The sequence below is a fragment of the Sanguibacter sp. 25GB23B1 genome, from assembly GCF_040012415.1.
GTDB lineage: Bacteria > Actinomycetota > Actinomycetes > Actinomycetales > Cellulomonadaceae > Sanguibacter.
Genome location: NZ_JBDYKL010000012.1, coordinates 1 through 57,671, shown reverse-complemented (window position 1 = coordinate 57,671; position 57,671 = coordinate 1). Strand labels below are relative to the sequence as shown.

45 protein-coding genes (1 of these 45 running past the window's edge) are annotated in these 57,671 nt (G+C 72.0%); 18 read left to right on the top strand and 27 right to left on the bottom strand.

What is annotated here, in order from left to right; genetic code table 11:
* Positions 1-763 carry the 3' portion of a tRNA (guanosine(46)-N7)-methyltransferase TrmB gene (trmB, locus tag ABKW26_RS08965; RefSeq protein WP_348592849.1) on the top strand. 83 nt of this gene lie to the left of the window's left edge, so 763 of the gene's 846 nt are visible here — the last part of the coding sequence; its start codon lies beyond the left edge, outside the window; it ends in the stop codon at positions 761-763.
* A 33-nt stretch (positions 764-796) separates the two neighbouring features.
* On the opposite strand, the gene trxA is transcribed toward trmB, so the two are convergent.
* A complete protein-coding gene (gene trxA / locus ABKW26_RS08960) occupies positions 797-1,171 on the bottom strand; it encodes a thioredoxin (RefSeq protein WP_348592847.1) in 375 nt (124 codons plus the stop codon).
* Between the two features lie 87 nt (positions 1,172-1,258).
* On the bottom strand, positions 1,259-4,144 hold the full coding sequence (locus ABKW26_RS08955; protein ID WP_348592845.1) for a glycosyl hydrolase: 2,886 nt from the start codon (positions 4,142-4,144) through the stop codon (positions 1,259-1,261).
* Positions 4,145-4,460: 316 nt separating this feature from the next.
* Between ABKW26_RS08955 and ABKW26_RS08950 the strand changes: the two genes are divergently transcribed.
* Positions 4,461-5,030, top strand: a complete 570-nt coding sequence (locus ABKW26_RS08950; protein WP_348592843.1) for an NUDIX hydrolase family protein — start codon at positions 4,461-4,463, stop codon at positions 5,028-5,030.
* Positions 5,031-5,060: 30 nt separating this feature from the next.
* Here ABKW26_RS08950 and ABKW26_RS08945 read toward each other — a convergent pair whose 3' ends face one another.
* Positions 5,061-6,686 carry an ATP-binding cassette domain-containing protein gene (locus ABKW26_RS08945; protein ID WP_348592841.1) on the bottom strand — a complete coding sequence of 542 codons (1,626 nt, stop codon included), beginning with the start codon at positions 6,684-6,686 and terminating at the stop codon, positions 5,061-5,063.
* Positions 6,687-6,717: 31 nt separating this feature from the next.
* On the opposite strand from ABKW26_RS08945, the gene ABKW26_RS08940 reads away from it, so the two are divergent.
* Positions 6,718-7,167 (top strand): DUF3054 domain-containing protein, encoded by a 450-nt coding sequence (locus ABKW26_RS08940; RefSeq protein ID WP_348592839.1) that lies wholly within the window; start codon positions 6,718-6,720, stop codon positions 7,165-7,167.
* Here the strand turns inward: ABKW26_RS08940 and rdgB are convergent.
* The 6 genes from rdgB to clpS form a co-directional block, all read right to left on the bottom strand.
* On the bottom strand, positions 7,103-7,753 hold the full coding sequence (gene rdgB, locus ABKW26_RS08935) for an RdgB/HAM1 family non-canonical purine NTP pyrophosphatase (protein WP_348592837.1): 651 nt from the start codon (positions 7,751-7,753) through the stop codon (positions 7,103-7,105). The genes ABKW26_RS08940 and rdgB overlap by 65 nt on opposite strands.
* Positions 7,754-7,812: 59 nt before the next feature.
* Complete coding sequence (locus ABKW26_RS08930) at positions 7,813-8,616, bottom strand: MBL fold metallo-hydrolase (RefSeq protein ID WP_348592835.1); 804 nt, start codon at positions 8,614-8,616, stop codon at positions 7,813-7,815.
* Positions 8,613-9,419: a glutamate racemase gene (gene murI / locus ABKW26_RS08925; RefSeq protein ID WP_348592833.1), complete on the bottom strand. Its 807-nt coding sequence runs from the start codon at positions 9,417-9,419 to the stop codon at positions 8,613-8,615. Before murI ends, ABKW26_RS08930 begins: the two co-directional genes overlap by 4 nt.
* Before the next feature lie 149 nt (positions 9,420-9,568).
* Complete coding sequence (locus ABKW26_RS08920; RefSeq protein ID WP_348592831.1) at positions 9,569-9,724, bottom strand: hypothetical protein; 156 nt, start codon at positions 9,722-9,724, stop codon at positions 9,569-9,571.
* A 126-nt stretch (positions 9,725-9,850) separates the two neighbouring features.
* Positions 9,851-10,642 (bottom strand): DUF2017 family protein, encoded by a 792-nt coding sequence (locus tag ABKW26_RS08915; protein ID WP_348592829.1) that lies wholly within the window; start codon positions 10,640-10,642, stop codon positions 9,851-9,853.
* Positions 10,642-10,935 carry an ATP-dependent Clp protease adapter ClpS gene (gene clpS, locus ABKW26_RS08910; protein ID WP_348592827.1) on the bottom strand — a complete coding sequence of 98 codons (294 nt, stop codon included), beginning with the start codon at positions 10,933-10,935 and terminating at the stop codon, positions 10,642-10,644. Before clpS ends, ABKW26_RS08915 begins: the two co-directional genes overlap by 1 nt.
* A gap of 49 nt (positions 10,936-10,984) precedes the next feature.
* Here clpS and ABKW26_RS08905 point away from each other — a divergent pair, with 49 nt between their 5' ends.
* Positions 10,985-12,307 carry a nicotinate phosphoribosyltransferase gene (locus ABKW26_RS08905; RefSeq protein WP_348592825.1) on the top strand — a complete coding sequence of 441 codons (1,323 nt, stop codon included), beginning with the start codon at positions 10,985-10,987 and terminating at the stop codon, positions 12,305-12,307.
* A 33-nt stretch (positions 12,308-12,340) separates the two neighbouring features.
* Here the strand turns inward: ABKW26_RS08905 and ABKW26_RS08900 are convergent, their stop codons facing one another.
* From ABKW26_RS08900 to ABKW26_RS08890, 3 genes are read right to left on the bottom strand one after another with little or no spacing between them, the layout of a single operon-like run.
* Positions 12,341-14,143 carry a DEAD/DEAH box helicase gene (locus ABKW26_RS08900; protein ID WP_348592928.1) on the bottom strand — a complete coding sequence of 601 codons (1,803 nt, stop codon included), beginning with the start codon at positions 14,141-14,143 and terminating at the stop codon, positions 12,341-12,343.
* A 44-nt stretch (positions 14,144-14,187) separates the two neighbouring features.
* Entirely contained in the window at positions 14,188-14,511 is a 324-nt protein-coding gene (locus ABKW26_RS08895) for a DUF3039 domain-containing protein (protein WP_348592927.1), read from the bottom strand.
* A 41-nt stretch (positions 14,512-14,552) separates the two neighbouring features.
* A complete protein-coding gene (locus ABKW26_RS08890; RefSeq protein ID WP_348592823.1) occupies positions 14,553-15,710 on the bottom strand; it encodes an ROK family transcriptional regulator in 1,158 nt (385 codons plus the stop codon).
* Between the two features lie 136 nt (positions 15,711-15,846).
* Between ABKW26_RS08890 and ABKW26_RS08885 the strand changes: the two genes are divergently transcribed.
* Positions 15,847-16,788, top strand: a complete 942-nt coding sequence (locus ABKW26_RS08885; RefSeq protein WP_348592821.1) for a DUF4349 domain-containing protein — start codon at positions 15,847-15,849, stop codon at positions 16,786-16,788.
* A gap of 23 nt (positions 16,789-16,811) precedes the next feature.
* Here ABKW26_RS08885 and ABKW26_RS08880 read toward each other — a convergent pair whose 3' ends face one another.
* A complete protein-coding gene (locus ABKW26_RS08880; RefSeq protein WP_348592819.1) occupies positions 16,812-19,481 on the bottom strand; it encodes a LuxR C-terminal-related transcriptional regulator in 2,670 nt (889 codons plus the stop codon).
* Between the two features lie 358 nt (positions 19,482-19,839).
* On the opposite strand from ABKW26_RS08880, the gene ABKW26_RS08875 reads away from it, so the two are divergent.
* The 12 genes from ABKW26_RS08875 (at position 19,840) to ABKW26_RS08820 (ending at position 32,356) form a co-directional block, all read left to right on the top strand.
* A complete protein-coding gene (locus tag ABKW26_RS08875; RefSeq protein WP_348592817.1) occupies positions 19,840-21,408 on the top strand; it encodes a phage tail sheath subtilisin-like domain-containing protein in 1,569 nt (522 codons plus the stop codon).
* Positions 21,409-21,472: 64 nt separating this feature from the next.
* Complete coding sequence (locus tag ABKW26_RS08870; protein ID WP_348592815.1) at positions 21,473-21,952, top strand: phage tail protein; 480 nt, start codon at positions 21,473-21,475, stop codon at positions 21,950-21,952.
* Complete coding sequence (locus ABKW26_RS08865; protein ID WP_348592813.1) at positions 21,949-22,479, top strand: hypothetical protein; 531 nt, start codon at positions 21,949-21,951, stop codon at positions 22,477-22,479. The genes ABKW26_RS08870 and ABKW26_RS08865 overlap by 4 nt, the downstream gene beginning before the upstream one ends.
* Positions 22,480-22,483: 4 nt before the next feature.
* Positions 22,484-22,657: a DUF6760 family protein gene (locus ABKW26_RS08860; RefSeq protein WP_348592811.1), complete on the top strand. Its 174-nt coding sequence runs from the start codon at positions 22,484-22,486 to the stop codon at positions 22,655-22,657.
* Positions 22,644-23,120 carry a phage tail protein gene (locus ABKW26_RS08855; protein WP_348592809.1) on the top strand — a complete coding sequence of 159 codons (477 nt, stop codon included), beginning with the start codon at positions 22,644-22,646 and terminating at the stop codon, positions 23,118-23,120. Before ABKW26_RS08860 ends, ABKW26_RS08855 begins: the two co-directional genes overlap by 14 nt.
* Before the next feature lie 705 nt (positions 23,121-23,825).
* Positions 23,826-26,510: a hypothetical protein gene (locus ABKW26_RS08850; protein WP_348592807.1), complete on the top strand. Its 2,685-nt coding sequence runs from the start codon at positions 23,826-23,828 to the stop codon at positions 26,508-26,510.
* Entirely contained in the window at positions 26,510-27,172 is a 663-nt protein-coding gene (locus ABKW26_RS08845) for a LysM peptidoglycan-binding domain-containing protein (protein WP_348592805.1), read from the top strand. Before ABKW26_RS08850 ends, ABKW26_RS08845 begins: the two co-directional genes overlap by 1 nt.
* Positions 27,169-28,953, top strand: a complete 1,785-nt coding sequence (locus ABKW26_RS08840; protein WP_348592803.1) for a phage baseplate assembly protein V — start codon at positions 27,169-27,171, stop codon at positions 28,951-28,953. Before ABKW26_RS08845 ends, ABKW26_RS08840 begins: the two co-directional genes overlap by 4 nt.
* Positions 28,950-29,372, top strand: coding sequence for a GPW/gp25 family protein (locus ABKW26_RS08835; protein WP_348592801.1), 423 nt, complete (start codon positions 28,950-28,952; stop codon positions 29,370-29,372). The genes ABKW26_RS08840 and ABKW26_RS08835 overlap by 4 nt, the downstream gene beginning before the upstream one ends.
* Positions 29,372-31,321, top strand: coding sequence for a putative baseplate assembly protein (locus ABKW26_RS08830; RefSeq protein WP_348592799.1), 1,950 nt, complete (start codon positions 29,372-29,374; stop codon positions 31,319-31,321). Before ABKW26_RS08835 ends, ABKW26_RS08830 begins: the two co-directional genes overlap by 1 nt.
* 10 nt (positions 31,322-31,331) lie before the next feature.
* Positions 31,332-31,901 (top strand): phage tail protein, encoded by a 570-nt coding sequence (locus tag ABKW26_RS08825; protein WP_348592797.1) that lies wholly within the window; start codon positions 31,332-31,334, stop codon positions 31,899-31,901.
* Positions 31,902-31,906: 5 nt separating this feature from the next.
* Complete coding sequence (locus tag ABKW26_RS08820) at positions 31,907-32,356, top strand: hypothetical protein (RefSeq protein ID WP_348592795.1); 450 nt, start codon at positions 31,907-31,909, stop codon at positions 32,354-32,356.
* 72 nt (positions 32,357-32,428) lie between these two features.
* Here the strand turns inward: ABKW26_RS08820 and ABKW26_RS08815 are convergent, their stop codons facing one another.
* The 9 genes from ABKW26_RS08815 to ABKW26_RS08775 form a co-directional block, all read right to left on the bottom strand.
* Positions 32,429-38,521 carry a carboxypeptidase regulatory-like domain-containing protein gene (locus ABKW26_RS08815; RefSeq protein WP_348592793.1) on the bottom strand — a complete coding sequence of 2,031 codons (6,093 nt, stop codon included), beginning with the start codon at positions 38,519-38,521 and terminating at the stop codon, positions 32,429-32,431.
* A complete protein-coding gene (locus ABKW26_RS08810; protein WP_348592792.1) occupies positions 38,518-41,139 on the bottom strand; it encodes a carboxypeptidase-like regulatory domain-containing protein in 2,622 nt (873 codons plus the stop codon). Before ABKW26_RS08810 ends, ABKW26_RS08815 begins: the two co-directional genes overlap by 4 nt.
* Before the next feature lies 1 nt (position 41,140).
* Complete coding sequence (locus ABKW26_RS08805) at positions 41,141-43,342, bottom strand: carboxypeptidase-like regulatory domain-containing protein (protein WP_348592791.1); 2,202 nt, start codon at positions 43,340-43,342, stop codon at positions 41,141-41,143.
* Positions 43,339-43,935 carry a DUF4255 domain-containing protein gene (locus tag ABKW26_RS08800; RefSeq protein ID WP_348592789.1) on the bottom strand — a complete coding sequence of 199 codons (597 nt, stop codon included), beginning with the start codon at positions 43,933-43,935 and terminating at the stop codon, positions 43,339-43,341. The genes ABKW26_RS08805 and ABKW26_RS08800 overlap by 4 nt, the downstream gene beginning before the upstream one ends.
* 183 nt (positions 43,936-44,118) lie before the next feature.
* Positions 44,119-44,511, bottom strand: a complete 393-nt coding sequence (locus tag ABKW26_RS08795; RefSeq protein ID WP_348592788.1) for a DUF4280 domain-containing protein — start codon at positions 44,509-44,511, stop codon at positions 44,119-44,121.
* Positions 44,512-44,539: 28 nt separating this feature from the next.
* Positions 44,540-45,016 carry a septum formation family protein gene (locus tag ABKW26_RS08790; RefSeq protein WP_348592786.1) on the bottom strand — a complete coding sequence of 159 codons (477 nt, stop codon included), beginning with the start codon at positions 45,014-45,016 and terminating at the stop codon, positions 44,540-44,542.
* Positions 45,013-45,540, bottom strand: a complete 528-nt coding sequence (locus tag ABKW26_RS08785; protein ID WP_348592784.1) for a YbjN domain-containing protein — start codon at positions 45,538-45,540, stop codon at positions 45,013-45,015. The genes ABKW26_RS08790 and ABKW26_RS08785 overlap by 4 nt, the downstream gene beginning before the upstream one ends.
* The gene (locus tag ABKW26_RS08780; RefSeq protein ID WP_348592782.1) at positions 45,537-48,482 is read right to left on the bottom strand and encodes a DUF4157 domain-containing protein; all 2,946 of its coding nucleotides are present in this window, start codon (positions 48,480-48,482) and stop codon (positions 45,537-45,539) included. Before ABKW26_RS08780 ends, ABKW26_RS08785 begins: the two co-directional genes overlap by 4 nt.
* 125 nt (positions 48,483-48,607) lie before the next feature.
* Positions 48,608-50,509 (bottom strand): ATP-binding protein, encoded by a 1,902-nt coding sequence (locus ABKW26_RS08775; protein WP_348592780.1) that lies wholly within the window; start codon positions 50,507-50,509, stop codon positions 48,608-48,610.
* Positions 50,510-50,781: 272 nt separating this feature from the next.
* Between ABKW26_RS08775 and ABKW26_RS08770 the strand changes: the two genes are divergently transcribed.
* Positions 50,782-51,165 (top strand): S4 domain-containing protein, encoded by a 384-nt coding sequence (locus ABKW26_RS08770; protein ID WP_348592778.1) that lies wholly within the window; start codon positions 50,782-50,784, stop codon positions 51,163-51,165.
* Here ABKW26_RS08770 and ABKW26_RS08765 read toward each other — a convergent pair.
* From ABKW26_RS08765 to ABKW26_RS08745, 5 genes are all read right to left on the bottom strand, one after another.
* Entirely contained in the window at positions 51,153-53,504 is a 2,352-nt protein-coding gene (locus tag ABKW26_RS08765; protein WP_348592776.1) for an RICIN domain-containing protein, read from the bottom strand. The genes ABKW26_RS08770 and ABKW26_RS08765 overlap by 13 nt on opposite strands.
* Positions 53,505-53,687: 183 nt before the next feature.
* Positions 53,688-54,617, bottom strand: coding sequence for a leucine-rich repeat domain-containing protein (locus ABKW26_RS08760; protein ID WP_348592775.1), 930 nt, complete (start codon positions 54,615-54,617; stop codon positions 53,688-53,690).
* 10 nt (positions 54,618-54,627) lie between these two features.
* Positions 54,628-55,779, bottom strand: a complete 1,152-nt coding sequence (gene rlmC, locus ABKW26_RS08755; RefSeq protein ID WP_348592774.1) for a 23S rRNA (uracil(747)-C(5))-methyltransferase RlmC — start codon at positions 55,777-55,779, stop codon at positions 54,628-54,630.
* Between the two features lie 10 nt (positions 55,780-55,789).
* Positions 55,790-56,419 (bottom strand): class I SAM-dependent methyltransferase, encoded by a 630-nt coding sequence (locus ABKW26_RS08750; protein ID WP_348592773.1) that lies wholly within the window; start codon positions 56,417-56,419, stop codon positions 55,790-55,792.
* A 17-nt stretch (positions 56,420-56,436) separates the two neighbouring features.
* Positions 56,437-57,671: alpha/beta hydrolase (locus ABKW26_RS08745; RefSeq protein WP_348592771.1), on the bottom strand; the 1,235-nt coding region annotated here is incomplete at its 5' end.

Sequence of the window (57,671 nt, the reverse complement as noted above, 5' to 3'; positions counted from 1 at the left end):
CGTCGCCGCGGACGGCAGGTTCTGGGCGACGACCGTCTCGTTCGCCCAGCGCAGCGGACGCCTCAAGGACCGGCAGGTCCGCACGTGGGACGCCCTCTCGCCGACGTTCGTCGTCGATCCGCCTCGAGGGGCGTCGCGCGCCTCGGTCGACGCGGACTTCGTGCTCGACGCCGCCAGGCTCTTCGGTCGTGACGCGCCGCTCGTCGTCGAGGTGGGCTCCGGACAGGGCGAGGCGCTCGCCCATGCCGCAGAGGCCCACCCCGAGCGGAACTTCCTCGGCCTCGAGGTGTACCGGCCGGGGGTGGTGCAGACGTTGCAGCGGATCCGGTCCCGGGGCCTGACGAACATCCGCCTCATGGAGGCGGACGCGGTCGACGCCCTGGCGACGATGCTCCCGGCGGGATCGGTCGACGAGCTGTGGGTCTTCTTCCCGGACCCGTGGCACAAGCAACGCCATCACAAGCGGCGGCTCGTCTCCGAGGACTTCGTCGCGTTGGCCGCGCGGGTCCTGCGCCCGGGCGGCACGTGGCGCCTGGCGACGGACTGGGCCGAGTACGCCGACCAGATGCGGGCCGTCATCGGTCCGGACCCGGCCTTCGAGTCCGAGCTGTTCGCTCCGCGCTTCGACGGTCGCGTGCTCACGAGCTTCGAGCGCAAGGGCCTCGCGAAGCACCGAGAGATCGCCGACCTGACATGCGTGCGGACGACGAAGGGCCCGGCCGCAGCCGGACCCTCGACGCCTCTGGTGGCCTCGGTCTGCTGAGACCGGCGAGGCCACGATCCTGGTGTGCTGTGCCTACTGCGTCTCGGTGGCGGTCTGCGCGGCGATCTGCTGGCGGACGTCGTCCATGTCGAGGTTCTTCACGCCCTCGACCACCTGCGCGAGAGCGGGTGCGGGGAGCGCCCCGGGCTGCGAGAAGACGAGGATGCCCTCGCGGAACGCCATGAGCGTCGGGATCGAGGTGATGTTCGCCGCCGCCGCGATGGCCGTCTCGGCCTCGGTGTCGATCTTCGCGTGGACCACCTCAGGGTTGGCGTCCGAGGACGCCTCGAAGACCGGCGCGAACTGACGGCACGGGCCGCACCAGGCCGCCCAGAAGTCCACGAGGACGATGTCGTTGTCCTTGATGGTCTGCTCGAACGTCGATTCGGTGAGCGCCTGCGTGGGCATGGGGTTCCCTTCGTGTGCCGGATGGATTCATCCGTATGACAACGATCGGTGCCGTCCTATTCCCGGACGGCACCGATCGTCAGGTCGTCAGCCCGCGAACGGGAGCACGAGCACCGAGTCGCCGCCGAGACCGAGGGTGCTCGGCGAGGAACCGATCGCGCTCCACACCTCCACGCGCACGGTGCCGCCGTGGAGGTCTCCGAAGGAACCGGTCGACGACGCGAGACCGTGCGCCTGCGTGTACCGCTCGTATCCCACGACCGGGTCGGTCGCGGCATAGCGATAGGTCTCCACGCGCTCCCAGGTGCCGTCGCCGGTGAGGTCGACAGACAGGCGGAGCTGGACGGCGTTGGCGACGTTCGCCCCCGAGTCCACGGCGAGATCGAATGCGGTCGTCCCACCGCCGTAGGCACCGTCGAGGCCGCTCGCCTCGAAGGTCACCGGCGCGTGAGGCGTCTGGTCGTGGTTCCCGTGAGCAGGAGCCACCTCGACCGTGCCGGGGCCTCCGGCACCGACGGTGAGCTCACCGTCAGCGGCGAGGTACAGCGTCCCGTCGAAGCCGTCGGTCGGTGGGTCCGTGGGCTCCTCCGTCGGCGGGTCCGTCGGCTCCTCCGTCGGCGGGTCCGTCGGCTCCTCGGTGGGCGGGTCCGTCGGGTCCGGACCCGGGTCGGTCCCCACCGCGGCACCGCCGCTCCACGTGTGCGCGCCAGACGTGGCGGTCGTGCCGGGGTCCACCTCGAGCACGGTGCCGTCGGAGAACGTCACCACGAGCGGGGCGGTGCTCGTGTTCGCCGCCACGTAGGTGCGAGCACCGTCCTTGACGAAGACCGACGAGAGCACGTGGTCACCGGTCACCGTGGGATCCACGTTCCCGAGGGCCGCGAGGTTCGCGATCCAGTGATAGGTGTGCGCCCTCGACTCACCTTCTTCGACCGGATAGCCCGCGCCGGCCTGCAGCTTCGCCAGCGCCGCCTCGCCGTCCCCGAGGGCCAGGAAGCCCCAGAGGATGTCCTGCCACACGTCGGGCTCCCCGCCGTTGGCGACGACCTCGGCGTAGTTCTCCAGCACGTAGTCCGGGCGTGTCCCCAGGTAGAGGTGGTTGCCCGTGAGCGGGAGCATGTTGATGCCCTGGATCATCTCCGGAGCCGCGCTGAACCACGTCGAGTACGAGCCTCCGTCCCCCCAGACCATGCCGACGGTCGTGTGCGGGAAGTCCTCCGGGAAGGCCTCTCCCGACTCGTTGAACCAGTAGGCATGGATCGCGGACGCCTGTGTGGTCCACAGGTACACGCCCGCGTCCCGCACCTCGTCGTTCCCGGTCGCGTCGCCCCACTGGATGAGCGCGCCGGCGAAGTTCTGCCCTTCAGAGCTCGACTCCTGGTTGTTGCCTGCCCAGAACGCGCCGTGGCCGGACGCCCAGTCGTGACCCGCATAGATGTCGAAGTCCCGCAGGTACGGGAACATCGTGTCCGACCGGTCGTAGCCGTTGGCGTCGCGGATGAGCAGGTCGACCATCGCGCCGTACTGGCCCTCCGACGCCCACTCGGGGTCGAACTTGGCGAGCGTCGCTGCGGCGGCGATGTAGTACCCGTAGTGGAAGTGGTGGTCGTTGAGCTCGGTGTCCGAGCCGTAGGAGCCCGGGTAGCCGACGAGCGTGCCCCACGTCTCGTTGTAGGCGAAGAGCTGCTCGTTCTCGCCCTCGCTCACGCTGAGCCAGTCCGTGAGGACGTCTCGCATCTGCGTGAGGGCGGTGTCGCGGACGTCGGTGCGGCCGACCTGGTCGGCGATCTCGGCGATCCGCGCTGCGCGCCCGAGCCCCTTGCCCGTCCAGTACGTGTCGTCGTTGAGGATGAGGACCGGGTTGCTGGCCACCTCGTCGAGGTAGGCGTTCAGCTGGTCGAGGCCGGCACCGCTGCCGGTCGCGACCGCGGGGACCTCGGGCAGGACGCCGGTGAACGTCGTCACCGTCGTGAACGACGATGCGCCGAGCAGCACCGGCATCGGGCCGCGCGGCGAGACGTACCTGTCCTCGGAGAGGGACGTGCCCGCGAGGTTCGTGGCCTGGTGCGGGTAGAGCGCCACGACGGTGCCCTCCTGGCCCTCGTAGACGGCCTCCGTGTCATACCCGTAGGTGACGGTGACGTCGGAGCTGTCCTCGTCGTAGGAGTAGTCCACGGTGGTCCCGACGACCTCGGCGTACGCGCTCTCGCCGAAGGACTCGGCGTGATCGAGCCGGGTCGCGTCGGTGTCGTCCGGCGAGGTGGGCAGGACCGCGACGGAGAAGTAGTCCTCCCCGGCGAGGGTGCTGCGGATCGACCCGCCCGAGACGGTCCAGTCGGCGCTCGGCGGTGCGTAGGCGACGTAGTCGTGGCCGTTGACCGTGAACCCGACCTGCGGGCCTTCGTCGAGCCATACGTCCGGTGCCGCTGCCGCTGTGAGGAGCGCGTCGCCGCCTGTCGCACGGAAGGACGTGATGGGCAGCCCGTGACCGATGGTGGCCTCGAGGGTGCGCGTCCCGTCCGACCATGACGGTGTGACCGTCCAGTCGGACCAGTCCGCGACCTTGACGACGCCGGCGTCCAGGCCGGCCACGCCCGCGACGAGGTCCTCCGCGTACATGTAGTGGAACTCCCCCACACCGCCGGCGGCGCCGGAGATGGTCGGTGTCGTCGTGTACGAGATTCCGAGGCCGTCGGCCCCGGGCAGGTACGACGCCGGGTGCGCGTGCAGCGGCTCGCTGTACTGGCAGTTGAACTTCTTGAACACGAGGGACGACCACCAGTCGTTCGTGGGGATCGGTCCCTGCGGGGCGTCCTCGGTGAGGAACTGTCGCGGGTTCGTCGCGATGTCCCCGCAGCCTTGCGGCAGCGGGCCGACCGCGTCCGTCGTGTAGCTGCCCGCCCCGAGCGGCGTGACGTCCGCGGCCGAGGCCGGGCTCGCGGCCGTGAGCGCGAGGCCGCACGAGAGGAGCACCGCGAGAGCCTTCGCGGGAAGAGCCGGACGCCGTCGTCCGGAATGAGCAGTATCGTTCGTTTGGTGTAAATCGTGGTCATGACGTGCAGTGATACGCATACCGGTCTCCTTTGACCAGTCAGTGTGCGGGAAGGGACGTCGTCGTCCCCTACTGCGCCCTACCCCTGTGAGAGCGCTCCCAACGCCGTGACCTTACGCCGCGATTACCTCGCTCGTCCACCGCAACGAGCGACGGCGCCCACCCACGACTCATCTCACACCGGCTCACGAGCGCGCCCTGTGGCACCATCCGCGCAGGTCGGGATACAACAGAGGAGTGACCGACACCGCAGACTTCCCCCCGCGAGACTTCAACCGCGACGACTCTCAGCCCGCAGGATGGATGAGCGACGAGGAGATGGCGGTGGCACGCCGCCAGATGCCTGTCGTCTACGTCGACGCCGTACCCGTGCGCGTCGACGACTCCGGCGACGTCGTGAGCGTCGGCCTCCTCCTGCGCGCGTCGCGCGAAGGCGTCATGAGCCGCGCCCTCGTCTCCGGCCGCGTCATGTACCACGAGCGCGTCCGCGACGCCCTCCAGCGCCACATCGAGAAGGACCTCGGGCCGGTCGCCCTCCCGCAGATCCCTCCGTCGCCCCAGCCGTTCACGGTCGCGGAGTACTTCCCTACCCCCGGGATCACGCCGTACTACGACGCCCGGCAGCACGCGGTCTCGCTCGCGTACGTGGTGCCGGTCCGCGGCGACTGCCGCCCTCAGCAGGACGCGCTCGACCTCGCCTGGCTCACACCCGAGCAGGCGTGCAGCGAAGGGGTGCAGGCCGAGATGTACGGAGGCCACGGTGTCCTGCTGCGCCAGGCGATGGCCCACGTGGGGCGTCTCGGCTGACCGTCCCGTGGCCCCGGGCTGCGGCGCGACTCAGAGCTCGAGACGCGGCCAGTCGTGCAGGTCGTCCTGCATCCGACGGTCGTGCGTGGCCACGACGACGGCCGCTGGCGTGACCCGCAGCGCCTGGGTCAGGTCGTCGACGAGGTCGATCGAGAGATGGTTCGTCGGCTCGTCGAGGAACAGCACGTGGGGTGCAGCGAGGAGCGCGCACGCCAGGTCGAGCCGGCGACGCTGACCCACCGACAGCTCCTTGACCGGCCGGTCGAGATCCTCCTCGGAGAGGATGCCGAGGAACGCCACCGGGACGAGGTGCTCCGGGTCGAGCTCACCGCGCTCGAGGAGCCGGAGGGCGAGCGTCGCGTACTCGTCGAAGCCGGACGCGGCCGCCTCCGGGCGGACCGACCCCTCCTGGTCGACGACGCCCAGCCGCGCGTCCGGCAGGACCGCTCGGTAGCCGCGGTCGAGGTCCACGGTACCGGCGAGGGCAGCGAGCAGCGTCGACTTGCCCGCTCCGTTCACCCCGGTGACGAGCAGCCGACCCGACGGCGGCACCATGATCCGCGCGCCCGGGAGGTCGACACGGGCTCGGCCTCCGTCGCCGTCGACGCGCGGGTTGCGGACGTCGACGACAGGCGCGCCGGGGTCCCAGCCGGGCTGCATGGCCGGCAGGTCCGGGAAGTGGAGGACCGGCGGCGGCGGGGGGACGTCGACCGCCTCGGCCTTGAGCTTCTCCACGAGGCGGTCCGCCGCCTTGACGTGCGTGCGCGCCCGCGTACCCCGCCGGTGCTTCTGTGAGCCCTTCGGTGGACGCCACTCGTCCGACAGCCCCTCGTACGTGAGGTCGAGGCGGCGCGCGAGCTGCTCCGCGCGCTGGGTCTCGGCCCGGAACCGCTGCCGCCACCGGTGCAGCGCCTGGTTCTTGGCGAACCGGTAGGAGACGTAGCCGGGCTGACCGTAGAGGACCGGGCGCCCGTCGACCGACGGGTCGAGGTCGAGGATCGCCGTCGCCACGTCGTCGAGCAGCTGACGGTCGTGCGTGACGATGACGACCGCCCCGCCCCATGCGCGCAGCTCGCGCGTGAGGAAGTCGATACCGGCCCGGTCGAGGTGGTTCGTCGGCTCGTCGAGCAGGAGGATGTCCGCGCGCTCGGCCAGCCGGCACGCCAGACGGACGCGGAACCTCTCGCCGACGGAGAGCGTCTCGAGCGACCGCTCTGCGTCCCGGCAGGCACCCAGGCGGGAGAGCGCGACCCCGACCCGACGGTCGGCGTCCCACGCGGCGAGGTGCTCGGTGCGCGCGAGGATCGAGGCGAACTCGGCGAGCGACCCGGTCCCGTGGTCGAACGCCGCAGCCGCCTCCTCGAGGTCGGCGGCGGCCCGACGCACCTCGGCCAGCGACTCGTGCACGAGGTCGCCGACCGTCTGCCCCGGTCCTACGACGAGCTCCTGCGCGACGACGGAGCGCGTCCCCACCGCGCGGACGGAACCGCTGCGCGGCACGAGCTCGTCGGAGAGGAGGCGCAGCAGCGTCGTCTTGCCGGACCCGTTCTCCCCCACGATCGCGAGCCGTTGACCGGCGGACACGCGCAGCGTGACGTCGGAGATCACCGGTCGGTCCGGGTAGCCGAAGGACAGGTGGTCGGTGGTCAGATGCACCCCGCCACGATACGCGCGGTACCGTCGGGAGGTGCTGACGCCCCGCTGGAGAACCGCTCTCGTCGACGCCGCGTGCGTCCTCGTCTTCGCCGCCGTCGGACGCTCGTCCCACGCCGAGCAGACGACGGTCCTCGGGCTCCTCACGACGGCGTGGCCGTTCCTCGTCGGGCTCGTCCTCGCGACGGTCCTCGCCGGCGTGCTCGCCGACCGGTGGCCTCGGTCGGGCGACCGGCGGGACCCGCTGGCGATCCTGCCGTGGGCCTGGACCGTCCCCGTCGTCACCTGGGCGGTCGCGATGGGTCTGCGGGTCGTGTCCGGTCAGGGTGTGAGCGGCGCGTTCCCGCTCGTGGCGCTCGGCTTCCTCGTCCTGGCGCTCCTCGGCTGGCGTGCCGTCGCCGGGGCGGTACGAGGTGCGGTCAGTCGCCGAGGACTGCGGCGATCCTCGGAGCGAGCGCCCGGAACGCCTGGCCGCGGTGGCTGATCGCGTTCTTCTCCGCCGGTGAGAGCTCGGCGCACGAGCGCGTCTCGCCGTCCGGGCGCAGGATCGGGTCGTAGCCGAAGCCACCGGAGCCGCGGGGCGCGGTGAGCAGCGTCCCCACGAGGGCACCGAGCTCCACGGTCTCGTCGCCCTCGGGGGTGACGAGCGCGGCCGCACACACGAAGCGTGCGCCGCGGTGCTCCTCGCGGACGTCCGTGAGCTGCGCGAGGAGGAGGTCGAGGTTGGCGCGGTCGTCGCCGTGACGGCCCGACCACCGCGCCGAGAAGATGCCCGGAGCGCCGCCGAGCACGTCGACAGCCAGGCCCGAGTCGTCCGCGACGGCCGGCAGTCCCGTCGCGCGGGCGAGAGCCCGTGCCTTGAGCAGCGCGTTCTCCGCGAACGTCAGCCCGTCCTCGACCGGGGGCTCGAGGTCGAACGCACCTGCTCCCACGACGTCTTCGGGGACGAGACCGGGCACGGCACCGCTCGCGACGAGGATCGCGCGGAGCTCTCCCACCTTGTGCTCGTTGTGTGTCGCGAGGACGAGCCGGGCGCCGGCGTGTCCAGGACGGGTGTGCGCGTCAGCCACGGTCTCTCCTCGTGTCAATCGGTCGGCAGCGGCTGGTCCGGTCTGCTGGTCGGCTGCCGTCACAGGACGTAGACCGCGCCGCGCACGGCCAGGTCGACCGGCCCCGTGTACACGCCGCGAGCTTCCGCGACCGACACCTCGGGGTCGTTCCACGCCGGGACGTGCGTGAGCAGCATCCGCCGAGCACCGGCCTCCTGCGCGACGAGCCCCGCCCGGCGGCCGGTGAGGTGGATGCCCCGCACCGCGTCACGCCCCTCGACGAAGGCCGCCTCCGCGAGGAAGAGGTCCACCCCGGCCGCGAGCCCGACGAGAGCCGGGCAGCTGTCCGTGTCGCCCGTGTAGGCCAGAGTGACGCGCTCCCCGGGCGTCGAGCTGCTGGGTCCCGTCACCCGGAACCCGTAGGCCTGCACGGGGTGCTCGACGAGGAAGGGCTCGATCTCGATCGGTCCCACGCGCACCGTCCGGCCCTGCTCCCAGGCGAGGAACGCCAGCTGCCCGGTCATCTGCTCGTCCGCCGGCAGACCGTACGCCTCGGCGACGCGCGACTCGATGTCGGACGGCCCGTGGACGGGCGTCGGTGGGAGCGCAGGGTCGCGGACAGCGCCACGGACGGGGTGGTACCGGCGGTAGACGTAGTACCCGCAGAGGTCTGCGAAGTGGTCGGGGTGGGTGTGGGAGATCGCGACCGCGTCGACGTCGAAGGGGTCGACGACCTCCTGGAGCGCCCCGAGCGCCCCGCTGCCGAGGTCGAGGACGACCGACCAGGTGCGACCCGCGTCGTCGTCGGCCTGCACGAGGTAGCACGACGCCGGCGAGGAGGGCGACGGGAAGGAGCCTGCCATCCCGACGATCGTCAGCCTCATGCGACCGGCTCCACCATGAGGACCTCAGGACCGAGGAAGCGGCGCGCCAGCCCGGAGAACGTCGCGGTGTCGCCCGTCGACTGGAAGCGGTGCTCCGGAGGACCGGTCGTCAGGCCCCGCTCGAGGTCGTGGGCGACGAGGGTCCGGTAGACGTCCTTCGCGGTCTCCTCAGCGCTGGAGACGAGCGTCACGGCATCCCCCATGACGTACGAGATCGCACCCGTGAGGAGCGGGTAGTGGGTGCACCCGAGGATGAGGGTGTCCACCCCCGCGTCGCGCACCGGGTCGAGGTAGGAGTGCGCGACCTCGATCACCTGCGGCCCGGCCGTCACCCCGGCCTCGACGAGCTCGACGAACGCGGGGCACGCCATGGGCGTCACGTGCACGCCGGGAGCGACCGCGAGGGCGTCCTCGTAGGCGCGCGACTCGATCGTCGCGCGTGTCCCGATGACTCCGACGCGTCCCGTCCTCGTCGCGGCGACCGCGCGCCGGGCTGCAGGGAGGATGACCTCGACGACAGGGATCCCGTGCCGGACCGTGTACCGCTCCCGGGCGTCGCGCAGGACCGCGGCCGACGCGCTGTTGCACGCGATGACGAGCATCTTGACCCCCTCGTCGACGAGGGAGTCCATGACGTCGAGCGCGAGGGACCGGACCGTGGCCAGCGGCTTGGGTCCGTACGGGGAGTTGATGGTGTCCCCGATGTAGTGGATCGACTCGTTGGGCAGCTGGTCGAGGATCGACCGCGCGACGGTCAGTCCCCCCACGCCGGAGTCGAAGATGCCGATCGGAGCGTCATTCACCCCCAGAGACTATCGCCGGGGGCCGCTGCAACATAAAAAGCGCCGGCCCGCACGGTGTCCGTGCGGGCCGACGCCCAGCATGTGTGCCTCCTGCGTGATCTCAGCCCGAGAGGTTCGTCATCGGGCCGACCGACCAGCCGGAGGGCGGGTCAGACTCTCGACTTGCCGCGGCCGATGAACCCGAGGATCAGGCTCACGACGAGGACGATGATGCCGATCCAGATGAGGAACTTCGCGGCCTCGACGGCGACGCCGAAGACGAGGAGGACAACTCCGACGATCAGGATGAGCAGCCATGACGGCATTGGGGATCCTCTTCTCAGTCGTTCCCCGGTGCGGAATGTCCGCGGTGGGGCGATGAACTTCATCCTGGCAGCACCTTGACAAGTGCGCATCTTGAAGGACCGATTTGCCCCGAGACTCGTCTCTCGTCAGCGGCGTCGCTTGCTCGCGCGGTAGTCACGCAGCAGGCAGTCCGTGAGCGACTCCTGGAGATAGCCCGCGAGGAGGAAGACGGAACCGAGGAAGATCCGCGGCCCGGACGTCTCGGCGGTGTCGTCGCCAGGCATGCGCCCGCCGCCGGAGAGCAGGTCGTCGACGAGGTCGTCGTCCGCGTCGAGCTCGTCGCCAGCAGTCCCACGGGGTTCCGGAGACCTGTCGTCCTCCCACGTCGCGGTGACCGCGTCGTAGAGGTCCTGCGAGTCGTCGTCGGTCCGCAGGTCGAGGCGCTCGCCGATGACGAGGCGGATGTCCGCGAGGGCACCGGCGATCGCCTCGGCCTCCTCGTGGAGCACGACGAACTCGAGCTGGCGCGCCTCGTCCGACGACGGGGCGGCCTCGAGCAGGAGCTGCGCGAAGAGGAGGAGCCGCTCGACCTTGTGCTGGCGCAGGTCGTCGTCGGTGAACCGCCGGAACTCCCGGGCGATCTCGGAGTCGCTCGACGCATCGGGCAGGAGACGGCGGACCGCCGGGTCCGTCGGGGGTCGCACGGTCTCGTCGTCGAGGCCGCCGAGGAGCTCGCGCAGACCGTCGGGCGACTCGCTCGTCGCGCCCTCGTCAGGCGTCTGGTCGTCCTCCTCGACCTCGCCGAAGATGCCCTCCTCGCCGCCGAGCAGCTCGACGACGTCACCCGTCACCTGCGCGAGGACGAGCCGCTCGGGGGTGGAGAGGCCCGCGACGTACACGCGGTCCTCGTCGTCGCTCGTCTCAAAAGGCCGGACCACTAGTCCCCGCTCCGCTGCATCGTCGCCCACAGCCCGTAGGAGTGCATCGCGCGCACGTCCATCTCGACCTTCTCCCGACCACCGGTGGAGACGACCGCGTGGCCGTCCTCGTGCACCTGGAGCATGAGCCGGTGAGCCTTGCGCTCGGAATACCCGAAGTAGCTCTCGAACACGTACGCGACGTAGTTCATGAGGTTGATCGGGTCGTTCCACACGAGCGTGACCCACGGCTCGGCGCCGTGCGTACCAGCATCGACGTGCGTCGCCACGTCGGAAGTCGTCCTGACATTCACGGGACCACTGTAGGGCCTCGCGGATGGCCCGTGCCCTACGGTTGGGCGCATGGGTACAGCTCTGCTCACCGACAGGTACGAACTCACGATGCTCCAGGCCGCCCTGGCCGACGGCACCGCCGACCGCCACTGCGTGTTCGAGGTCTTCACGCGGCGCCTCCCGTCGTGGCGCCGCTACGGCGTCCTCGCCGGTACGGGGCGTGTCCTCGAGCTCCTCCCGACCTTCCGCTTCGAGGCCGAGGACCTCGAGTGGCTCGCCCAGGCCCGGGTGGTCGACGACCGGACGCTCGAGTACCTCGAGGGATATCGCTTCGCGGGTGAGATCCGTGGGTACGCCGAGGGCGAGACCTTCTTCCCCTCCAGCCCGGTCATGGTCGTCGAGGGCACGTTCGCGGAGGCGGTGCTCCTCGAGACCCTCGTCCTGTCCGTCCTCAACTACGACTCGGCCGTCGCGTCCGCGGCGTCCCGCATGACGAGCGCAGCCGTCGGGCGACCGTGCCTCGAGATGGGCTCACGGCGCGCGCACGAGCAGGCAGCCGTCGCGGCGGCCCGGGCGGCGTTCGTCGCCGGCTTCGTCGGGACGTCCAACCTCGAGGCGGGACGACGCTACGGTCTCGCGACCATCGGCACCGCCGCCCACGCCTTCACGCTCCTGCACGACGACGAGGAGTCCGCGTTCGCCTCCCAGGTGGCGTCCGCCGGACCGTCGACGACGCTGCTCGTCGACACGTACGACGTGACCCGAGGCGTCGAGCGTGCAGTCCGCATCGCCGGGACGGAGCTCGGCGCCGTCCGTCTCGACTCGGGCGACCTCGGGGTGCAGGCCGTGGAGGTCCGCAAGCAGCTCGACCAGCTCGGCGCGACGGGAACCCGCATCACCGTGACGTCCGACCTCGACGAGTACGCGATCGCGTCCCTCGCGGCGTCGCCGGTCGACGCGTACGGAGTGGGGACGAAGCTCGTCACCGGCTCGGGCGCACCGACGTGCGGCATGGTCTACAAGCTCGTCGCGCGCGAAGGGGCGTCCGGCAGCCTGGAACCGGTCGCGAAGGCGTCGTCGTCCAAGACGAGCGTCGGGGGACGCAAGGCTGCGGCACGCCAGACCGGAGAGGACGGACGAGCCACGGCCGAGGTGATCGTCGACGGACCCGACGACCGCGTCGCGAGCTGGGTGTCCGACGCGCCGGACCTGCGGCCGCTCCACGAGACGCTCGCGACCGATGGGGTGGCCGACACGCGGTGGACCGGTTCGGCGGGTGTGCGCGCGGCAGCCCAGCGCCACCAGGAGTCCCGCGACGAGCTCCCGCGAGGTGCGCGCCGGCTCTCGACCGGCGACGTCGCGATCCCCACGACGACGCTCACGCTCGGCTGAGGACGGTGGTCCCGACGCCCGGAGGCGTCGGGATCACTTCTTCCCGACGAACCAGCCCCGCACCACGTCCACGCGCGCGGTGAGCTGGTCGACGCTCGCGAGCGGCACCTCGGGGCCCCCGCTGCGCTTGCGCAGCTCGTTGTGCACTGAACCGTGCGGCTGGCCCGTGCGGCGTGCCCACGCGGAGACGAGCTGGGAGAGCTCCTTGCGCAGGTCGGCCGCCCGCCGGTGGTCGAGCTCGCTGCGCTCGGCCGCCTTCTGCACCGACCGGCTCTTGCCGCTCAGCTGGCTCGCCTGGTGCTGCTTGAGCAGGGTCGTGACCTGGTCGGCATCGAGCAGGCCGGGCAGGCCGAGGAAGTCGAGCTCCTCGTCGGAGCCCACGTCCGCACCCGTGCCGAACTCGCCACCGTCGAAGAGCACCCGGTCGAACGAGGCCTGCGCCTCGAGCATCTCGAAGGACCCCTGCTCCCCCAGGCCGTCGGAGGCCTTCGAGTCACGGTTGGCCGCCGCCATGAGGGCGTCCTCGGGGTTGTACATGTCCCCCGACTCCGCGGCGCTCAAGGGCTTGTCGAGCGCGTGGTCCCGCTCGAGCTCGAGGCTGTTCGCCAGGCCGACCAGGTTCGCGACGCTCGGGAGGAAGACCGAGGCCGTCTCTCCTCGGCGGCGCGCCCGGACGAAGCGGCCGACGGCCTGGGCGAAGTAGAGCGGTGTCGCCGTCGAGGTCGCGTACACACCGACGGCCAGGCGGGGGACGTCGACCCCCTCGGACACCATCCGCACCGCGACCATCCAGCGCTGGTCGCCGTCGGAGAACTCCTCGATGCGCTTGCTCGCGCCCTCGTCGTCGGAGAGCACCACCGTCGGGGACCGTCCGGTGATCCGGGCGAGGTGACCCGCGTAGGCACGGGCGTCGTTCTGGTCCGTCGCAATGACGAGCCCACCTGCGTCGGGGACCGCGCGGCGGACCTCGGCCAGCCGCTTGTCCGCCGCCGCGAGCACCGACGGGATCCACTCGCCGTTCGGGTCGAGCGCCGTCCGCCACGCCTGGCTCGACATGTCCTTCGTCATCGCCTCACCGAGGCGGGCGCTCACCTCGTCCCCGGCCCGGGTGCGCCAGCGCATCTGCCCCGAGTACGTGAGGAAGATCACCGGGCGCACCACGCCGTCGCGCAGGGCGTCACCGTACCCGTAGGTGAAGTCCGCCGCCGAGCGACGGATGCCGTCCGGTCCGCGCTCGTACGTGACGAACGGGATGGCCGCGGTGTCCGACCGGAAAGGAGTCCCGGTGAGGGCGAGACGACGGGTCGCACCCTCGAAGGCCTCGCGGACCGCGTCACCCCACGACAGCGCGTCCCCGCCGTGGTGGACCTCGTCGAGGATGACGAGCGTCGGGCCGGCCGAGGTGCGGGCAGCGTGGAGCGCCGGGTTCGCGGCGATCTGGGCGTACGTCAGCGCGACACCGTCGTAGTGCGCGGCGTGCCGACCCTGGCTGTTCTTGAAGTTCGGGTCGATGCGCACGCCGACGCGCGCCGCCGCGTCCGCCCACTGGTGCTTGAGGTGCTCGGTGGGCGCGACCACCGTGATCCGCCGCACGATGCCGCGCTCGAGGAGCTCGGTCGCGATCCGCAGCGCGAACGTCGTCTTGCCTGCACCCGGCGTCGCGACCGCGAGGAAGTCCTTGGGGGACCGCTCCCGGTAGATCTCGATGGCCTCGGCCTGCCAGGCGCGCAGCTTCGACGCCGTGCCCCACGGGGCACGCACGGGGAAGGTCGGCGACAGGTGGGACGCCGCAGCGGACGACGCCGCCTGAGGAGCGGGCGCCGTCGGCGGCGGCAGCGGGGCGCCTGCGGGAGTTCCGGAGTGCTGGTCCAGCTCAGAGCTCACGTGCCGCTGTCGCCCGAGCCCGAGCCGGGCTCGTCGTCCTGCGGCTTGCGGAGCCCGTCGTAGATCTCCTTGCAGATCGGGCAGACCGGGAACTTCTTCGGGTCGCGACCCGGCACCCAGACCTTCCCGCACAAGGCGATGACCGGCTTGCCGCTCAGGGCGGAATCCATGATCTTGTTCTTGCGGACGTAGTGGGCGAAGCGCTCGTGGTCACCCGGCTCGACCTCTTCACGGGTCTCGCTGCGCTCGAGGACGCTCGTCGACGTGCCGGAGCCGGAGTCGCCCGGGTTGTCGAACGGATCGAGGGGTCCGGTGCTCATCGACGGGGAATCGTTCATGAGGGCGAGTCTACGTCCGCACCTCAAGAGACCCCCAACTGGCGCGCGAGGACGACGGCCGCCGCGCCCGCCATGACGTCGTCCTGCGGTCGGACGGCCATCCGGATGCGGAAGCCGCGCCCGATCGCCGGCATCGTCCGGTCCTGGACGGTCTCCTGCGCCGTCTCGCGCAGGACTCCGTCGAGCAGGTCGACCGGTCCGCTGAGGACCACCTCGGCGAGGTTCAACGTCGCCACGACCGGCGCCAGGGCGATGCCCAGCAGCACACCCACCTCCGCACGCACACGCACCGCCGCCGCCGCGTCGAGCCCCCCGAGCCGTGCCCGCAGCGCCCGGACGGAGAGCACCGTCTCCAGGCACCCTGCCCGCCCGCAGTGGCACGACGCGCCCCCATCCTCCACCACACGGACGTGACCGATCTCTCCTGCCGCGTCACCGTGACCGCGGACACGCACGCCGTCGAGGACGATGCCTGCACCGACCCCCTCGCCCACCATGATGACCATGAGTCCCGCGCCGTCCGCGCCCCCGTAGGTGAACTCGCTCAGGACCGTCGCGTTCGCGTCGTTGACCACGTGCACCGGGAGCCCCAGAGCGGCCGTGACACGCTCCCCCAGCGCGACGTCGAACCACCGGCGGCTCGGGGCCTGTGTGACCACGCCCGTGCTCGTGATCACCCCCGGGGCAGCGATACCGACGCCGATGACCGGTCGCGTCGCCGCTGCGACCAGCAGCCGCGCGAAGCGCGTGAGGAATGCGACGAGCGCGTCTCCCGTCGCCCCGTCGATGGGCAGCGACCGCCGGACGACGAACGTGCCCGCGAGGTCCACCACACCCCCCACGAGGTCCGGGCCCGTCCCCACGTCCACGGTGACGATCTGGAAGGCGGTGGAGCGCAGACCCAGGAGGATCGCCGGCTTCCCGACGCGCCCCTCCATCCGCGTCCCGAGCTCCTCGACCAGCCCCGCCGCCAGCAGGACGCCGACGAGGTCGGAGATCGTCACCCGGGTCAGCCCGGTCGCACGAGCAAGGTCCGCCCGCGACGTCTGCCCCTCGTGGAACAGGTGCTTGAGGACGAGCGCACGGTTGTGGGCGCGTGCGTGCTCCGGCAGCACCTTGTCGCTCGGTCGGAGCGCCGCCGTGGCGGCCCGCCACCCCCAGTCGGCACGCTGCTCTCCCATAAGAGTCAGTGCACCGGCCCCGTCGGGCCGTGTCAAGGCACCCCGCACGAGCCTTCACGTCACATCTCGCTCACGGTACGGTCACGAACAGGTCTTCCGGCCCGGTTGCTCGCGGCTCGCTGCCTAGTCTCTGACCATGACCCGCACCCCTGCCGCCGCTCACCACCGCTCTGCCCCGCCCCGGATCGTCCTCGTGCTCGCCTCCGGGCTGGTCGCCGCGGGCCTCCTCGCGGGCTGCGCGAGCGACGGGGCACAGGACAGCGGAGCGGTCTCGCAGGCCGATGCCGAGGTCGCCCCGCAGGCCGTCGAGGCCGCAGCGGACGGCGACTCCGGTGCCCGCAGTGCTGCCGAGCAGACCCAGCAGATGGTGACCACCGGCACGATCGAGGTCGTCGTGACCGACCCCGTCGCTGCCGCACAGGAGATCAGCACCCTCGTCGAGCAGGCCGGCGGCCGGACCGAGCAGCGCGTCGAGCAGGCCCGCACCGAGACGTCCGAACCCCGCGCCGACCTCACCGTCCGGGTACCGGCAGACAAGGTCACACCCACCATCACCGCGCTCGCCGAGATCGGCACCGTCGAGGCGACCCGCATCAGCTCGACCGACGTCGGCGGCCAGGCCCGGGACCTCGACGCCCGGATCAAGGCCCTCAAGACGTCCGCGACCCGCCTCGAGACGCTCATGAGCACCGCCGCCACGACCGCCGACCTGCTCGACGCCGAGTCCACCCTCACGGCACGTCAGGGAGACCTCGAGAGCCTCCAGGCGCAGCGCAACGCGCTCGCGGACCAGGTCGACCTCTCGACGCTCGTCATCACCCTGACGACCGAGCCGACCGTCCCCGACGAGGAGACCACGGGCTTCTGGGGCGGGCTCGTCACCGGGTGGGAGGCGCTCGCGTCCACGCTCGCGGTCATCGTCGTGGTCATCGGCGTGACGCTCCCCTGGCTCGCCGTCGCAGCCCTCGTCTGGTTCGTCGCGCTATGGACGACGAGACGCCTGCGCACACGTGGCACGGACCGCCGCCCCGTGCCGGTAGAGACCAGCGCACGGACACCCGAGACGACCGACGCCTGACGCCTGACGCCTGACGCCCGGGATCAGCCGCGGAGCACCGCGGCGAGCTCCCGGCGGTTGCGGACGCCCGCCTTCGCGAAGATGCGCGACAGGTGGGAGTCGACCGTACGCACCGACAGCACGAGCCGCTCGGCGATCTGCTTGCTGCTCAGGCCTCCGGCCGCGAGCCCTGCGATCTCCTGCTCGCGCCGGGTGAGCGCCACGGCGGGTTGCGTCAGCGGCAACCACACCCCCCGTTCGCAGAGCTCTCGAGACGCGACCAGGATGAGGTCCTGGTCGGCGGTGAACATGGCGGTGACGTGCGCGAGGAGCGCCTCGGCGCGCCGCCCGTCGACGCCGGCCGCGACGGCGTGCGCCCGCTCGAGCAGGTCGCTCCCTCGGGCGGTCTTGCCGTCCGCGTGGAGGGCGAGCACAGCACGGTGGAGAGCGTCGAGCTCGACCCGCCGCAGTCCTCGTTCAGCCGCCCAGTCGGCGAGGGCGAGGGCCGTCTCGTACAGGTCAGGAGCGCGCAGCCAGGCCTGCGCATCGACGTGCAGCAACCGCACCTCCGCTGCCGTGTACGCGCCGAACAGGCGTGCCGGAGCGCGCTCGGCCCGGGCGACGAGAGCACGGCCCGAGACGGCGTCCCCCGAAGCGATCGCGGCGACGGCCTCGGAGACGAGACTCATGGCCGAGAGACCGACGACGTCGGCCACCCCGAGCTGGACGTTCGCCGAGTGCAGCTCGCTGCGCGCGTCGGACCATCGGCCGCGCAGCGTCGCGAGTCCACCCCGGACGAGGTGTCCCGTGATGCGCTCGGTGTTGAACGGCACGTCGTCGTCGGAGAGCATCGCCACGACCTGCTCGGCCTGCTCGACCTCACCGAGAGCGATGAGCGTGAGGTATCCCGCACTGAGGATCTCTGCGGCAGCCCACGGCGCCGCCTCCACGTCCGCCAGGGCGATGCCCGTGTACTGCTGCGCGAGCTGCTGAGCCTCGTGCAGACGACCCACCTGGGTGAGGTCCATGATGACGAGCGGGACGAGAGGGAGGACGGCCGGGGAACCGGCGGCCGAGCCGGCGAGGACCGCGAGGGCGTCGGGACGGACCTCGTCGAAACGACCTGCGCAGCCGACGCAGACGAGCCGCATCACCTGGAAGCGCAGCGCGAGGTCGGGCGGGACGGCCCCGCCGAGCCGCGCCGCCACCTCCTGGTAGGCGAACGCGAGCGTCCCCAGGGCCGCACCCAGGTCGTTCTGGTGGTACTGCTCGATCGCGGCCCGTGTCTCGGCCATCGCCATGACGTGCCCGACGTGGGCCATGTCGTCGAGCGGGACCTGGTCGAGCTCGGAGCGGACCTGCGCGAGGTCCTGGAGGCACTTGTCGGGCCGGTCGAGGAACCGCCACGCGACGGCCCGTGCGCGCAGGACGTCGAGGCGTACCGACGTCCCTCGGTCGACCACCGAGAGCGCGATCGTCGCGAGGCGTGCGACGAACTCGGCGTTGCCGGCGCGCAGCCCGGCCTCCAGCGCGAGGACGACGCGCTCGGGAGGCTCGGTGAGACCGCACTCGAGCGCGGCCGCGACAGAGCGCATGAGCGCCGACTCGGAGGTCGTCTCGGTCTCTCCGCGGATCATCCTCAGGGTCGAGATGATCTCGCGGCGCTGAGCGAGGGTCGAGAGCTCCTGCAGGACCCGGGCGTACAGGGGCGAGCAGCGCAGCTGCGGTGCGCGGGACCGCCGGGCGCGGCCCTGCCGTGCGTAGCGGACTGCCACGTGCCCCTCCTCGAGGAGGGAGTCGACCACCGGTGGCGCGACGATCCGCTCGAGGACGTCGCGGTCCATGCCTCGCGCGACGGCGACGAGCTCCAGCGCCCGGCGGGCGGAGGCGTCGAGTCCCCTGATCTCGTGGAGCACCAGCTCGGTCATCCGTGTGCTCACGGAGAGGTCCCCGGACCACAGCCACACCCCGGACTCGTGGCGCAACGTCCCGCTCTGGAGCGCGCTGCTCGTCGACTCGACGAGCTGGAGCGGGTTCGCGGCGCTCGCTCGCCACAGCTGGTAGGCCGCCTCGGCGCTGACCGAGCCTCCGAGGCGCTCGATCACCCACCTGTCGACCTGCGCGCGCGTCAGCGGGGCGAGGTCGATCCGGTCGGCGACCCCGTCGCGCCAGAGCTCGACCCACGGGCTCCGCCCCGCGACGTGGTCGCGGAGCGTGGCGACGAGCTGGAGGTCCTCCTGGCGGGCGAGCCCAGCGAGGACCGCGGCGCTGAGCGGGTCCAGGTGCTCGGCCCCGTCGACCCGGACGATGACCGGCCGGCCGGCCGTGAGGACGCGCAGGCTGCGCAGTACTGCTCCCCGCACGACGCCGAGCGGCGCGGCGGGGTCGATCTCGACGTCCGGGAGCACCGACAGCAGCGCGGCGAGCGGCCGTCCGCCCGCCGCCCGGTCGCCGCGCACGCTCACCCATACCGGCGCGTCGGGACCGTCCGTGGCCGTACGCTCGGCCCGCGCGCCGGGTGCAGGCGTCACGTAGAACGCGGACGATGCGGCGAACGTGTCGACGAGGTGGGTCTTGCCGGCACCCATCGTGCCGAAGACGAGAACGCTGCGCCCGGCCGCCAGGGCGACCTGGACGCGCGCGAGGTCCTCGTCCCGAGCGATGACGGCGTCGCTGCGCCCGACGGCGTGCGAAGGACCTCCTCGAACATCCATCCGTTGATGCCACTCGGCGACAAATGTCCGCAACATCGGGCAGAGACCCCATTCGAGCGGCCGTGACCAGGCCCTTTAGACGTGTCCTTTTCATAGAAAATAGGTCCGGGGCAAGGGCCGGACGTCCTACCTGGGAATTCTTCACCCGGGCGTTCCTGCACCCGGACCCGCGCTTCGGCCGCTCTCCACGCCTGTCGTGAACCCTCCGCGCAAAAGATGCGTAGCGACTACCGATGTCCGCGCCTGCGGCCCCCACCTAACGTGACTGCGAAGCGTGCCCCACTCATGTGTCTCCCGCGGAATCCGCGGGCGAGACTCGACGACGGGCGGTCCACCACCTAGGAAGAGGAAGTGCTCTGTGCCTACCTACACCGCGCCCGGCGTCTACATCGAAGAGATCCCGTCGTCCCAGAAGGTCCTGGCGTCCGCGCCCACAGCCGTGGCGGCCTTCGTCGGCTTCACGGAGCGCGCCCCGTCCGACGACTCGACCGACCCTGAAGGCCTCGCGCCGCGGCTCGTGACGAGCTGGACCCAGTTCGAGGCCCTCTACGGAGGTTTCGTCGAGGGCGCCGTGCTCCCCCTGTCCGTCTACGGCTTCTTCCTCAACGGTGGCGCGTTCGCGTACATCGTCCGGATCCCCAACGTGAAGCCCGCGGGCGAGCCGTCGAGCGTCTCGCTGCCCGCGATGGACCGTGCCCTCGGCCTGCCGATCGCGATCGAGAGCATCGAGCCCGACGCCAACATCTCCGTCGCGGTCGAGAACGTCGACTCGGACGACGACATCGACGGCCCGTCGCCGTTCACGATCACGATCCTCGAGGGCGACGAGATCGTCGAGACGTACGAGGACCTCACCATCGGTGGCGCGCAGGACGCAGCGACGGTCATCAACAAGACCTCCACGCGAGTCAAGGTCGAGATCAAGCTCGAGGAGAAGACGAGCCTCGACAGCCAGCTCCAGATCCTCAAGCCGGGCGTCTACTCCCTCGAGAAGGCCACCCCGATCTCCGTGCCGGTGAACGGACGCAAGTTCGCCGGCTCCGAGAGCGCACGCACCGGCATCAACGGTCTCGCCATCGCCGAGGACGTCACCATCGTGGCCGTCCCCGACCTCGTCACCGCCGCGACGCGCGAGGACGGCACGCTCGACCTCGACCTGTGGAAGGCCGTGCAGACCGCGCTCATCGCGCACTGCGAGCTGCACCCCAACCGCATGGCGATCCTCGACGCCCCTCCCGGGTTCGGACCGCAGCAGATCAAGGAGTGGCGCTCCGAGACCGCGCAGTACGACTCTGCGTTCGCGACGCTCTACTACCCGTGGATCAAGGTCGAGAACCCCGTCCCCGGTGCGTCCAAGGCCGACGTCCTCATCCCGCCGTCCGGTCACGTCGCCGGCGTGTGGGCGCGCACCGACGAGACGCGCGGCGTGTGGAAGGCCCCGGCCAACGACACCATCCGCGGCGTCCTCGACGTCGAGCGCAACATCACCCAGAACGAGCAGGCGCTCCTCAACCCGCTCGGCATCAACGCCATCCGCCCGTTCGGGACGCGCGGCATCCGCATCTGGGGCGCCCGCACCCTCGCGTCCGACACCGACTGGCAGTACATCAACGTCCGTCGCCTGTTCAACATGGTCGAGTCGACGATCCTCGAGGGGACGCAGTGGGCCGTGTTCGAGCCCAACGACGTCAAGCTCTGGGAAGGCGTGACCCGGACGCTCACCGGCTACCTCCACGGCCTGTGGCAGGCAGGCGCCCTCTTCGGTGCGTCCGCCAGTCAGGCGTACTTCGTCAACTGCGACTCCACGACGAACACGCCCGAGTCCATCGACGCCGGGAAGCTCGTCGTCGAGGTCGGCCTCGCGCCCGTCAAGCCCGCGGAGTTCGTCATCTTCCGCATCAGCCAGAACAAGCAGTCCGCGAACTGACCTCCGCTCACCGCTCGTCCCCCGCGGACACCATTCCGCCCCAACACCTGACTGAGGAGTCACAGTGGCAGAAGGCCTCTTTACCAACGACCCGATCATCGCGCAGAACTTCTTCCTCGAGATCGACGGAGCCGTCATCTCGTCGCTCATGTCCGTCTCCGGCCTCGACATCGAGGTCTCCGTCTCGACGTCCAAGCAGTCCGGCTCCGGCGGGGCCCAGGAAGAGATCAAGAGCCTCGGCGCGACGACCAAGGCACCCGAGCTCACGCTCTCCCGCGTCGCCCCGCTCGACTCCCCGTCGGACAAGATGTGGAAGTGGTTCAACGACATCCGTGGGACCGGCCTCGCCGCCACGGACCGTGCCGGGCAGCGCAAGAACGGGTCGATCGTCCTCTACGACTCCGCCCGCAACGAGGTCGCACGCTTCAACTTCTTCAACTCGTGGCCGAGCAAGATCTCGACCGACCAGCTGAGCGTCGACTCGAGCGAGGTCGTCAAGGAGTCCATCACCCTGCAGATCGAGCGGCTCGAGCGGGTCAAGTGACCCTGCAGACCCAGTTCACGTTCACGCTCCCGCGCGGGTACCTCGACCCGCGCGGGACCGTGCACCGTGAGGGCGTCATGCGGTTGGCGACGGCTCGCGACGAGCTCGAGCCGTTGCGTGACCCCTCGGTCGACGGCCCCGAGGACCCGCGGCTCACCGTCGTGATCCTCGCCCGGGTCGTCGAGCGCCTCGGCGACCTCGAGCTCGTCACGACGCACGAGATCGAGAACCTCTTCGCTGCGGACCTCGCGTTCCTCCAGGACTTCTACGGTGTCATCAACTTCGGCAGCCAGGCAGAGTACGAGGAGCTCCTCGCCGCCCAGCGCGAGGCGCTCGCGCCTCCCATCCAGGCTGCTGCGACCCCGCAGGAGGCACCCGCAGCACCGGAGCCTGCCCAGGACGCCCCGACCGACGCGCAGGACAGCACCGGGAGCGTCCCGGGGCGCGCGGGTCTCCCGCCCGTCAGCTCCTCGGTGACCTACGCGCGTCGCGCCTCCATCGAAGAGATCCCACAGGACGCTCGCTAGCACCATGCTCCGTTACCCCGCAGAGGCGTTGTGGCAGGAGATCGCCTATCTCGCGTATCACCTGCACTGGCCGCTGGCCGACCTCATGGACCTCGAGCACCTCGACCGGGTCCGCATGGTCCGCGCGGTCTCCTCGTTGAACGACCGAGCATGGGAGGCAGTCCGTGAGTCCATCTGAGAGCCAGGTCCTCGGCGGCGAGCCCGGCAACAGCTCGTGGTTCCTCTTCGAGGTCGACGGTGTGCCCATCGGCACCTTCCGGGAGATCAGCGGCCTCGCCCTCTCGGTCAGCGTGGAGCACCACGTCGAGGGCGGTCAGAACGCGTACGTGCACAAGCTGCCCGGCGTGCTCGAGTGGCCGAACCTCGTGTTCACGCGCGGGCTCGTCGAGTCCGACGCGCTGTTCACGTGGGTCGCGAACTCCGCAGGCGAGAACTTCGCGGCGAACGGCAACAAGCTCAAGAAGTCGACCGGTGCCGTCACCGCGCTGAGCTTCACCGGGGATCGCCTCAGGGCGTGGGAGCTCGACGGCGTGTTCGCCGTCTCGTGGCACGGGCCGTCCTTCAGCGTCGAGTCCGAGACGGCGCTCATGGAGCGCCTCGAGGTCGCGCACAACGGCTTCCGAGCGAAGACGACCTCATGACGCCCCACACAGCACCGGGACCGTCCCCGGACGACGTGCCCACGGGCGAACCGCTGCGGCGACCGGCTGCCTTCGAGGCGCGGTTCACCGCAGGCTTCGTGGGCCGGCTCGCCGCCGACTCCATGGTCTTCGCACGGTCCACCGCCCGCTCCTCCCAGCTCCGACGGCAGGTCACCACCTCGCCGCGCGGGAGCATCAGCGCGCCGCGGCCGGTGACGGCACCCTCGGCCGGGACCGTCGGCTCCCCCCGGTGGTGGCACCCGACGCTCCGTACCGCGCAGGACACCACCGCCGACACCGCTGCGCCCCTCGACGCCGGCGCGCCTCGGCGCAGCACCCTTGAAGCGGACGCTGCACACCAGACGTCCTCGCGTCGTGCCGCACCGGTGCTTGCCGGACCGGTGCTTGCCGGCACGGTGCTTGCCGGCGCAGTGCCGGCACGGTCGTCGAGCACGGCGGCGCCGCGCCCTGCGCTGCCACCGCGCCAGGATCTCTCGGCCGCCCTGCCCGCCCGCGGCCTGCCCCGCGTGGTGCAGCGCGTGCCCGACGAGAAGACGTGGACACCCGGCTCCTTCTCCCAGACCACGGCACCGAAGCCGATCCCGATGCGTCTGCCCGCCGAGGTCCGCGCAGCAGACCGACGCCCTGAGGGCCGCTGCACAGCAGGCCGCCCGTACCGCCGGAGGCACCCGCTCCGCTCCGTCCGTGTCCTCCGGCTCGGTGCTGTCCGGCTCGGGGCCGTCCGCGCCCGCTCACCGGGCGCAGGCACCCGGCCAGCACACGTTCGCCCGGTCCACGAGCCGCTCCGGAGCTCCGACGACCGTGGCCTCGAGCGCGAGCCCACACACGTCCACGCGGAGCGTCGACGCTGCGAGCGCGAGCAGCAGCGACTCGGTCCTCGACCCCGCAGGGCCCGCCGTCCACGCGCCGGCGCCCGGGACGGCCCTAGGCACCGCCGCACCGGGCGGCACAGCCGCACCAGCCCACGCGCCCCGGAGCACCGCGCCCCCGAGCACCGTGGCTCCCAGCACCGAGAACCCTGCACGACCGAGCGTCCTGCGCCGGGCGCTCCTCGGCGGTGCCGGTCTCCTCGACCGACAGCTCCGCGACTCGACCGCCCGTCGCGCCCTGACCGGTGCGCCCGTCTCCGCAGGGGTGGGACCGCTGCAGCGCGGCGCGACTGCTGGTCACCCGCCCCGCCGAGCGCTCGAAGCCGTGACGGAGCGTGCTGCGTCGACCGGTCTGACCGCGCTCGCCGCGACGACGCCGCACCGCTCCCTCGGCGCTTCCGCACGCATCTCCGCACCCACGGGCGCCACGGACCTAGCCACCGCCGCGTCGTCCTCACCGCATCTGCCTGCCCCCTCCGTCGGCGCGCGCCCCTCGGTAGATTCCCCCCTCCCCACCCCTGCGTCGGGTCAGAGCCCTGCTCCACGGCCTGCCGCCGCGTCGGGCACGATCGCCGCACCACGACCCGACGCTGCTCGACCTCCGGTCGCCACACCTCGTCCCGCCACCACACCTCGTCCCGTCACGACGCCTCGTCCCGTCACGACGCCTCGTCCCGTCGCTGCGCGTGCCTCCCGCTCGGTGGGGACGATCGCTCGCGGCCGCTCGCTCATCGACCTCGGGCAGCTCTACCAGCCCTCCGGCGCCGGGCAGGTCGTGCGCGGGGCCGCGCCGGAGTCGGGTCGTCCGGCGCCGGTTCGATCCGCTCCGTCACCGGCAGCGCGCACAGCGACGATCCGACGGATGCCGCTGACGCACGCCCGTCCGACGACCGGTCTGGAGACCCCGCACCACGTCTCGGCGACGAGCCACCTCTCCGCCCGTCGTCGTGCGGGGGTTGCCTACCAGCTGGGCGCGGTACCTAGTCTGCCGCGAGGGATCGTTGCGCCCCTCACGGCAGCTCCGGGGACAGCCGCACCCGCCACCGGAACAGCTACGAGCACGTCACCCCGCCGTCCGCTCGCGGAGGTCGCCGGCTCGCGCCCGGTCACCTCGACCGCGGCCTCACGGTCGGCAGCCGTGGCGTCGCCCACGATGCTCGCTGCCGCCCCGCTGAGCGCGGTCGCGTCGCTGTCCTCCCACACCCCGCCGACTGCACCGTCCCCGTCCCCGTCCCCGACGGCGACGTCGACGGGACGCGACCGGACCGACGGTCGCTCCCCCGCCTCCTCGCGCTCGTCGTACGACCTCGGTCCGGTCCCGGCAGAGCGCCCGCGCGCGCTCGTCGGCGCAGCAGTCGGTCCGCTCCGACGGTCGATCCAGTCAGGATCGGCGCACGACGCCCAGCACCCGCCCCCCGCAAACGCTCAAGCCGCGAGCGCGCACGGGACCCACGCCCGGGCCGCCGTCGGCGCGACTGCGGGCGCAGCGCCGTCCGCCCCGGGTGCCGCCCACCTCGAGGGCGTCCTCCTGCCCATCGCCCGCACCACCTTGCGCCGGTGGGCAGGATCCGCGCCCACGCCCGTCCGGTCGACGAGCGCGGACGCCGGTGCGTCCGTCGGAACGCTCACCCGTGCCGCCGGTGCAACCGGTCGTCGCTCCCGGAGCACCGGTGGTACCGGCAGCGTTCGCAGTGCCGGCACCACGAACGCTGCTGGCACCGCGATCCGCACGGGCGGCGCGGCCGTTGGCCCTGGCCTCGGTGGGCACGCGAGCACGAGCCTCAGCGCGTTCCGTCCCGGGCGCTCCGTCGTCCCGTCCCGGGGTGGCGCCCGGCCGTCCGGCGGCGCCGCTCCCACGTGGCACGTCGAGAGCACACCGTTCGCCCCACGGGACGGGGCGTCGTCGGCAGCACCGGGCACACCGCGGCCCAGTCGGCAGCGAGGCGACAGGACCGCCGGCGGAGACACCGCAGGACGACCGGACCCCCGACGCGGGACGGCGAGCGCCGCCCCGCCGATCCTGCGCTGGGCGTCGGTACGCCCCGCGCCCCGGGTGGTGGGCCCTGCACCGAGCCCGGGGAGCCACCGGTCTTCCGAGGTCGGCCCGAGTCCACGCGGCCGGACGCCGCACGGCGCCCCACCGCCCGTGCCCGACGACACCGCAGCCCAGCTGAGCGTGCTGCGGTCGATCACCGGGCGTCAACTCACGGGGCCACAAGGCTCCATCCCAGACGAAGGACGCACCATGAGCGACGGACCGAGGATCGGCCAGCACCGCGCCCGCGCCGCCGGGGGCGCCTTCGGGGTCGGCCCCGGCGCGGGCGACACGTCGATCAGCGACATGGAGCAGCGCGTCCTCGAGAGCCTCGACCGACGCATCACGGCGCGCCTCGACGGCGAGCTGGCACAGATCATCGAGGACCGCGTCGTCCGACGCGTCGAGGACCGGCTCCTCGAGGCGCTCGACCGCAGTGGTTCCGGAAGCACGGGGGTGTTCTGATGTCCGCACCAGAGAAGGCGTTCCTCGAGATCGAGGGCGGTGTGCGTCTGCCGTGCCTGTTCAACCCGGCACAGCTGACGATCAGCCGCACGAACACGTGGGCCGGCGAGTCCATGCCCGGTCGAGGCGTGCCACGGCTGCACTACACGGGCGCGCTCCCGGGGACGCTGTCCGTCGACCTCTTCTTCGACACGACGCACAACGGTGTCTCGGTGACGGAGCACACGAACAAGATCCTCGCGATCATGGACATCGACACGTCGCTGCCGGGCTCGAACGAGGCGACGAACAACGCCCGTCCGCCGTACGTGACGTTCCACTGGGGCGACCTCCACTCCTTCAAGGCGGTCATCTCCGACCTCGCCCTCACGTACACGTACTTCTCGACGACCGGCATCCCGCTGCGCGCGTCGCTCGCGCTGACGCTCCACCAGTACGAGCCCGCGAACAGCTACGGCCCGCAGAACCCCACGTCGGGAACCCCCAAGCCGCACCAGGTCCACCGCGTGCAGTCCGGCGAGACGCTCGACCGCATCGCGGCCCGCTACTACGGCGACTCGACGCGCTGGCGCACGCTCGCGGGTGCGAACGCCATCGCCGACCCGCTGTCGCTGCGCCCGGGCTCGCTGCTCTCGATCCCCCGCCTCGAGGACATCTCGTGAGCGCGACGCCCCTCGGCGTCCACCTCTCCCCCGCCGTGCGGGTCGACGACAACCTGCTGGCCGAGCGTGGGCGATGGACGCTCACGGAGGTGCGGACCGTGCGGGCCGTCCGCACGGTCGGCCGGTGCACCGTGCGCTACTCCGACCCCGAGTACGCGCTCGCGGAGTCGAACCAGCTCGGCATCGGCAAGAAGCTCTCCGTGACGGCACAGAGCAACACGCGCGGGAGCTCGTCCCGGGTCGTCTTCTCCGGGGAGATCACCGGGGTCGCGATGCAGCACGGGCAGTCCGGTCGTCCCGAGCTCGTCGTCACCGCTGAGGACGCCGCGCACCGGCTCGCGCGAACGAGCCGCGCCCTGACGTACCTCGACATGACGTACGAGGAGATCATCAAGCTGCGTCTGCAGACCTCGGCGGTCGGGGTCGGGAACCTCGGATCGTCCGGGCTGCGGCCCTACGTGCTGCAGGCGGACACGGACCTCGCCTTCATCAACGACCTCACCGCCCGTCTCGGCAAGGACTGGATCGTCACCGACGGCGACCTCGACATCTGGGACCCGACAGGGCAGCGCACCGGCTGGACGAGCCCTGTGGACCTCACTCTCGGCGAGGACATCAGCGAGTTCTCCACCCAGCTGACGTCGGCGGCGCCGTCCGAGGTCACCGTCCGCGGGATCGACCCGACCACGAGCCAGCTCGTCCGCGGCCACGAGGTCCGGCCCGCCTCCACCGAGAAGCTCGCCAGGACCTTCAAGCTCACCGGGGCAGCCCGCGGCACGGTCCTCGACACGACGAGCAACCCGCTCACCGGCGTCGAGGCCACCGAGCTCGCGACCGCCGGACTGCGGTCCCAGGGCAACGTCGTCGCACGGGGTCGCCTCTCCGTCCGTCCCGAGCTCGAGCCCGGCGGCTGGTTCGTCATGCACGACGCCGGGCCCGGCTCCGGCCGGTACTACGTCCGCGAGGTCGTCCACCACTACTCGACGCACCGCTTCGTCACCGAGGTCGTCGCCGGCGACCGCCCCGACGCCACGCTCCGCTCCGCGCTCGGTGCCCACCACGGCAGCCCGACGTCGAGCTTCACGCACCACGGCATGGTCGTCGGCAAGGTGAGCGACGTCGACGACACCGGCCACCTCGGCCGCGTCAAGGTGACGTTCACGGTGCTCTCCGAGACCATCACCTCCGACTGGGCGCGTGTCGCGGCGATCGGCGGCGGCGCGAACCGCGGTCTCCTCGCCCTGCCGGAGATCGGCGACGAGGTCCTCCTCGGCTTCGAGGGCGCCGACGTGCGCCGGCCCGTCGTGCTCGCCGGTCTCTACGGTGCGGAGAACGCGCCACCCGGCGCGGTGACCGCCCAGAAGGACGGGAAGGTGCTCACCCGCGCCCTCACGTCCCGCCTCGGCCACGTGGTCGAGCTCTCCGACGGCGCAAGCCCAGCCGCCCAGCACGTGCTCGTCGCGCTCGCCGGCCTCGAGCACAAGCTCAAGCTCGGCAAGGACAGCGCCGAGCTCAGCGTGCCGGACAACGTGCCCCTGACCATCTCGGCCGGGTCGTCGACCATCACGCTCGACGGCAAGGGAAAGATCGCGGTGACCGGCACGGAGATCTCGTTCGCGGCCGACATGAAGATCGTCCTCAAGGCCCCGACGATCGACATCAGTGCCACGACCAAGGCCTCGGTCACGGGCGCCCAGGTCGAGGTCAAGGGCTCGGGGACGACCGCCGTCGAGGCAGGCGGCATGATGACGATCAAGGGAGCGATGGTGAACATCAATTGACCACGTCAGGGTTCGACCTCCCGTCCTTCATCGGCCGAGGCTTCAGCTGGCCGCTCACCGTCGACCACACCGGCTCCATCGCCCTGACCAACGGCGCCGAGGACCTCGACCACTCGATCCACGTCGTGCTCCTCACCGCGCCCGGCGAGCGGCTCATGCGGCCGCAGTTCGGCTGTCGCATCTGGGACCTGCTGTTCGAGCCGGTCAACGCCAACCTCCTCGGGCTCATCTCGCAGGCGGTCCGTGACGCGCTCGCCCAGTGGGAGCCCCGCATCGAGGTCGAGGACGTGCGCCCGGTGCAGGACGACGACGACTCGTCGCTCGTGCGCATCGAGATCGTCTACCGGGTGCGGGCGAGCAACGACCGCCGCAACCTCGTCTACCCCTTCTACGTGATCCCCCGCGAGGACAACAGCTGATGCCCATCCCCCCACCGAACCTCGACGACCGGTCCTTCCAGGACATCGTCGACGAGACCAAGCGCCTCATCCCCCGGTTCACGCCGGAGTGGACGAACCACAACGTCTCCGACCCCGGCGTCGCGCTCATCGAGCTCTTCGCCTGGATGAGCGAGATGGTGCTGTTCCGCGTCAACCAGGTGCCTGAGCGGCTGTACGTGCACTTCCTCAACCTCGTGGGCATCGAGCCGTTCCCGCCGAGCGTGGCACGCACCAACCTCACGTTCTGGCTGTCCGGTCCGGCCGAGCGCATCGTCATCGTCCCCGTCGGCACCGCGGTCTCGACGACCCCGAGCGCCGAGGGATCGGGGGTCATCTTCACGACGACGGCCGAAGCGACCGTCGTGCCGCCCGTCCTGGTCGCGGTGCACACCGCACGGGCCGGTCAGGAGACGACGACGAACGGGTGGGAGGACCTCACCTACCCCGGCTCGTCGCTCGCGTGCTTCACCTCGACGCCGCTCGCCGAGAACGACGCCGTCTACCTCGGCTTCGACGTCTCGCTCGCGAACCTCGCCGTGAGCCTCACCGTGACCGCGCACGCCGAAGGCATCGGCGTCGACCCGCGCAACCCTCCGCTGCGGTGGGAGGCGTGGTCGGGCGAGGCGTGGATCCCCGCCCGGGTCCAGTCGGACACGACGGGTGGCCTCAACCGCGACGGGGTCGTGGTCCTCCTCCTCCCCGACACGCATGAGCTGCTCACCCTCGGTGGGACGGCGTCGCACTGGCTGCGGGCGCGCCTCACGCGCCCGCTCCCGGGCCAGCCGACGTACCAGGCGTCGCCCCAGATCGAGGAGCTCACCGTGGCGGCGGTCGGCGTGACCGTGCCCGCCGAGCACGCCGCTGCAGCGCCCGCCGAGGTGCTCGGCCGCTCGACCGGCGTGCCGAACCAGACGTTCCAGGTGACGCACACCCCGGTCGCGCGCCGCCGGGACGAGGAGGGCATCCGTGTCGTCGGGCACGACGTCGCCGCGACGTGGACCGAGGTGAGCGACTTCTCCGCCTCCGGGCCCCGCGACCACCACGTCGTGTGGGACTCCATCTCCGGCCAGGTGCGCTTCGGGCCGAGCGTGCGCTACCCCGACGGCAGCGTCCGTCAGCACGGCGCCGTCCCGCCCGACGGCGCACAGATCCAGGCGACCGCCTACCGCTACGGCGGCGGCGCGAGCGGCAACGTCGGCGTCGGGACCCTCACGTCCCTGCGCTCGACCGTCCCGTTCGTCGCCCGCGTGACGAACCTCGTGCCCGGGACGGGAGGCGTCGATGCCGAGAGCGTCGACGAGGCCAAGGTCCGCGGCCCGCTGACCCTGCGGACCGGTGAGCGCGCCGTGACCGCCGGCGACTACGAGCGGATCACCCGCGAGGCGTCCGTCGAGGTCGCGCGCGCGGCCTGCCTCCCGCGGACCGACGGCGCACCCGGCGCCGTGCGTGTGCTCGTCGTCCCGCAGGTCCGCAAGGACCCGCGGGAGCACACCCTCGACGACTTCGCGCTCTCCGCCGACCTCGTCACGACCATCACGCGCTCGCTCGAGGAGCGACGCCTCGTGGGAACCTCGATCGAGGTAGGCACCCCCTACTACCAGGGTGTGAGCGTGGCCGTGCTGCTCCACGCCCTGCCCGGTCGCTCCGCACCGCTCGTGCGGCAGCGTGTGATCGACACGATCAACAGGTACGTCAACCCGCTCACCGGCGGACCGGACGGCGCCGGCTGGCCCTTCGACGCCGACCTCACCGCGTCGGCGATCATGCAGCTCGTCGAGGCGATCGAGGGGATCGAGCGCATCGACGAGGTGCTGCTCTTCGACTACGACGTCCGCAACGCGACGCGCATCGGCGCTGGCCGGGACACGCTGCGCCTCTCCCGGGACGCACTGTTCCTCTCGGCGGACCACCGCGTCGTGGTCCGATGACGGCGCGCGCATGAGGCGCCCCGACTGGCTCGTCGACCAGCTGCCTCCGGCCATGCTCCAGGAGGACTTCTTCCGGCGCTTCGTCCAGCTGTTCCAGGCGCAGGCGGACACCCTCATGGCGCACGCGGACAACCTCGAGCACCTGCCCGACCCCGACCTCGCGCCGCCGCAGATGCTCCCGTGGCTCGCGTCGTGGATCGGCCTCGAGTCCGTCGACGGCGCCGGGAGCCCGGAGCTCCAGCGCGAGGTGCTGAAGACAGCCGCCCGGACGCTCGCCTGGCGGGGCACGCCCTACGGGCTGCGCTCGATCCTCGAGCTCTTCAGCGGCGCGCCCGCGGCCGTCGAGGACGGCGGAGGCGTGTGGCGTGACGGCGACGCCCCCGACGACACCGCGTGGGTGGTCATGCGTGTCGAGTCGACGGGTAACCTCACCGAGCGGGCCTTCATCGACCTCGTCGCCGACGAGGTCCCCGCGCACGTGCGGGCGCAGCTGTGGGTCGGCGACCGGCTCGTGTGGCCGCACTCCCGCGCCGAGCCCGGACCGCACCTCGCCACACCCCGACCTCCGACGGAGAACTGACCACCATGCAGCACACGAGCGTGACGTGCCCCGACTGCGGAGCACGCACGGACATCGTCGCCGGCCGACGGGACGCGAGCGACTTCTGCCACGCGTGCGACTTCCCCCTCTTCTGGTCGGGCAGCGCCGTGGTCGTCCAGGCGAGCGACGAGGAGGCCGACGCGGCGATGCGACGGCTCCCGGGCGCGTCCGGGAAGGGCATCGCCTACTCGGTCCCCTGCCCGACCTGCGGCGAGCTCAACCTCCCCACCGCCCACGTGTGCCTACGGTGCACCGGCAGCATGACTCCGCCCCCGCCGCCGGTGCCCGTACCCGTCCCCCTGCCGGCACCCGTACCGCCACCGGAACCGGTCGTCACGGTCGTCGAGCCGGCCCGGTTCCCGTGGTGGTGGCTCGTTCTCGCCGGGCTCGCCATGACGGCATTCATCGTCGGGATCGCGTACGTCGCGTCCTAGCTCCGACCAGCCAGAGGTCGCGCAGCTCCGGTCTGCCGCCCAGCCTCGGGGCATCCACGCTCCGCCGGCCGGTCACGGTCCCGGGGCCGGTGAGACCACGGCGTTCACGGCCGCCGACGTCGAGTCGAGGTAGTTCGGGTCGGTCGGGACGAAGGTCGCCCGGACCGCGTGCGTCCCGGCTGCGAGCCCCGTCGCGGTGCACGTGGCGGGGGCACTCCCGTCGGTCGTGGCGGTGCACAGGACCGTGGCGTTCCTGCGGAACGTCACCGTCCCGGGGACCGCCGGTGTCACCGTGGCGGACAGCTCCGGCTGCTCAGGGAGCTCCACAACGGCCGGCGTCGCCATCGTCACGGTCGTCGCCGCCTGCACGAGGACCGCCGCCGCCGCTGAGGCCGACGGTGCAGCCGACCCGCTGCCGCTATAGGTCGCCACGAGCGGCTGCGACCCGAGAGGCAGCTGTCCGGAGGCGAGGGGCTCCGTGATCGAGGCAGTGCCGTTGCCACCACCGCTCGGCGTGACCGGTCCCGTCCCGAGCGTCACCCCGCCGAGCGTGAACGTCACCGTCCCCGCTGTCGCGTCCTCGACCCTGGCGTCATACCTCTGCGGCGTCCCGACAGTGATCGCCGTGGGCGGGGTCGTCAGTGTCGTCGTCGTCGCGACGCCGGAGAGCACGAACTGCGCCCAGACGTCCGTCTCGGTCCTCGTGATGCTGCGCGACGTGGGGGCCACGTTCCACCCGCCCGTCGGTGCAGCGGTCACGACGTAGGGGGCCGGAGCCGGCGACCCGGTCGGGACCTGGCGAAGGTAGAGCGTCTCCGACGGACCGCCGACGACGAGCTGAGTGGTGCCCGCGGGCGACGGACCCCCAGTGATCGCCACCGCGAGCGAGCCCGGCGCGCCGCTGGCGCTGCTCGTGGCGGACAGCTGGACCCGAACCTCGGAGACGGACTGGGCGAGCGTGGTCGCGTCGGCGCCGAGCGGCGCGGTGAACGACCACGGGTGCCCGGCCGCCCCGGAGAACGTCGCCGTCCATGCACCCGGCGGCACCTGGTTGAAGGTGGTCGTGTACGTCGACCCGGTCGACCGGGCGAGCGGCTGGCCCGAGAGTGTCGTCGTGCCTGCCGTGAGGGACACGAGCGTGCCCGTGAGGTCGTACCCGGAGGTGGACGTCAGGGTGACGACGACCTGGCGGGAGGACTCGAAGAGGGTCACGTCGATGGAGTAGACCTGTCCTCCGGTGACCGTCATGGTCCGCGCGGTCGTGCCGTAGCCGGTCCTCGTCACCTCGAGCACGTACGTGCCGTCCGGGAGCTCGGAGAACACGAACGCGCCCGTGGCCGGGGTGGTCAGCGACCTGCTGGTGAACCCTGGGGAGGTGAGCTCGACGACCGCGCCCTCGAGCTCGGACGTCGACCCCGCGCCGGTCTGCCCCGTGACCGTCCCGCTGATCGTGTTGGCGATCGACGTGATCGGGACGGTGATGACGCTGGCCTGGCCAGGGGGCGGGGTGACGGTCACCGTGAGCGGGCGGAACCCCGCGCCCGAGATCTGCACGGTCGTCTGGACCGGCGGGACGCCCTGGAAGGTGTACTTGCCGGAACCGGCCGCCTCGGTGCAGGGCGCTCCCACCTGTCCCGGCACGCAGGTCGGGGGCACGGACACGTCCCCGTTGAACAGCTGGACGGCCAGGCCGTCCACACCCGTGTTGTCGACCGGGTCGATGACCCAGATCGTCACGGTGACGGGGTCTGCGGTCATCGTGAAGCTGGCGGTGCCGTCGTTGCCACCGAGGACGGGCACGGTGACCGCGGCCCCGCCCTGGTAGCCCGCCAGGGCGGCGGTGACGTCCCAGTCGCCGTCGCGCAGCCCTGGCTCGAGGATCGTCCCGGTGATGCGGTACGTGCCGTCGGCGCCGGTCGTCGCCCTGAAGGTGGTGCCTTCGAACCGGGCTGTGACCGCCACACCGGGGAGCGCCCGCAGCGAGCCGCCCGAGCCGGTAGTCACGGTCCCGGTGATGACGCCGAGTCGCGACAGCGCGACGTTGTGGACGTTCGCCGTCCTCGTGTCGCCGGCGTTGACCGTGACCTGCAGCTCGCGGCGCTCGTAGCCGTTCGCCTGGACCACGACCGTGTACATGCCCGAGGGGACGGCACCGAAGTCGACGAAGCTCGTGCCGGGCTCGGACTGACCGACCTGGGACATGCCGTTGATGGAGAGCGTGACGACCGGCCCGGAGACGGGGACGCACGTGGTGGCCGGTGTCGCCCCCTGGCACTCCTCGACGCCGTTCACGTGGCTGCGCAGCACGTTGACCCGGAGCTCGCCGTACTTCCGCAGGATGAACAGGGCAGTGGTGTTGGAGGAGCCGACGTTGACGACGACCGTGCGTTCCACCGGGTCGTACCCAGGGAGGCTCGCGCGGATCCGGTACTCGCCGGGACGCGCGAGCGTCCCGGTGCCCTCCGCCGTCTGGGCGAGGTCCGTCCAGACGACGGGTGCGGTGCTCCCGGTCGGCGCCCCCGCGGCGAGCGACACCGTCCCGGCGCCCGGCGGCGCCGAGAGGACCTCGAAGGTCACCTCCTCGAAGAGCGCACCGGGAGCGGTGCCTGCCCCGACGAGCTCGACGGTGCCGCTGAACGACTGACCGGCCGGCTGCATCTCCAGGATGAGCTGGGTGTCGTCGGCGATCGCGATGTTCGAGCGGTTGAGCGCGAGGTAGCCCGAGGCGGCAGGCACGACGATGTCCACCTGGTCGGCGACGAGCGGCAGGACCACGTCTCCCGGCTGCAGGCCCACCGTGGGTGCGGTGGCGAACACCCGGAACAGACCGTCGGTGCCGGTCTTCACCGAGACGGTCCGGCGGATCGCCGACAGTCCGTTGTAGCCGACCACACCGCTGATCTCGACGGTGTGCACCCCGGCGGACTCGGCACCGGACGCCTTGAGCTGGCTGACGAGGCGCCCGGTGAAGTTCCGGGTGGCTCCGGTGAGGACCACCGGGACGGAGCGCTCCTGGTTGTCCGCGACGACCAGGCCCACGATCTTCCCCGTGAAGACGGTGTTCGTCGGGCTCACCCACTCCACGTCGAGGACGTACTCGCCGGCGGGGAGATGCGTGAGCTGGACGTATCCGCTCTCGTCGGCGTCGCGCTCGAGCCGCAGCGCCTCGGCCTCGTCGCCGCCGACGCGCCTCGGGGTGACGGTCGCTTCGTCCGCATTGGTGAGGGCGCCGTTCCCGAGGTCGATGAGGACCGTCACCGCGACGCGGCCGAGGCGGTCGATCGTCGCGTCGAAGCGCCGCACGTCTCCTGGGGCGAGAGTGATCTCGGTGGGTGCCTGGGTGTAGCGGTACTCGTCGCTCCCGGGGCGCACGGTGAGCTGGTAGGTCCCGCTGGAGAGGTTGATCATCGAGTACGAACCGTTGTCGCCGGTATAGGCGCAGCGAGCGGGCGCGGTGATGGTGCAGCTCGGCGGCGTGGTCCCGGCGGCGCCGTCGACGGCGCACGGATCCGTCGTCACGGCGGTGCCGCGCGGCACGGCGACGACGCACGTCCCCGCGGGGACGGCGCCGACGCGCGTGAGGACGGTCCCGGTGAGCGCAGGCCTGGGGAAGAGAGCGACCTGGCCGGCCGTCACGGTCTGGTCCATGGCGACGCGCACCTTGACGGTGCCGGGCTCGTAGCCGGGCGCTGACACGGTGAGCGTGTAGATCCCGGGCAGGAGGCCCTCCTCGCCCGCGCCGGGGATGAGGTACTCGAGGTTGGGGTCGGACGTCACGGAGACGGGGCGCTGCGACCCGTCGACCTTCTGCGCCGTCAGCGAGACGGTCACGAGGCACTGCTCGCCGGGCGCCAGCGCCGTGCACGTGAGCTGGCCGTTGGTGCGGGCGTCGCTCACCCGGCCACGGATCCGCGAGGTGGACACGAGTCCGTCGCCCTCGACGACGGTGAGGACGAGGTCGGCGGTCGTCGCAGCCCCCGGCCCGACCCGCACGGTCGTGTACCCCGTGAGGTGACCGAAATGCTCGGCGGCGAGCACGTAGTCGCCGGGCGTGATGCCGTTGAAGCGGAAGGAGCCCGAGCCGTCGGACGTCGCCATCGTCTTGTACACGTGCTCGTCGTTGCGCAGGGTCAGCCCGGCAGCGCTGAGCCCGGTGCCCGCCGGGTCACGGACGGTGCCCTGCACGACGCCGCTGCCCGAGGTGAGCAGGACGTCGAGGACTGCCGCGGACGATCCAGCCGTGAGGTCGATCTCCTGGGTCTGCGGGGCGAAGCCGGGCGCTTCGACGGTCACGGTGTACCGGCCCGGGATCGGGAGGTCGACGAGGGTGAAGGACCCGGGCAGCCCGCCGGTGACGGTGGACGCGGTGCGGGTGACGTCTCCGTCGCTCGCGGTGACCGTCGCTCCCCCGAGGCCGGTGACGAAACCGAGGGAGTCGGGGCCGGAGACCATGCCGCTGAGCGTGGCAACCCCCTGGGACAGGGCGATGTCCGTGGTCCGTGAGCCGCCCGCGGCCAACGTCACGAGCGTCGACTGCGCCCCGAGACCGGTGCCGCTCGCGGTGACGAGGTACGTGCTGGGGGTGGACAGACCCTCGACCGACCAGGAGCCGACGACCCCGGTGGTGGTCGTGCTCGTCGTGATGGTGCTCGTGCCGTCGGTGATGACGATCTCGACACCGCCCTGGCCCGCTCCGCCTGGTCCGGTCACCCGACCGGTGAGGCTGCCGTCGCCGGCGACGAGCTCGACGTCGACTCCGCCCGCCGCGGCCTCGGCACCGGAGACGACGTGACGCACGGTCTGGTAGCCGGGCTTGGAGATGGTCACGAGGTAGTTGATGTTCGGCGAGAGGCCGACGAAGGCCCACGTGCCGTCCGTGTCCGTCGAGGTGCTGCGCGACGTCGCGAGCGCTGTCGTCGACTCGAGCACGAGGGCGCGTGCCGAGGTCTTGGTCAGCGGCTCGTCGTCCCTGTCGCGAGAGAGCGCGGAGCCGACGGTCGCCGGGACGGGGACCGCGCGGGCGAACGACCCGCCGCCACCGCCACCGCCGTCGGCTCCGCTGCCGGGCGTCCCCATGGCCTGCGTGTCGCCGGACCCGTCGGTCTCGATCCCTTCGCCTCCGTCCGCGTCGGCGACGATGCTCGCGGGCGCGATCTCGACCTGGACGCCGGACGGGTCCGTCGCCGTGACGACTCCACCGACGCGCACGCCCGGGTCCACCGCACCGGCTCCGTCGCCCGCACCGCCACCCGTTCCTCCGGTGCCGTCCCCGGCCTCGCCGTCCGCACCTGCAGCGCCGTCAGCGTCCTCTGTGCCGTCAGGGTCGTCGCCTCCGGCCTCTTGTGCGGTCGTCTGCTCGCCGTTCTCGTTGATCGTCTGCGTCAGCCACGGCACGCCGACGAGCATCCCGCCGCCCCACATGACGACGACCATCGTCAGTGCGACCACGCGGATCATCGCCGACGTCACGAGCGGCCGGGTCGTCACGGTGCCCCGGAACCGGGCGGGCGCCTGGAGCCCCCGGGCCTCGACGGAGAAGTCGCGTCGGTCGAGGTGGCCGGTCAGCTGCGGGCGGAGGTTGCGGGCGCGGGCGGCGAGCGTGACGGTCTGGCGTGCCGGGACGGTGATGTGCTCCGTCGGCAGCTCGAGCCGCAGACCCTTGGCGGTCTGGGTCGACAGGGCGATCTCGACGGGCAGGGTACCGGTGTTGGACACCACGACGCTCAACCGTCGGCGCAGTCGCATGCGGGAGTCGGCGGGCTCGACGGCCAGCAGCACCTCGCTCGGTGCGTCGACCGTGAGGGTGCTCTCGACGAGCGTCGTGGCGCGCGAGCCACCTGCGGCCGTCGGCGCGCTCGCGCCCGGCACGAGCGCCTGGACCACGACGACGAACGGGTACTCGCCCGCCATCGCGCCGGTGACAGGGACGAGCGCGGCCTCGGCGGAGACGGTCATGTCGGCGTCGACGGAGTCGAGCCGGACCGGTTCGGGCGCCCACCCGTCGTCGAGGCCGATGACGGTGATCATCATGTCTCGTGGGCCGTCGGCGAGGTTGCGCACGTGCACGCGCAAGATACCCGCCTGCCCTGCGGGAGTGTGGGCGCCGGGCTCGACGACGACGCTCGGGGCGCCACCTGCGGTGGTGGTCGTGGTGGTCTCGCTCATGAGGTCGCGTCCAAGGTGAAGTCGTAGATCGCTGCGTCGCTCTGCCCGAGGGTGATGGCGGTGGAGGTCTCGAGCGCGGCGGCGCCGCTCGCTGACATGACCTCGATGATGTAGTGGGCGGGGGCGTCGACGTCCTCGAAGAGGTAGCGTCCTGTCGCGTCGGTGCGGGTCACCATCCGGGGCGCCGCCGCGGTGCCGTACTCCTGCGCGGTGTAGAGGCGCAGCTCGAGGCCGGGAGCCACGAGACCGTTCGCGCGGACCGTGCCGCTGATCGACGCCGGCGAGACGAGCTGGGGGTTGAGCGTGGCGGTCTGCCCTGCGGTGAGCGTGACGATGCTCGAGGTGGACCGGGTCCCCTTGCGGGAGAACGTCACGGTGTAGGTGCCGGGCGGAACGTTCTCGAGCACGAAGCTCCCGCGCGCGGCCTCGGGGGTCGACGCACTCGTGACGGAGAACGTCGAGGTGCCGGAGGACGCCGTGACCTGGACGTTCCCGGCGGGCTGTGGTGCGCCGCCGAGCGCGGCCTGCGACACGACACCGACGATGCGTGCCGACGAGACACGCATGGCGACGTCGACGCCCGAGACGGCCGACGCACCGGTGCTCACGGTGCCGTGGCCGTCGATGGTCACGGACACGACCTGGGACGCGAGGTCCGCACGGGAGAACGTCACCGTGTACGTGCTCGGCAGCGGGAGGCCGCTGATGCGCCACGCGCCCGCGGGCGCGCTGCTCTGGGTGACGGTCTGGCGGGTGACAGCTCCGTCGCTCACGGTGACGGTGATGCCTGCGGGCGTGACCCCGCCCGGGGTGGAGACGAGTCCCGTGAGCGTCCCGGAGGACTGCCCGAGCGTCACGACGACGCCGCTGAGCTGTTGGGCGTCGCCGAGGTTGACGCTCAGGGTGGCCGGGGCGTACCCGGGTGCGCTGACCACGACGGTGAAGGTGCCGGGGGTGGGCAGCCCGCGCAGCGTGAAGCCGCCGACGTCGTCCTGCGTGAGGCTGACCGTCTGGACGACGGTCTGGCCGTAGGTCGCCACGACGGTCGCACCGGGCACCGGGCCTGAACCCGAGACGACCCGGCCGGTCACGGAGCCGTCCCCGTCGAGGAGGCTGACCTCGATGCCGTCGCGGTTCTCGCCGGCGGCGACGTCGATGCGGTGCACCTGCGTGCTGAACCCTGCCTTGGACACGACGAGGTCGTAGACCCCGGGCGACGGCACGCTCGTCAGCGAGAACTGGCCGTCCGCACCGACCGGGACCGTCCGTACGACGGCGCCGTTCCCCCTGGCGCCGGGCTCGGCCCCGGCGCCCTGGCCGGCTCCCGCGGTCGGGTCGACGAGCCCGTCGAGCACCTGGGCCTCGAGCGGGATCTGCAGCTGGGCGGTGGCCCCGGCGACGTCCGCGCCGGTGACCGTGCCGGAGAGGGTCGCCGGGATACCGCCGAGCAGGACGCTGAGCCCTGTGACTCGCTCGCCAGCGGTGAGGTCGACGATCTCGGCATCGGCGTCGGCGACGGCCGAGGGGTACCAGACCTCGGCGAAGCCGGACCCGAGGAGGCGGATCTTGTAGCTGCCCGCAGGGAGGCTGCCGATGGCGAAGGTCCCGTCGGCGCCTGTCGCGGTCGTCGCGATGGCGGCCGACGTGTCGGACTCGTCGAAGACCTCGACGGAGACGCTATCGACCGGCTGGCCGTCGGAGAGCAGGAGGACCGTCCCGGCGATGCCGGCGGTCCCGCTCGACGTGTCGGAGAACTGCGCCTGCGCGACCTGCAGGGCGAGGTCGCGGTCGGCGGCGGAGCGGGCGAGGACGCTGCTCAGCCCGAGGGAGATGACGACCGCGAACACGGTGACGGCGACGAGCAGGCCGACGAGGGAGAGCGCGGAGCGCGCGAAGCGCGGCTTCTGGATGAAGACGCCCGATGCTGCGGGCACGGCAGCCTGCTCGTCGGTCGTCGCGTCGCCGTCGAGGTCGTCGGACGGTGCCGAGGGCACCGTCGTCGCTGAGGAGGTGCCCGTGCGGCGGGTCCGCGCTGCGTCGTCGACGAAGAGCCCGAACGGGCGGACGGCGAGCGCCCCGAAGACCGGCCTGCGTGCGGTGGTGCGCAGGGTCGTCGTGAGGTGCTCGCCGGGCGCGAGCCGGAAGCGGTCCGGCGCGAAGGCGAAGGCGATCTTGTCCTCGGCATCGACTCCCCGCAGCCGGCCGCGCAGGATGGTGTTGCCCTGGTTCTCGACGACCACGCCGAACTCGCCGCGGCGGCCGGCGGTGACCGTGGCGGGGTCGAGCCGGACCTGGAGTCCCGGCTGCTCGGGGACGGTGACGACGATCTCCTCGATCGCCACGACCTGCTCGTCGGTGGCCTCGCGGACCTGGACGGCCATGCGTCGCGCGCCGGCGGGTACCCCGACGGGCAGGGTGAGGCCGACGCGGATCTCGGCGCTCGCATCGGGGAACAGCCGCGCGTCCGGGTCGTCGACGGTGACCCAGGACGGGTCGGCGCCGAGGAAGCGCAGGGAGTAGCCGGCGATGACCTGGCTCGTGTTCGTCACGGTGACCGTGACGTACGACGGAGAGCCGGGGACGACGCTGATCCGGCGCTCGGAGAGCGAGACCCTCATGTCAGCTCCCCCTCGTCGTGTCGAGGTCCCGCGTGGCGATGACGCCCGCCGTGACGGTGACGAGGCCGGTGGCACGTACCGCCCCGTCGGCGGAGACGGTCAGGGTGTAGGTGCCGGGGGCGAGGCCGCTGAAGGCGTAGGCGCCGGGGCCGGAGCTCGTGCTGCCCGTGATCGTCGTCCACGACTGCGTGCCGTTGGTCGCGACCACCTCGGTGCCGAGGACCGGGGCACCGTCCTGCGTGACACGTCCGCTGATGCTCCCGAGGGACGGTGACATGGTGACGCCCACCGGCTCGTGCTGGACACCGTCGAGGAGCTCGACCGGCACGCTCTGCGCGCCGTACCCGGGGGCTGTGAAGGTCAGCGTGTAGGAGCCGGGCGTGGCGAGTCCCGAGACCGTGAAGCTGCCGACGTCGCCGCTCGTGAGGCTCGTCGCGGTGACGGCCGTGGTGCCGCCGCCGACGCTCACGGTCACGCCGCCCAGGCCGGTCCCAGCCGGGTCGACGACGCGACCGGTGAGGAGCCCGACGCCGTCGGCCATGACGACGACGAGGTCGTTGCGCGACTCCCCCGCCGCGAGGTCGACGACGACGGTGCGTTCCCCGAACCCCTCCTTGGTGAACGTCACGACGTAGGTGCCGGGGGTGGCGAGCCCGGGCAGGACGAACGATCCGACGACGCCGAGCGTCGGGGTGCCGACGACGACCGGCTGGCCGTCGACCGTGGTGGTCACCTCGACGCCGCCGAGCGGGTTGGTCCCGTCGGTGACGGTCCCGCTGATCTGACCGGCGTCGGAACCGAGCCGGACGTCGGTGACGAAGCGGCTCTGCCCCCCGGCGAGGCGCTCGGTGAGGGTGGCGGGCTGGTAGCCCTCGGCTGTCACACCCAGCTCGTACGTGCCGGGGGCGGGCAGCGCGGGGAAGCTGTAGGTCCCGTCGGCGGCGGTCTCGGTCGTGTACTCGACACCCGGTTCGGCGGCGGCCCACTGCGGGCGGGCGACGACCGTCGCGACGACCGGCTCGCGGGTGTCCCCGACCTCGACGACACCGGACAGCGACGCCGGGAGACCGACGACGACCTGGCTGACGGGGTCGGTGATCTCCTGGGCACGCGCACGGACGGGTGTGGCCCCGGTCTCGCTCGGGGCGCTCGGGTACCAGACGGTGTCGTAGCCGGCTGCGCTGAACCGGAGGAGGTATGCGTCGGGGAAGAGCCCGGCGACCGTGAACGTCCCGTCCGCCTGGGTCGCGGCGGACGCCTCGACGACGAGCCCGGCACGGCTGGTGCGCAAGGCCTCGACGGTGATGCGCCCGACGCCCTCGCCGTCGGAGGCCGCGGTGACCGTCCCGGTGAGCGTGCCGCCGACGTCGGCACCGACCGTGCCGTCCTTGGACAGTGCACCGGCGGGCGGTCCCGTGCCGTCGGCGGAGCCGCTGGCGGCGAAGAACGACGCGGGCGAGACCTTCGTCAGGGGGTCGTCACCGAGCACACCGCGGATCCCGACGAGAAAGATGAGGGCCCACAGTGCGACGACCGCGAGCAGGATGAGGACGGTGAGCAGCCCTCGGCTCACGAGCGGACGCTGGCGGAGCATGAGCGAGCGGGACTCGGAGAGCTCGCCCGCCTCGGCATCGACCCGGAACGGCCGGTCGTGGTCGGAGCCGAAGACCTGGCGCGGTCCGGTGGCGGTGACGGTCGAGGTGACCGTCTCGCCGGGTGCGACGGTCAGCGCGGACGGGCTGATGGTCGTGCTCAGGCCACGGTCGGGGTCGCGGGCGCGGAGACCGACGTCGAGCGGGACGTTGCCGAGGTTGACGCTCTCGACGGTGAACTCTCCGCGGCGCCGGGCCCGGACGACGCTCGGTGTGGCACGCAGCTCCATGCGCGGTCGGGCCGCGACGACGAGCTCGAGGTCGTGGTGCACGGGCACGGCGCCCGGCGCGCTCCCCCGGACCTCGACGGTCAGCTGGTGGCGCCCTGCGGCGAAGGTCGGCGGCACGGCGAAGGTCAGGGTGATCTCACCCTGCGCGTCGGGGAAGAGCGGGAGCGACGCGGGACGCGCGCGCACGATCTGCGGGGAGATGCCGATGACGACGGCCGTCACGCCCTCGATGACGGTCTCGGTGTTGACGACCTCGAGCGTGAGCTCGACCGACTCTCCGGGGACGGCCTCGAGCACGCCCGTCGTGCTGAGGATCCTCATCGGCCGCGCGCCGTGCGCGGTGTCTCCGTGACCGGCCGCGGGAGCACGGACGCCCGGGCGCTGATGTCCGCGACGCTCGTGGGTGCCGCCTCCCAGTCGTACGCGTCGGACGCAACGGTGACGAGCAGCGTGAAGGATGCTTTGAGGCCTCCCCCGAGCGCACCCCAGAGGTCGCGCGGGCGGTTGAGCTCGTCGGTCGCGAGCGCGACCTGGATGGAGGAGTTGAGGTCGGCCTCGACCGCCCAGTCGGGAAGCACCTGGACGGCGAGCAGCCGGGTGAGGACGTCTCCGAGGAGCTGGTGCTCGTCCCGGACGCTGCCGGCCCACGCGCTGACGAGGTAGCTCAGCTGGACGAGCGGGAGCGGTGCACGACGCTCGATCTGCCCGTCGCTGCCGACCCGCGGAGCGGACGCACGTGGCGGCTGCGGGCTCCGCGAGACCGAGTAGAGGAAGGCGCTCACCGTGATCCGGTTGACCTGCGCCGACCAGCTCCCCGACGGGGTGTCGAACGCGAGGTCGCCCACGTCCTCGGGGAGCGGAAGGGTACGTCGGAGGTAGAGCTCGAGCGCGTCCTCGACTGCTGGGATCAGCACGTCTGTCTCCCCTCCGGTCGTCTGGTCGCCGTCCCCCGGGCCGTGGGCAGGCAGCACGCGGGGCACGCGGCGCGCACGGGGATCACCGTAGGCGGGGCCCGGTACCAGCAGCATCGGTAATCGCTACGGAAGTTCGTCCGTCGACCGACGCTCGGGTGCGGCTCGGGTCGGCGCCGGTGCCCGTCAGCCGACGGTGGTCGTCATGGAGCCGGCCATGACGACCTGGATGACGCCGCCGTACGCGCACGTGCAGACGTTCCCCTGGGTCGCGACGGGCACCCCGCCGATGGTCGTCTTCGCGGCCCCGGGAGCCCAGGTGCCTGTCGTCACGGGCACGCAGGGCATGGGGACGAGCACGCCGAGCGCCATGGCGGTCGCGGACGCGACGGTCGGGTTGGACAGGGACATGCACATCCCGAAGGGGGCGACGTTGAGGAACGGCTGCATGTCGGCGACCGTCGCGGCCGGACGGCCTTCGATCATCACGCGGTTCGCGGGCAGCACGTTGAGCACGGCCGGGGCGGCGCCGAACGGGCAGACGAGCTGGGCGGTCGCGACGAGTGCTGGGGATCCCATGGGTCTCTCTCTGTGTCGGGGGCGAGGGCTAGAGCGCGGAGCCCTTGACGGACCGGGTGAGCTCGGAGCCGGTGGTCGTGACGAAGCACAGGACCTCGCGGTCGTCCCCCTGGTCCCAGCCGCGGGCGGACGGCAGGAGGTAGGTGAAGAAGAGCTCCGAGTCGCGGTAGTCCACGCCCACGTACTCCTCGAACTCCTCCGCGCACCGGCCGTCGGCGAAGGTCACGAGCGCCGCGTCGCCGGGATACGTGTCCTCGTCCTCGCCGTCGTAGGCCACCTCCGCGTAGACCTCTTGCTCGTGCGGGAGGGTGCAGTCGGTGCGCACGACGGTCTCGACCTCCGTCGTCACCTCCTCGGGTGCACGGACGCAGTCACCGACCGCGAGCTCGAACACGTCGACGTCGGTGCCTGCCGGGTCGTCCGACCCGGAGCAGGCGGAGAGGGTCACGGCTCCGAGCGCCAGGACGGCGAGCCAGGCGAGCCGCGGTGAGGTCCGACGAGTCACCGGGCGTCCTCCGCGGACGTCTCGGCAGCCGCTGCACCCTCGAGGGCGCTCGCGATGACTTCCTCCGCAGCCGGTCCTGTACGGAGGGAGACCGACTCCACCTCGGCGAGCGCGCCGCGCAGCAGCGAGCGCAGCACGTCGAAGCTCACCGGCACGTCCGGGAGCCGGACGCCCGAGCGCAGGGAGAGCATCCCCCGCTCGAGGTCGAGCTCGACGGCCGACGTCGAGAGCCGGGTGTTCTCGCGGGTCGCCCACTCGGCGACGGCTCCGCGGGCCGCGGCGGGGACGAGCTCTGACCGCACGGCGTAGAACACGACGGCCGGACCGGTCGTCATCACCACGCCGAGAACCGGCTCGCCGCCCGCGACGAGCGGCGCGACGTCGAAGGTCTCGAGGTCCTGGTCGACGTCGAGCGTCCGGCCGTCGGCGGTGAGGGCGGCGATCACCGCGTCGAGGGTCGTCGTCCCGGCGCCCGGGCCCTGGGTGCGGATCGTGGGCTGGTCGGTCACTGTCTGGTCGGTCATGGGGCACCTGTTCCGGCCGCAGCCTTCGCGAGTCGGTCCTGGACGAACTTCAGGAGGAGCTCGCGCGCCGCGTCCACGAGGTCGGGGGCGTTCGCCGCCGCGAGGATCTCCGCGTCGGGCATCGTCTCGAGCTCCGCGACGAACGTCTGCACCTGCTTCTCCGTGGCGATCGAGGGCAGCACGGCGTTCCCGACCTGGACGAGGATGCTCTCTGTCGGCACGGCGTCCACGCGGTGCGCGTCAGTCTTCTTCTTCGACCGCCCCAGCTTCTCCTCGCTCTTGAGCATCATCTTCAGACGCCACGCCAGCCCGCGCGCAGGCTCGACTCCCGCGGCTCCGGTCGGGTTGTCGAGCGCGTTGCGCTTCTCGGCGAGCTCGCCGGTGTCGCCCCACTTCGCCATGACCGAGCCGATCTTGTCCTGCCACGACTCGTAGAAGTACTCAGGGTCGGCGGTCGTCCCCATGGCCGCGAGGACTGCGTCCCGGATCTCGACGAGGCTCTCCTCGGCGTGGACGTTCTCGTCGGAGAGCTCGCCGTCGTCCGCGAGGCGGAGCTTCGCGAGCATCGCGGGCGTGACCGTCTCGCCGTCGACCTCGTAGTTGGCGAGGAACGCCTGGGCGATCTTGTCGCCCTGCACCCCGCGCATGATGATCCCGTCGACCGCGATGCCGGAGTTGCTGCGCATCTGGTTCTCCGCGGCTCCCTCGAGACGCCCGGTCGACTCCCCCTGCAGGGACTTCGCGATGCGGGCGAGGATCTGGTCGGCGATGAAGTGGCCGAGCGAGTGCAGCGTGTCGAGAGCGCTCACGCCGGCCTGGACGGCGCTCGGGATGCCGAAACCTCCGGCGGACGCGACGGTGGCGATCGACGTCACGAGCTCGCTCACCGCGACCCCGGTGCTCCACGAGGCCTGCTCGAGGTTCTTCGTGAATCGCTCGGAGACCTGGAGCATCGGACGGACCATGACGTCCACCGTCTTGGCGTTCGGCGTCCGGGTGCGTGCGTCGAACACGGCGGTGTTGGCCTCGTCCATCCGCAGGGCGCTGTCGGCCAGCGTCATGACGCAGCTGCCGAGCCCGGTGACGGCCGTGACGATGTTCAGGCCAGGGATCACCTTCGCGACCGACGCCGCGACCCCGGGCGAGATGAGCTGTGCAAGACCGGCCGTGTCCTTCGCCGTGCTCGTCAGCGCAGTGAGACCGTCGAAGCCGGCCTTGGCCGCCGCGAGCGCCTTGCGCGGGCTCGGGTCGTCCATGGCCTTGTCGAGGGCCTTGACGAACTTGAGCGTCGCGCTGGCGCTGTCGAGCAGACCGCTGAAGAGGGTCGTGACGGTCGAGATCCCTCCGGCAGCCTTGGTCTCCACCGACTCCGGGAAGTCGGTCTCCTTCGCCGTCCGCTCCCCGCTCGCGACGCGACCGGCCGCCTCCTTCGAGGCGAAGACCGCGCCGCCGATGCCGGTGGGGTCGGACGCGTAGGCCGGGTCGCCCGTGTTGGTGGGATCGAGCTTCTTGTCCTTGCTCTTGCCCGCCGAGGCGACGACGGACTGGACGGCGTCGATGCCCGTCAGGGGCTTCTCGCTCTTCTCGATGACGCCCTCGACCGCGGCGTCCGCGCGCTCCGCGGGCTTCAGCTCACGCTTGGGCGGTGGCCGCAGCGGGATGCGTCGGCGGGCGTCGGCGAGTGCCTTGACGTCGAGCGGGCTGTTGCGCGCCGGCCGCAGGCTGATGAGCTTCGGGTCGGCGGTCGCCCAGACGAGCGCCTCGGCCTCGGCTGCCGCGGTGTCCGGAGTGTGGGTCTTCGCTGCGACCAGCGCGTCGACCTTGGCGACGTACTGCTCGTAGATCGCCTCGACGCCCTTGGGGAGCATGGAGCCGAGCTCGGCCTCGGCGCTCATCGTCGCGCGGACGCTGGCGTTCGTGCGCGCGCGGCGCACCGCGATGAGGAGGCGCTCGGAGGCGGTCTTGCGAGGAGGGGCCACCGAGGCGAGCTGCGCGGCGTACTTCCCCTCGAGCCACGTGAGCTGGTACGCCATCTCGATCGAGTGGTCGTCGGTCCACTCCGGATCGGCTGCGTGCTCCTTCTTGATGAGCGCGAGGAGGGTCTTCTCCTCCGCGAGCGCCTCGGCGAAGAGCGCGTTGAGCTTCTGGAGCGTGGCGGGCGCCTGGGAGCCGTCGCCGGCGTACGCCTCGTCCTTGATGGCGGCGCGCCCCTTCTCGCCCTCGTCGCGGGCGGTAGCGAGGTCGACCTTCTCCGTCTTCTCGAGCGCCTTGCTGTGGTCGTCCTCCTTCGCCGGCTTGTTGCGCTTGAACCAGCCGAAGAACCGGCGGACGCTCGTGCCCGGTCCCTCGGTGACGACGTGGGCGATCTCGTGCGCGAGGACCTTCCGGCCTGCGGCGTCGTCGGGTGCGTACTGGCCCGCGCCGAAGAAGATGTCGGCCCCGGTGGTGAACGCGGCGGCGGAGACGGTGCGGTTGAGGTTCGCGGCGACGGGGTCGTCGTGCACCCGGACGTGGCCGAGGCCGGTGCCGAAGGCGGTCTCCATGGACCGGCGGACACCGGTGGGGAGGGCTGATCCGCGGCCTCGGCGGGACTCGACGAGTGCGCTGGTCGTCTCGTCGAGCGCGCCACCCTCGAAGCCGACGGCCGCTCCGGGCGTCGCCTGTGCGGACCGGCGCAGGTGTCCGCAACCGGCTCCGTGGGCGTGCGGTTCCCCTGCCCCGTCGTCGCCGACGCCGGTCCCGGCGCTGCTGTCGAGGCGGCGCAGCGCACGGTCGGCGAGGGCGTCGGCGTCCTGCTCGGCGGTGGCGTCGGCCCGACCGACCATGAGGCCGGCGACGGGCTGCGGGTCGGCGGCGACCGTCGCGTCGGTGTGGATGGCCGGGGCGAAGGTCTCGGCGCGGGGCGCGGGCCGTTCGTGGTCCTGCACGTTGGTCACGCTCACGACGTCTCCGCTCGTTCGGGCCTCGGCCGCCGCGCGAGGGCTGGTGCTGACCCGCGCCTCGCCATCCTCGGTCGCCGGGGCGGGCGAGCACTACCGCAATCGCTACTGAACTTCTGCGGCGTGGCTCAGGCGAAGGCGTTGGCGGGGACGCGCCGGCCGAGCTTGGTGTACTCGCGCTGGACGGCGAAGTGGAGGTCGCGCATGCCGACGAGGCGGGATGTGGCGACCGCTTCGTAGGCAGCGGAGAGGACGATGTTGCGGATGTCTCCCCCGGCGACCTCGAGGTGTGCTGCCAGGGCGTCGAGGTCGACGGGGTCCGCGGGGTCGGTGCCTGGGAGCTGGTCGAGGTGGTGCTCCCAGAGGCTGCGCCGCGTGGGGACGTCCGGGTCGGGGAAGTGGATCATGAAGTGCAGGCGCCGGGCGAAGGCCTGGTCGAGGTTCCCTCGGAGGTTGGTCGCGAGGACGGTGATCCCGTCGAAGGACTCCATGCGCTGGAGGAGGTAGGCGACCTCCTGGTTGGCGTAGCGGTCCTTGGAGTCGCTCACGCTCGAGCGGCTGCCGAAGAGGGAGTCGGCCTCGTCGAAGAAGAGCACGCAGTTGAGCGACTCCGCCTCGGCGAAGACCTTCTCGAGGTTCTTCTCGGTCTCGCCGATGTACTTGTCCACGACTGTGGACAGGTCGATCTGGAAGAGGTCCATGCCGAGGGCGTCGGCGACGACGTGCGCCGCGAGGGTCTTGCCGGTGCCCGGGCTGCCGGAGAACAGTGCGGCGATTCCGGTGCCCTTGCCACCCTTGCCCTGGAGGTCGCCGAGAGCGAAGACCTCGTCGCGGTGCTGCGCCCAGCCGATGAGGCGGTCGACCTCGGCACGCGTGCGCTCGGGCAGGACGAGGTCGTCGAGCGTCGCGGCGCTGGAGCCGGGGCGTCGGGAGGCGGCGGAGTGACCGGAGCCGCGGCCGAGCCGTCGTGCGGAGTCCTTGACGGTCGCGGCGGTCAGCGGGGTGCCGGCACGGTCTGCGGTGCGGCGGGCGTGGCGGCCGACGACGGTGATCTGCTCGGGAGTGAGCCGGAGCCCGGTGATGGCGCCGTCGGGCAGCTGTCCGCCGAGGGCGAGCCACCACAGCTCGCTGCGCTGCTCGGTGCTCAGGCGGGGCGCGGCGACGGAGACCGGGAGCTCGGCGGCCCAGGCAGGATTCCAGCCGGACGTCCCGACGGCGAGCACCGGCGCCGGGGAGGTTCGCAGGACGTCCACGGCCGGGGCCGCGAGGTCGGCTCCCGCGAGGACGAGGACAGCGCCGCCGAGCGCCGCCTCGAGGACGAGGTCGGCGACGAGCTCTCGTGCGATGCCTATGGGGATGCCGGGTGCCTCGCCGGGGACGTCGGCGGCGGCGGGTGCTCGGCGGAGGTCCGCGAGGAGGCAGACGACCTCGAGCTCCATGCAGGCGGCAGCGGCGAGCGCCACGCCGGCCGTGCCGGGCGGCGACGCGATCCACACGAGCCCTTCTCCTGCGGCCAGTGCACCGGCGACCGCTGCGGTGCCGTCGACGGCGACGGGCGTGACACGTCCGAGGAGCGGCAGCAGGTGGGCCGGCGGGGTCGGGTCGCCCAGGAGGTGCGCGACCACCCGTTCGGCGACCTGCAGTCGGCGGGAGAGCAGGACGTCGTCGCCCGTGAGGGAGAGCAGCCGGTGGCGTCGGAGCGGGCTGAGCGCGGCGAGGCGCACACGCGCCGCGCCGTCGAGCGTGGACAGGCCGACGAGCTCGAGCGCGAGCGCGACGGTCGGGCGGGCGGGTCCGTCCTCGCCGGAGAGCAGCCCGAGCAGGAGGTGGGCCGACGGGTGGAGCTCGCCGAGCAGGGCGACGGCGAGCAGCCGCTCGTCCGCACGCGTGAGGCCGAAGGTCGTCGCGAGAGCAGAGCACGGTTCAGCGAGGCGCGTCAGCTCGGCACGCTCCGCGCTGAGCACGGCGTGGGCACCGCGCGCGCGGGACTCCGCGGACCAGCCGGGTCGACGGTCGATCGCGGCACCCATCTCGTCGACGAGGGCGCCGAGCAGGTCGACGTCCGCGCGCGCGGGGTCACGGGGCTCGTGGTCGGGGGGTGGGACGGCGATGGTGCGCTCCTCGGGTCGTCCCCAGGCTGCTCGGTCCCGGGTCGGCTGAGCACAGGGTACAAGTGCCGTCCGCTCGGCCCACGGACGTATGATCCGAACGACACGATCCGCAAGGGTCGGCGACCCGAATCACCCGACCGTCCGGGGCCGCCGCGACCGTGGAGCGCACCGCCCGACGACAGGAGCCGCCCGTGCAGGACGCAGGAACGCAGGCTCGCGTCGACAGCTGGGTCTGGGCGGTCCGTCTGTTCCGCACCCGCACGCTGGCTGCCGCCGCCTGCAAGGCGGGCCACGTCAAGGTCAACGGCGAGAAGGCCAAGCCAGCCACTGCCGTGCGGGTCGGTGACGAGGTGCGTGTGCGGGGCGAGGGCCCCGAGCGCATCGTCGAGGTGTCGCGGATCGTCGTCAAGCGCGTGGGTGCGACGGTCGCCGCAGAGTGCCTGGTCGACCGTTCGCCACCTCCCCCGCCCCGGGAGGAGGTGGCGTTCGTGCCGTACCGCGACCGCGGTGCCGGCCGTCCGACGAAGCGCGAGCGCCGTCAGATCGACGAGATGCGCGGCCGTCAGGGCGTGTAGATGCTCGGCTTCGCCGGCGCCGTGAACCCGTCTCCGAGGAAGAAGCTCGGGTGCGGCGGCTGGTTGTAGGCCGTGTTCTGCCACGCGATCGCCGTGCGGTACTGGGCGTCGTGGAGCAGGGTCGTCACGCGGTGCGGCGTCTCGACCGGCGTCGCGTAGATGCGCAGCGCCGAGCTGTCGGACGTCGGCCACACGACCTCCTCGCGCCAGTCTCCCCACAGGTCGCCGGAGAGGCTGGGCGTGGCCTTGGTCCCGTTGTTCGACGTGACGCCGGTGGCGGTGAGCAGGCGTGCGTCGCCCGAGGTCCCGTACTTGCTGATCTGGGTCCGGTCGACGAGCTCGCGGACCGGGTCGCCGTCCCACCAGGCGAGGAAGTTCGTGCTGCTGGGCTTGCGGCCCACGGACGCGCCGGTGGCTCCGTTCATGAGGCTGGCGTCGGCCGACGACCACGCCTCGGCGCCGGGGCTCCCGGCGAAGATGTCGGCGGAGACGCCGCGGCCGTTGTCGGCGCCCGACGCCGTCTTCCACAGGAGCTGGCCGGTGCTGGCGTCGGCCATCCAGGAGCTCGGCTGGCTCGTGGACTCGTTGACCTTGAAGTACTCGAGGCCTGGGCGGCTCGGCACGAGGTCGCCTACATGACCGGCGTCGCCGTGGCCCGTGGCCGCGTTCCAGAGGCGCGAGCCGTTGTCGTCGATGGCGAGCGCCCCGTAGAGGATCTCCTGCTTGCCGTCGGCGTCGACGTCGGCGACGGACAGCGAGTGGTTGCCCTGGCCGGCCGTCCCGGAGTTCGTCGACGAGCCGGAGTCGAAGGTCCAGCGGCGCTGGAGCGTCCCGTCGCGGAAGTCCCAGGCCACGACGACGGAGCGTGTGTAGTAGCCGCGCGCCATGACGAGCGACGGTCGCTGCCCGTCGAGGTATGCGGTGCCGGCGAGGAAGCGGTCGACGCGGTTGCCGTAGCTGTCTCCCCAGGAGGAGACGGTGCCGCGCGCGGGCACGTAGTCGACGGTGGAGAGGATCGCACCGGTGCGCCCCTCGAACATCGTGAGGAACTCGGGACCGGCAAGGACGTATCCGGCGGAGGAGCGGTGGTCGGCGCTCGCGCTGCCGATCGTCTGTCCGGTCCCCGACCTCGTGCCGTCGGCAGTCTTCAGGGCGACCTCGGCCCGACCGTCTCCGTCGTAGTCGTAGACCTGGAACTGCGTGTAGTGCGCGCCGGCACGGATGTTCCGGCCGAGGTCGAGACGCCACATCCGCGTGCCGTCGAGCTCGTAGGCGTCGAGGTAGACGTTGCCCGTGTACCCGGACTGCGAGTTGTCCTTGGCGTTGGACGGGTCCCACTTGAGGACGATCTCCAGCTGGCCGTCTCCGTCGAGGTCGCCGACGCTCGCGTCGTTCGCGGCGTAGGTGTACGCGACACCGTCGGGGGTGGTGCCGCCCGCGGGCTTCTGGATGGGCACGTCGAGGTACCCGTTGGCGAAGGTGAGAGACGCGCCTGACGCGGGCTGCTCGACGCCGCCCACGACGGCCCGGACGGTGTAGCTCGCGTTCGCCGCCGCGCCGGAGTCGTAGAGGTTCGTCGACCCGGTGATCGGTGTCGAGGTGATCCTCGTCCCGGCCCGGTAGACGTGATAGCCGGTGCTCGTCGCCTCGGTCCCGAGGAGGCGCCACTGGACGAGGTTGCCGTTCCCCGACCGCACGCTGATGAGGCCACGATCGAGGTCCTCTGCCTGCCAGGACCCTGCCACAGGGGTCGTGGGTGTCGGAGTGGTCGGCGTCGTGCCTGCCTCGGTCAGCTGGAACTGCAGGGCCCCGGACGCGGCGCAGGTCTCCTGGACGATGGCCGCTCCGCTCGCGCGCGACGCCCCGCGGACCGCCATGCACAGCCCGCTCGACACGCTCTTGAGCTGGTACCCGCTGCCCGACGCGGTGATGAACCACTGCTGGTTGGCAGAGGCGGCGTTGCAGCGGTACTGGATGAGCTGGACGTCTCGAGCGGTCGAACGTGCGGGCACGTCGATGCACTTGCCGGACGCGACGCTCGCGAGGGTGTACGCACCGGAGGCTGTCGCTGCGAGCGTGACCTGCTGCCAGCCCGCTCCTGGGGTGCAGCCCCACTGCTGGACGAGGGCGTTGTCGGCCGTCGAGCCGCCGGTGATGTCCAGGCACAGCCCGCTCGCGACGTTGGAGACGGCGAACGTCCCGCCGTCGCGGGGTGCCGCGGCAGCAGCAGGGCTCACGATGCCCGCGATGCTCCCGAGCGCACCGACGAGCACGGCGAGGGTGGCGACGGCGAACCGGCGGGGCCGGGACGGGGAGGGGTGGTTCAGGGGAGGGCGCACGGGATCTCCAGCGACTCGGCGACGGGGTCGGCGCGGAGGGGGCGAACCGCCCGCGGCGAGCCGAAACTAGCACCGCATTCCTGTCGAAAGGTCCCGTATGAGATCTTCTCATCGAGGCTGAAACGTTTCAGCCACCGGCGTCGCGAGGCGTCTGTCGCCGAGCGCGGCACCTCTGGTCGGCCGTCAGGCGAAGCCGCCGACGTAGACGCCGCTCGCTTCCAGCTCGTCGAGCCCGGTCATGCCCGTCCGGGAGGACCCGGTGAAGTCGACGCCCAGCAGGGCAGGCAGGTCACGGAGCTGCGCCACGTCGGTCAGCGGGTTGCCACCGATCCACAGCTCGTCGAGGACCGGGAAGCCGGTGAACGCGGTCGTGTCGGTGATCGCGTTGTCGGCGACGTCGAGCATGACGAGGGCTGGGAGGTCCGCGATCGGCGCTACGTCGGCCACCGCGTTGCGCGGGACCCTCAGACGGTTGAGCTGCGGGAGCCCGGCGAGCGGCGAGAGGTCGGTGACCACGTTGTCCGTGAGGTCGAGCTCGGTGAGCCCGCTGAGCGCCGCGAGCGGTGCGACGTCGCCGATCGCGTTGTCCGCGAGGCCGAGGAACCGCAGATCCGTCAGGTCGGCGAGCGGCGCCAGGTCGCGCAGCTCGTTGCCGGAGAGGCCGAGGTCGGTGAGGACCGGGAGCTCGCGCAACGGTGCCAGGGTGCTGACCTGGTTGTTCGTCAGGGTCAGCCGGCTGAGCTTCTCGTGGCCGGCCAGCGGGCCGAGCTCGACCACGGCGTTCCCGGTGAGGTCGACGACGGCGACCTGGCTGAGCCGTTCCATCCCGGAGAGGTCGGTGATCGGGCCTGCCGGCCTCGAGGCAGTGTCACCGGCGACGGTGCGGTCGACGGCGCAGGAGAGCGTGAGGACGTCCTCGAGATCGTCGTCCGACACCTTCTCGTCCGGTGACCCGGCCCCCATCGCCTCGGCGACGCACCCAGCAAGGGCTGGATCGGGGAAGAGGTCTGCGAGCGTCGACGTCGACGCCAGCAACGAGCACCCGGTGAGGCACGACGCGCCGAGCCCGAGCGACAGCACGACGACGAGGGCCGGTACGGGACGTCTGAGCACGGCGGTCACCCTATCCCGGTACCCGCTCGAGGAGCGTGACGACCTCGTAGTGGCTGGTCTGCGGGAACATGTCGAGCAGGCGCGCTCGGCGGGGCCGGAGCGACGGCATCGCTGCGAGGTCCCGGGCGAGGGATCCTGAGTGACAGCTCGAGTAGATGACGTGCTGCACGGAGGACCGCTCCAACCAGGCACACAGGTCGGGGCCGATGCCTCGTCGTGGTGGGTTGACGATGACGAGCTCCGGGGCCGGGACGTCCTCGCCGAGCGCGAACGACGTGGCATCCCCTGCGGCGAACGTGACCCGGTCCAGGCCTGCCTCGCGGGCGCTGTGCGTCGCGCTGACGATGGCCTCGCTGCTCACCTCGATGCCGACGACGTCTCGTCCGGTTGCCGCACCGCGACCGTCGACGGCGCAGTGCAGCGCGAAGCCACCGACACCGCAGTAGAGGTCCCATGCCGTGGCCGGGGCGAGCTCGGCCACCCACTCCTGCGCCTGCCGGTAGAGGGCTGCGGCGACCTCGGTGTTCGTCTGGAAGAAGCTCTGCGGCCGCAGGTGCAGGTCGATCCCGTTGAGGCGCATGGTGAGCGTCTCCTGGGCGGTGAGGAGGATCTCCCGCTCCCCCTCGACGACGGCCTTGTGCTCGGGCTGGAGGTTGACGGAGACGACGACGAGCGCCGGCAGCGCTGCCTGGAGCGCAGGCAGGTGCTTGCGGATCCGGGTGACGGCCTCTTGCGAGCGCAGGACGAGGCGCAGCATCATCTCGCCGTCCGGCGACAGGGTGACGAGCAGGAACTTCAGCTCTCCGCTGCGGCGTACGACGTCGTACGGCTCGATACCCGCTCGCGTGACGAACTCCGCGAGGACCGGGAAGGCCGCGCTGAGCGCCGGCGGGTAGAGCGGGCACCCGCGCAGGTCCGTGCCCTGCAGCGCCTCGTCGAGGATGCCGAGCGTCGGCTCCGCAGCGGTGCCGCTGACGACCATCTTCGCCTTGTTGCGGAACCCGGCCTCCGCGCTGACGACGGGCGGCAGCCACTCGAGGTCGGCGTGGGCTCCCAGGACGTGCTCGCAGTGCGCCTGCTTCCCCGCGATCTGCTCGGCGTAGGGCTGCTCGATCAGCGTGCAGGATCGGCACCGTTCTGCGACGTAGTACGAACAGTGCATGCGACCGAGCCTACGGGAGCGCGCGGACCTCTCCGCGCGCTCTGCTCTGGCCCGGCCGCGTCCAGGTGAGCACGTAGCGGTAGTACAGGCCCCGTCGGATCCGGACCCCGGGCATGAGCTCGCGGGCGACCTCACGAACCTCGGCGAGGCTCTCGACAGGGTCGACGAACACGACGTCGGGATCCGTCTCGTGGCGCAGAGCCCCCATGACCCGCGCGACGGGGATCGTCAGACCGGACACGAACCAGTCGAGCGCGGTCCGGTTCGCAGCGAGCCCGACGACGACGAGGCGCCCGCTCGGTGCGACGAGGGAGCGGGCGCGCTCCAGCCCTGCTCGAAGGTCCATGTGGTGCAGGACTGCGACCAGCGTCACGAGGTCGAACTCCGCGCCGTCGTGGTGCTGCTCGAGCAGCCCGGACCGAGCGAGGGAGACGTTCGTGAGTCCTGCGGTCCGGGCCTGGGCGACAGCGAGGGCACGCGGGTCCGGCTCGATGCCGGTCACCTGGTCGCTCACCGCAGCGAGTCGCTGGACGAGCAGCCCGTCCCCGCACCCGACGTCGAGCGCACGACCACGTGCTCGACGCGCGTGGCGGAGGATCAGTGGGTGAAAGGCCGTGTTGTGGTTCCAGTACTCGCGCACCGCGACATCGTTGCACCTCAGCCGTGCGCGGCGACAGCCTGCTGGCCGGCTCCTCCCGACCGACCGCCTCGCTCGACGAGGAGGCCGGTGCGCTCGAGGACGTTCTCGCTCTCCCACACGCGCGGATCGTGGGTGGCACCGTGGTCCAGGCGCCAGGCAGCCAGCAGGACCTCGACGACCGTCGGCGCCGCGGGCAGTCGCTGCGGGGTCCGCGCGAGGGCGAGCACCGGGTCGAACCGCAGCCGGACGTCGACCGTCCGACCGGCCGCCGCAGCGGCCACGACCTCGGTGGTGGCCGGCGAGCTGAGCAGCACGAGCTCCTCGACGGGCGTCCCTGCCAGGCGTGCTCGCGCGGCCACCTCACCTCCGTAGGAGTGTGCGAAGAGCGTCCGCAGACCACCGGGCGCGATCTCGGCGGTCCAGTCGGCGAGGTCCTGTGCAGCGAGCCTGCGCTGGTCGCCGCTGGGCGATCCGCTCCAGCCGTAGCGCGCGCCTCCGCCATACAGGCCGGGTCGGACTCTGCGTGCGACGAAGGTGTGGAAGTCTCCACCGGGCCGCCACCATCGCCCGTCCCAGCCCCAGGTGCCGTGGACCATCGTCGCGACGTTGGTGCCGGGCTCCTCGACGCCGGGAACGACCGGAGGCACCGCAGCAGCCCCCCGAGCGCTGACACCCCGCTGGCGCACCAGGACGTCGGCCGCACCGGCGAAGGAGCGCACGACCGCGTCGGTTGACCGCGAGGCGAGGTCGAGCCGGCGGCGAACCTGGTGCTCGAGCCCGGGCGGTGGGGCGTCAGCGGCTGGATCGCCGCCTGGCGGCGCGGAGCCGTCGACCTCTCCCCAGAGCGTCGCCGCGGCTGCGGTCGACTCCCGCTCTCTGGGGCTGTCCAGCATCGAGAGCGCGAACGCACGAGCCGCGTGACGGGACGGGCGTTCGTTGAGCTCTTGCCACCGACTCATGCACCGCTCGCGAAGCTCTCGGTCCTCGGACGGCGCCCGGAGCGTCTCGGGCCAGCCGGAGTCGGTACCGTCCCCGCCCCACCGGTCCGGTCGCTCGACGATCCTCGCGGCGAACCCCAGCGCCTGCAGCTCTGCGTCCAGCCCGACGCACGCCGCTCCGTCGTGCCCCAGGAGCGGAGCGAGCGCGACGGCCCGGGAGACGTTCGTACCCTCGAACCTCTCCGGGACGAGGAACGTCTCCGGTTCGGCAGACACCTCGAACGTGTCGTCCGCCAGGCCACCGTCCTTCGTGC

Bases quoted from the DNA above. Each gene is read 5' to 3' on its own strand.
- trxA (WP_348592847.1), bottom strand. From the start codon at position 1,171: ATGCCCACGCAGGCGCTCACCGAATCGACGTTCGAGCAGACCATCAAG.
- ABKW26_RS08930 (WP_348592835.1), bottom strand. From the start codon at position 8,616: ATGAGGCTGACGATCGTCGGGATGGCAGGCTCCTTCCCGTCGCCCTCC.
- ABKW26_RS08920 (WP_348592831.1), bottom strand. From the start codon at position 9,724: ATGCCGTCATGGCTGCTCATCCTGATCGTCGGAGTTGTCCTCCTCGTC.
- ABKW26_RS08905 (WP_348592825.1), top strand. From the start codon at position 10,985: ATGGGTACAGCTCTGCTCACCGACAGGTACGAACTCACGATGCTCCAG.
- ABKW26_RS08895 (WP_348592927.1), bottom strand. From the start codon at position 14,511: ATGAGCACCGGACCCCTCGATCCGTTCGACAACCCGGGCGACTCCGGC.
- ABKW26_RS08890 (WP_348592823.1), bottom strand. From the start codon at position 15,710: ATGGGAGAGCAGCGTGCCGACTGGGGGTGGCGGGCCGCCACGGCGGCG.
- ABKW26_RS08885 (WP_348592821.1), top strand. From the start codon at position 15,847: ATGACCCGCACCCCTGCCGCCGCTCACCACCGCTCTGCCCCGCCCCGG.
- ABKW26_RS08880 (WP_348592819.1), bottom strand. From the start codon at position 19,481: ATGGATGTTCGAGGAGGTCCTTCGCACGCCGTCGGGCGCAGCGACGCC.
- ABKW26_RS08860 (WP_348592811.1), top strand. From the start codon at position 22,484: ATGCTCCGTTACCCCGCAGAGGCGTTGTGGCAGGAGATCGCCTATCTC.
- ABKW26_RS08845 (WP_348592805.1), top strand. From the start codon at position 26,510: ATGTCCGCACCAGAGAAGGCGTTCCTCGAGATCGAGGGCGGTGTGCGT.
- ABKW26_RS08830 (WP_348592799.1), top strand. From the start codon at position 29,372: ATGCCCATCCCCCCACCGAACCTCGACGACCGGTCCTTCCAGGACATC.
- ABKW26_RS08825 (WP_348592797.1), top strand. From the start codon at position 31,332: ATGAGGCGCCCCGACTGGCTCGTCGACCAGCTGCCTCCGGCCATGCTC.
- ABKW26_RS08820 (WP_348592795.1), top strand. From the start codon at position 31,907: ATGCAGCACACGAGCGTGACGTGCCCCGACTGCGGAGCACGCACGGAC.
- ABKW26_RS08815 (WP_348592793.1), bottom strand. From the start codon at position 38,521: ATGAGCGAGACCACCACGACCACCACCGCAGGTGGCGCCCCGAGCGTC.
- ABKW26_RS08810 (WP_348592792.1), bottom strand. From the start codon at position 41,139: ATGAGGGTCTCGCTCTCCGAGCGCCGGATCAGCGTCGTCCCCGGCTCT.
- ABKW26_RS08805 (WP_348592791.1), bottom strand. From the start codon at position 43,342: ATGAGGATCCTCAGCACGACGGGCGTGCTCGAGGCCGTCCCCGGAGAG.
- ABKW26_RS08795 (WP_348592788.1), bottom strand. From the start codon at position 44,511: ATGGGATCCCCAGCACTCGTCGCGACCGCCCAGCTCGTCTGCCCGTTC.
- ABKW26_RS08785 (WP_348592784.1), bottom strand. From the start codon at position 45,540: ATGACCGACCAGACAGTGACCGACCAGCCCACGATCCGCACCCAGGGC.
- ABKW26_RS08775 (WP_348592780.1), bottom strand. From the start codon at position 50,509: ATGGGTGCCGCGATCGACCGTCGACCCGGCTGGTCCGCGGAGTCCCGC.
- rlmC (WP_348592774.1), bottom strand. From the start codon at position 55,779: ATGCACTGTTCGTACTACGTCGCAGAACGGTGCCGATCCTGCACGCTG.